The organism is Nostoc sp. (assembly GCF_036917555.1).
Taxonomy (GTDB): Bacteria; Cyanobacteriota; Cyanobacteriia; order Cyanobacteriales; family Nostocaceae; genus Nostoc.
In genome coordinates this window covers 57,672-115,342 of the sequence record NZ_JBALDD010000022.1, presented here as the reverse complement: position 1 = coordinate 115,342, position 57,671 = coordinate 57,672, and the positions used below count along the sequence as shown (strand labels likewise).

At 41.1% G+C, this 57,671-nt stretch carries 55 protein-coding genes and 3 pseudogenes (1 of these 58 only partly in view); 31 read left to right on the top strand and 27 right to left on the bottom strand.

Annotated features, from left to right (window positions below; genetic code table 11):
- Window positions 1-102: 102 nt before the first annotated feature.
- From V7K60_RS08505 to V7K60_RS08480, 8 genes and pseudogenes are all read right to left on the bottom strand, one after another.
- Window positions 103-3,858 carry a diguanylate cyclase domain-containing protein gene (locus V7K60_RS08505; RefSeq protein ID WP_334924581.1) on the bottom strand — a complete coding sequence of 1,252 codons (3,756 nt, stop codon included), beginning with the start codon at window positions 3,856-3,858 and terminating at the stop codon, window positions 103-105.
- Between the two features lie 885 nt (window positions 3,859-4,743).
- Complete coding sequence (locus V7K60_RS08500) at window positions 4,744-4,971, bottom strand: hypothetical protein (protein ID WP_334924580.1); 228 nt, start codon at window positions 4,969-4,971, stop codon at window positions 4,744-4,746.
- 338 nt (window positions 4,972-5,309) lie between these two features.
- Complete coding sequence (locus V7K60_RS08495; protein WP_442944355.1) at window positions 5,310-6,464, bottom strand: hypothetical protein; 1,155 nt, start codon at window positions 6,462-6,464, stop codon at window positions 5,310-5,312.
- Window positions 6,465-6,923, bottom strand: a pseudogene (locus tag V7K60_RS08490) (hypothetical protein); the annotation flags it as partial.
- Entirely contained in the window at window positions 6,917-7,138 is a 222-nt protein-coding gene (locus V7K60_RS35175; RefSeq protein WP_442944354.1) for a delta-60 repeat domain-containing protein, read from the bottom strand. The pseudogene V7K60_RS08490 and the gene V7K60_RS35175, both read right to left, overlap by 7 nt.
- Window positions 7,042-7,527, bottom strand: coding sequence for a delta-60 repeat domain-containing protein (locus V7K60_RS08485; RefSeq protein WP_334924578.1), 486 nt, complete (start codon window positions 7,525-7,527; stop codon window positions 7,042-7,044). The genes V7K60_RS35175 and V7K60_RS08485 overlap by 97 nt, the downstream gene beginning before the upstream one ends.
- 224 nt (window positions 7,528-7,751) lie before the next feature.
- Window positions 7,752-8,087: pseudogene (locus V7K60_RS35170) on the bottom strand (IS982 family transposase); the annotation flags it as partial.
- A 76-nt stretch (window positions 8,088-8,163) separates the two neighbouring features.
- A complete protein-coding gene (locus V7K60_RS08480) occupies window positions 8,164-8,541 on the bottom strand; it encodes a VOC family protein (RefSeq protein WP_334924576.1) in 378 nt (125 codons plus the stop codon).
- 214 nt (window positions 8,542-8,755) lie between these two features.
- Here V7K60_RS08480 and V7K60_RS08475 point away from each other — a divergent pair, with 214 nt between their 5' ends.
- Window positions 8,756-9,472: a hypothetical protein gene (locus V7K60_RS08475; protein ID WP_334924574.1), complete on the top strand. Its 717-nt coding sequence runs from the start codon at window positions 8,756-8,758 to the stop codon at window positions 9,470-9,472.
- Window positions 9,473-9,822: 350 nt separating this feature from the next.
- On the opposite strand, the gene V7K60_RS08470 is transcribed toward V7K60_RS08475, so the two are convergent.
- Entirely contained in the window at window positions 9,823-10,053 is a 231-nt protein-coding gene (locus tag V7K60_RS08470; RefSeq protein WP_334924572.1) for a hypothetical protein, read from the bottom strand.
- Between the two features lie 380 nt (window positions 10,054-10,433).
- On the opposite strand from V7K60_RS08470, the gene fghA reads away from it, so the two are divergent.
- On the top strand, window positions 10,434-11,279 hold the full coding sequence (fghA, locus tag V7K60_RS08465) for an S-formylglutathione hydrolase (RefSeq protein WP_334850679.1): 846 nt from the start codon (window positions 10,434-10,436) through the stop codon (window positions 11,277-11,279).
- Between the two features lie 491 nt (window positions 11,280-11,770).
- The gene (locus V7K60_RS08460) at window positions 11,771-12,526 is read left to right on the top strand and encodes a glucose 1-dehydrogenase (RefSeq protein WP_334924570.1); all 756 of its coding nucleotides are present in this window, start codon (window positions 11,771-11,773) and stop codon (window positions 12,524-12,526) included.
- A gap of 43 nt (window positions 12,527-12,569) precedes the next feature.
- Here V7K60_RS08460 and V7K60_RS08455 read toward each other — a convergent pair whose 3' ends face one another.
- Entirely contained in the window at window positions 12,570-13,361 is a 792-nt protein-coding gene (locus V7K60_RS08455; RefSeq protein WP_334924568.1) for an SAM hydrolase/SAM-dependent halogenase family protein, read from the bottom strand.
- Between the two features lie 155 nt (window positions 13,362-13,516).
- Here V7K60_RS08455 and V7K60_RS08450 point away from each other — a divergent pair, with 155 nt between their 5' ends.
- The 3 genes from V7K60_RS08450 (at window position 13,517) to V7K60_RS08440 (ending at window position 17,271) form a co-directional block, all read left to right on the top strand.
- A complete protein-coding gene (locus V7K60_RS08450) occupies window positions 13,517-14,425 on the top strand; it encodes a hypothetical protein (RefSeq protein ID WP_334924566.1) in 909 nt (302 codons plus the stop codon).
- A gap of 14 nt (window positions 14,426-14,439) precedes the next feature.
- Complete coding sequence (locus V7K60_RS08445) at window positions 14,440-16,362, top strand: Hsp70 family protein (protein WP_334924564.1); 1,923 nt, start codon at window positions 14,440-14,442, stop codon at window positions 16,360-16,362.
- A gap of 84 nt (window positions 16,363-16,446) precedes the next feature.
- Complete coding sequence (locus tag V7K60_RS08440) at window positions 16,447-17,271, top strand: zinc-dependent peptidase (RefSeq protein ID WP_334924562.1); 825 nt, start codon at window positions 16,447-16,449, stop codon at window positions 17,269-17,271.
- An 89-nt stretch (window positions 17,272-17,360) separates the two neighbouring features.
- Here the strand turns inward: V7K60_RS08440 and V7K60_RS08435 are convergent, their stop codons facing one another.
- Together V7K60_RS08435 and V7K60_RS08430 are read right to left on the bottom strand one after the other, a co-directional pair.
- A complete protein-coding gene (locus V7K60_RS08435; protein ID WP_334924559.1) occupies window positions 17,361-17,816 on the bottom strand; it encodes an EVE domain-containing protein in 456 nt (151 codons plus the stop codon).
- Window positions 17,817-18,019: 203 nt separating this feature from the next.
- Window positions 18,020-18,688, bottom strand: coding sequence for a class I SAM-dependent methyltransferase (locus V7K60_RS08430; RefSeq protein ID WP_334924557.1), 669 nt, complete (start codon window positions 18,686-18,688; stop codon window positions 18,020-18,022).
- Between the two features lie 137 nt (window positions 18,689-18,825).
- Here V7K60_RS08430 and V7K60_RS08425 point away from each other — a divergent pair, with 137 nt between their 5' ends.
- The 9 genes from V7K60_RS08425 (at window position 18,826) to urtE (ending at window position 27,805) form a co-directional block, all read left to right on the top strand.
- A complete protein-coding gene (locus V7K60_RS08425) occupies window positions 18,826-20,484 on the top strand; it encodes an ArnT family glycosyltransferase (protein WP_334924556.1) in 1,659 nt (552 codons plus the stop codon).
- Window positions 20,485-20,558: 74 nt separating this feature from the next.
- Complete coding sequence (locus tag V7K60_RS08420) at window positions 20,559-21,026, top strand: MarR family winged helix-turn-helix transcriptional regulator (protein WP_334924554.1); 468 nt, start codon at window positions 20,559-20,561, stop codon at window positions 21,024-21,026.
- Window positions 21,027-21,188: 162 nt separating this feature from the next.
- Window positions 21,189-22,655, top strand: coding sequence for an HlyD family secretion protein (locus V7K60_RS08415; RefSeq protein WP_334924552.1), 1,467 nt, complete (start codon window positions 21,189-21,191; stop codon window positions 22,653-22,655).
- A gap of 117 nt (window positions 22,656-22,772) precedes the next feature.
- Window positions 22,773-22,943, top strand: coding sequence for a hypothetical protein (locus V7K60_RS08410; protein ID WP_334922169.1), 171 nt, complete (start codon window positions 22,773-22,775; stop codon window positions 22,941-22,943).
- Window positions 22,944-23,018: 75 nt separating this feature from the next.
- Window positions 23,019-23,237, top strand: coding sequence for a hypothetical protein (locus tag V7K60_RS08405; RefSeq protein ID WP_334924550.1), 219 nt, complete (start codon window positions 23,019-23,021; stop codon window positions 23,235-23,237).
- Window positions 23,188-23,424, top strand: coding sequence for a hypothetical protein (locus tag V7K60_RS08400; RefSeq protein WP_334924548.1), 237 nt, complete (start codon window positions 23,188-23,190; stop codon window positions 23,422-23,424). Before V7K60_RS08405 ends, V7K60_RS08400 begins: the two co-directional genes overlap by 50 nt.
- A gap of 307 nt (window positions 23,425-23,731) precedes the next feature.
- Window positions 23,732-25,429, top strand: coding sequence for a calcium-binding protein (locus tag V7K60_RS08395; protein WP_334924546.1), 1,698 nt, complete (start codon window positions 23,732-23,734; stop codon window positions 25,427-25,429).
- Window positions 25,430-25,699: 270 nt separating this feature from the next.
- Window positions 25,700-27,058, top strand: a complete 1,359-nt coding sequence (locus V7K60_RS08390) for an HNH endonuclease (protein ID WP_334924544.1) — start codon at window positions 25,700-25,702, stop codon at window positions 27,056-27,058.
- 48 nt (window positions 27,059-27,106) lie between these two features.
- A complete protein-coding gene (gene urtE, locus V7K60_RS08385; RefSeq protein WP_292864538.1) occupies window positions 27,107-27,805 on the top strand; it encodes an urea ABC transporter ATP-binding subunit UrtE in 699 nt (232 codons plus the stop codon).
- Here urtE and V7K60_RS08380 read toward each other — a convergent pair.
- Both V7K60_RS08380 and V7K60_RS08375 read right to left on the bottom strand, forming a co-directional pair.
- Complete coding sequence (locus V7K60_RS08380) at window positions 27,768-28,508, bottom strand: hypothetical protein (RefSeq protein WP_334924541.1); 741 nt, start codon at window positions 28,506-28,508, stop codon at window positions 27,768-27,770. The genes urtE and V7K60_RS08380 overlap by 38 nt on opposite strands.
- 8 nt (window positions 28,509-28,516) lie before the next feature.
- Window positions 28,517-29,830, bottom strand: coding sequence for a cytochrome P450 (locus V7K60_RS08375; RefSeq protein ID WP_334924618.1), 1,314 nt, complete (start codon window positions 29,828-29,830; stop codon window positions 28,517-28,519).
- A 268-nt stretch (window positions 29,831-30,098) separates the two neighbouring features.
- On the opposite strand from V7K60_RS08375, the gene V7K60_RS08370 reads away from it, so the two are divergent.
- A complete protein-coding gene (locus tag V7K60_RS08370) occupies window positions 30,099-30,704 on the top strand; it encodes a DedA family protein (protein WP_334924539.1) in 606 nt (201 codons plus the stop codon).
- 266 nt (window positions 30,705-30,970) lie between these two features.
- A complete protein-coding gene (locus tag V7K60_RS08365; RefSeq protein WP_334924537.1) occupies window positions 30,971-31,501 on the top strand; it encodes a hypothetical protein in 531 nt (176 codons plus the stop codon).
- Here V7K60_RS08365 and V7K60_RS08360 read toward each other — a convergent pair.
- Complete coding sequence (locus V7K60_RS08360) at window positions 31,498-31,638, bottom strand: hypothetical protein (RefSeq protein WP_334924625.1); 141 nt, start codon at window positions 31,636-31,638, stop codon at window positions 31,498-31,500. The two genes, V7K60_RS08365 and V7K60_RS08360, sit on opposite strands and share 4 nt — an antisense overlap.
- 74 nt (window positions 31,639-31,712) lie before the next feature.
- Between V7K60_RS08360 and V7K60_RS08355 the strand changes: the two genes are divergently transcribed.
- The 5 genes from V7K60_RS08355 (at window position 31,713) to V7K60_RS08335 (ending at window position 38,004) form a co-directional block, all read left to right on the top strand.
- Entirely contained in the window at window positions 31,713-31,844 is a 132-nt protein-coding gene (locus V7K60_RS08355) for a hypothetical protein (protein ID WP_334924535.1), read from the top strand.
- A 483-nt stretch (window positions 31,845-32,327) separates the two neighbouring features.
- Entirely contained in the window at window positions 32,328-33,953 is a 1,626-nt protein-coding gene (locus V7K60_RS08350) for an AAA family ATPase (protein WP_334924533.1), read from the top strand.
- On the top strand, window positions 33,946-36,162 hold the full coding sequence (locus tag V7K60_RS08345; protein ID WP_334924531.1) for a hypothetical protein: 2,217 nt from the start codon (window positions 33,946-33,948) through the stop codon (window positions 36,160-36,162). Before V7K60_RS08350 ends, V7K60_RS08345 begins: the two co-directional genes overlap by 8 nt.
- Window positions 36,163-36,167: 5 nt before the next feature.
- The gene (locus V7K60_RS08340) at window positions 36,168-37,277 is read left to right on the top strand and encodes an ATP-binding protein (protein WP_334924529.1); all 1,110 of its coding nucleotides are present in this window, start codon (window positions 36,168-36,170) and stop codon (window positions 37,275-37,277) included.
- 505 nt (window positions 37,278-37,782) lie between these two features.
- Window positions 37,783-38,004, top strand: coding sequence for a ferredoxin-thioredoxin reductase variable chain (locus V7K60_RS08335; RefSeq protein WP_334924616.1), 222 nt, complete (start codon window positions 37,783-37,785; stop codon window positions 38,002-38,004).
- 5 nt (window positions 38,005-38,009) lie between these two features.
- Here V7K60_RS08335 and V7K60_RS08330 read toward each other — a convergent pair whose 3' ends face one another.
- Window positions 38,010-38,231 carry a hypothetical protein gene (locus V7K60_RS08330; RefSeq protein WP_334924527.1) on the bottom strand — a complete coding sequence of 74 codons (222 nt, stop codon included), beginning with the start codon at window positions 38,229-38,231 and terminating at the stop codon, window positions 38,010-38,012.
- 119 nt (window positions 38,232-38,350) lie between these two features.
- Window positions 38,351-39,001, bottom strand: a pseudogene (locus tag V7K60_RS08325) (YdcF family protein).
- Here V7K60_RS08325 and V7K60_RS08320 point away from each other — a divergent pair.
- Window positions 38,910-39,128 (top strand): hypothetical protein, encoded by a 219-nt coding sequence (locus V7K60_RS08320; protein ID WP_334924624.1) that lies wholly within the window; start codon window positions 38,910-38,912, stop codon window positions 39,126-39,128. The pseudogene V7K60_RS08325 and the gene V7K60_RS08320 overlap by 92 nt on opposite strands.
- Window positions 39,129-39,251: 123 nt before the next feature.
- On the top strand, window positions 39,252-39,380 hold the full coding sequence (locus tag V7K60_RS08315; protein ID WP_334924525.1) for a hypothetical protein: 129 nt from the start codon (window positions 39,252-39,254) through the stop codon (window positions 39,378-39,380).
- On the opposite strand, the gene V7K60_RS08310 is transcribed toward V7K60_RS08315, so the two are convergent.
- The 4 genes from V7K60_RS08310 to V7K60_RS08295 form a co-directional block, all read right to left on the bottom strand.
- Window positions 39,361-39,867 (bottom strand): hypothetical protein, encoded by a 507-nt coding sequence (locus V7K60_RS08310; RefSeq protein ID WP_334924523.1) that lies wholly within the window; start codon window positions 39,865-39,867, stop codon window positions 39,361-39,363. The two genes, V7K60_RS08315 and V7K60_RS08310, sit on opposite strands and share 20 nt — an antisense overlap.
- A 156-nt stretch (window positions 39,868-40,023) precedes the next feature.
- Complete coding sequence (locus tag V7K60_RS08305) at window positions 40,024-41,553, bottom strand: bifunctional aminoglycoside phosphotransferase/ATP-binding protein (protein WP_334924521.1); 1,530 nt, start codon at window positions 41,551-41,553, stop codon at window positions 40,024-40,026.
- Window positions 41,554-41,652: 99 nt separating this feature from the next.
- Window positions 41,653-42,258, bottom strand: a complete 606-nt coding sequence (locus V7K60_RS08300) for a 50S ribosomal protein L25/general stress protein Ctc (protein ID WP_334924519.1) — start codon at window positions 42,256-42,258, stop codon at window positions 41,653-41,655.
- A gap of 109 nt (window positions 42,259-42,367) precedes the next feature.
- Window positions 42,368-43,711: an adenylosuccinate synthase gene (locus V7K60_RS08295; protein WP_334924517.1), complete on the bottom strand. Its 1,344-nt coding sequence runs from the start codon at window positions 43,709-43,711 to the stop codon at window positions 42,368-42,370.
- Window positions 43,712-43,852: 141 nt separating this feature from the next.
- On the opposite strand from V7K60_RS08295, the gene V7K60_RS08290 reads away from it, so the two are divergent.
- Window positions 43,853-44,431 (top strand): Uma2 family endonuclease, encoded by a 579-nt coding sequence (locus V7K60_RS08290; RefSeq protein WP_334924516.1) that lies wholly within the window; start codon window positions 43,853-43,855, stop codon window positions 44,429-44,431.
- Between the two features lie 264 nt (window positions 44,432-44,695).
- Window positions 44,696-46,897: a PAS domain S-box protein gene (locus V7K60_RS08285; protein ID WP_334924514.1), complete on the top strand. Its 2,202-nt coding sequence runs from the start codon at window positions 44,696-44,698 to the stop codon at window positions 46,895-46,897.
- Window positions 46,898-47,155: 258 nt separating this feature from the next.
- On the opposite strand, the gene V7K60_RS08280 is transcribed toward V7K60_RS08285, so the two are convergent.
- On the bottom strand, window positions 47,156-47,425 hold the full coding sequence (locus V7K60_RS08280; protein WP_334924512.1) for a CHAT domain-containing protein: 270 nt from the start codon (window positions 47,423-47,425) through the stop codon (window positions 47,156-47,158).
- A 459-nt stretch (window positions 47,426-47,884) separates the two neighbouring features.
- Between V7K60_RS08280 and V7K60_RS08275 the strand changes: the two genes are divergently transcribed.
- Both V7K60_RS08275 and V7K60_RS08270 read left to right on the top strand, forming a co-directional pair.
- Entirely contained in the window at window positions 47,885-48,835 is a 951-nt protein-coding gene (locus V7K60_RS08275; RefSeq protein WP_334924510.1) for an extracellular solute-binding protein, read from the top strand.
- A 60-nt stretch (window positions 48,836-48,895) separates the two neighbouring features.
- Window positions 48,896-49,498 (top strand): PEP-CTERM sorting domain-containing protein, encoded by a 603-nt coding sequence (locus tag V7K60_RS08270; protein WP_334924508.1) that lies wholly within the window; start codon window positions 48,896-48,898, stop codon window positions 49,496-49,498.
- 207 nt (window positions 49,499-49,705) lie between these two features.
- Here the strand turns inward: V7K60_RS08270 and V7K60_RS08265 are convergent, their stop codons facing one another.
- The gene (locus V7K60_RS08265; protein ID WP_334924506.1) at window positions 49,706-50,380 is read right to left on the bottom strand and encodes a 2OG-Fe(II) oxygenase family protein; all 675 of its coding nucleotides are present in this window, start codon (window positions 50,378-50,380) and stop codon (window positions 49,706-49,708) included.
- Between the two features lie 300 nt (window positions 50,381-50,680).
- On the opposite strand from V7K60_RS08265, the gene modD reads away from it, so the two are divergent.
- From modD to V7K60_RS08250, 3 genes are all read left to right on the top strand, one after another.
- Window positions 50,681-51,532, top strand: a complete 852-nt coding sequence (modD, locus tag V7K60_RS08260) for a ModD protein (protein WP_334924504.1) — start codon at window positions 50,681-50,683, stop codon at window positions 51,530-51,532.
- A 792-nt stretch (window positions 51,533-52,324) separates the two neighbouring features.
- Window positions 52,325-53,002 (top strand): hypothetical protein, encoded by a 678-nt coding sequence (locus V7K60_RS08255; protein ID WP_334924502.1) that lies wholly within the window; start codon window positions 52,325-52,327, stop codon window positions 53,000-53,002.
- A 526-nt stretch (window positions 53,003-53,528) separates the two neighbouring features.
- Window positions 53,529-53,738: a TOBE domain-containing protein gene (locus tag V7K60_RS08250; protein ID WP_334924501.1), complete on the top strand. Its 210-nt coding sequence runs from the start codon at window positions 53,529-53,531 to the stop codon at window positions 53,736-53,738.
- Window positions 53,739-53,955: 217 nt separating this feature from the next.
- On the opposite strand, the gene V7K60_RS08245 is transcribed toward V7K60_RS08250, so the two are convergent.
- From V7K60_RS08245 to V7K60_RS08230, 4 genes are all read right to left on the bottom strand, one after another.
- Window positions 53,956-54,615, bottom strand: coding sequence for a 2OG-Fe(II) oxygenase (locus V7K60_RS08245; RefSeq protein WP_334924499.1), 660 nt, complete (start codon window positions 54,613-54,615; stop codon window positions 53,956-53,958).
- 27 nt (window positions 54,616-54,642) lie between these two features.
- Entirely contained in the window at window positions 54,643-55,653 is a 1,011-nt protein-coding gene (locus V7K60_RS08240) for an iron-siderophore ABC transporter substrate-binding protein (protein WP_334924497.1), read from the bottom strand.
- Complete coding sequence (locus tag V7K60_RS08235; protein WP_334924496.1) at window positions 55,653-56,039, bottom strand: TonB-dependent receptor domain-containing protein; 387 nt, start codon at window positions 56,037-56,039, stop codon at window positions 55,653-55,655. Before V7K60_RS08235 ends, V7K60_RS08240 begins: the two co-directional genes overlap by 1 nt.
- Before the next feature lie 77 nt (window positions 56,040-56,116).
- On the bottom strand, window positions 56,117-57,671 hold the 3' portion of the coding sequence (locus tag V7K60_RS08230; RefSeq protein WP_334924494.1) for a TonB-dependent receptor. The gene runs 1,082 nt beyond the window's last position; only the last 1,555 of its 2,637 coding nucleotides appear in the window; its start codon lies beyond the right edge, outside the window — the gene reads right to left on this strand; it ends in the stop codon at window positions 56,117-56,119.

Genomic DNA, 57,671 nt, shown 5'->3' with positions numbered 1-57,671 from the left:
AATCTACCTGACAACAACAAAGCTGTTCCCCAGAAGATATCAGACTTAAGTAAGATGCAAGAGTACCTGATTACACGGTTTAAGAGTCATTTAATATTCACGTCAGCAGGCATCGCTGACTCCCCAAGACAGTCTATTTATACAAGAACGATCGCGCCCGTTTGCTTTGGCTTGATAAAGGGCTTGATCTGCTGCCTCGATCAAATCCAAACGAACCATCTTAGATGTCGGAATTACTGTGGCAATTCCGATACTCAAGGTGACATGATGCTTCACAGCCGATGCTGCATGGGGAATATTTAGCTGTTGGATAGCTTTATGAATTTCTTGGGCAACGTGAAAAGCCCCATCACTATCAGTATTCGGTAAGATGACAACAAACTCTTCTCCGCCATAACGAGCAGCTAAATCTCTAGAACGTTTGACACTTTGCTTGAGAGCTTGGGCAATCAAGCGCAAACAATCATCTCCGGTCGCATGACCATAAGTATCGTTATATTGTTTGAAATAATCAATGTCGCATAAAAGTAGTGAGACAAAACCTTGTTCTCGTAAAAGATATTGCCAGATAGAATTAAGCTGATTATCAAAACATCGACGATTGGCGATTTGAGTTAATTCATCTACCATCACCAGATTTTCAAGTTGCTGGTTGGCACGCTGCAATTGTTGATAAAGTTCTGATTGTTGAATAGCGATCGCTACCTGTGTTGCCAATTGCTGAAGCAGTTCGCTTTCCCAAGGTTGCCACTCACGCGGGGTGCTACAATCATGAGCAACCAAAAGTCCCCAAAGGCGATCGCCTTGTAAAATTGGTACAACTAGCTTGGCTCTGACTTGCAATTTTTCCAATAACTCTACATGACAAAGGGCAAATCCGGCGGTGTAGATGTCTGGAGTAACTTTGAGCGTACTTTCTTGATAAGACTGTCCTTGTATTTTTACAAAATAGCTGTCTGTAATTTCCATATTCAAAATCGATTGCCAACCTTCTGCTACAGACTCCGTGACAATCACACCACTCCAATCACGGTTAAAGCGGTAGATGATGACGCGATCGGTTTGCAGAAAATCTCGAACTTCAGCAACAGTTGTGTTCAAGATTTCATCCAGGTCCAAAGACTTGCGGATATGTTGAGCGATCGCATAAACCATGCGTTCCCGTTCTGTTTGCTGTTGCAGGGCAATTTGTGCCTGTTTGCGGTCTGTGATATCTGTTAATGATGCGACCACCGCAGATGGTTTTGATTCATCGGATTCAAACAGTGGTTGAGAATTAATTGAAATCCAAGTCAAGCTGCCATCAGGTTTGTGAACTCCCATAATCACATGAAATTGGGGTTGTCCGGTGCGTAAGGTGACGATGGCGGGGTGAGTTTCCTCTGGAAAAGCAGTACCATCTTCATGAATCACTCGCCATCGTGGATCGATGGAAGTTCGCCCCATCATTTGATCGGCTGTTAACCCTAAAATTCTTTTGGCACTGTCATTACAGGCGGTAATTCGCCCATCGGATTGCTGTAGGACAATACCTTCTGCCATCACTGTAATTACAGAACGATAGCGTTGTTCGCTTTCTCGCAGTGCTTCTTCCATACACTTGCGTTCAGTAATATCAGTATGGGTTCCTAGCATCCGTAGGGGAAAACCATTGGCTGCGCGACTCGAAATTTGCCCCCGATCTAGAATCCACTTGTAGGTTCCATCTTTGCACTCGATCCGATATTCACTAACATATTGTTGGGTTTCACCATACAAATGCTTGATAATCTCCTCGTAAACCCTCGCTTTATCATCAGGGTGAACCCGCTGTTCCCATTCACTGAGGGTATTTCCAATTTCATGCTCTGCAAACCCTAACATTTCTTTCCATCGCCGGGAGAAAAAGACTTCGTTAGTTTCAGCATTCAAATCCCAAACTCCGTCCCCATTTCCTTCCAAAGCATACTGCCATCTTTCTTCACTGGTTTTGAGTGCGGCTTCGATTTGTTTGCGTGAGGTAATATCTTCAAAAATGTATAACCGCCCAAAGTACCGATCCTGAGTATCCCGAATTTGGCTGGAAAAACGGCGAATCGTTCGCCCATCGACAAATAAGATTTCATCCTCAATCGTGCAACGATTTTCTCCAGACTGCAACGGTTTATAGGATTCGACAAATGCCGATACATCGACAATTGAAGGTATACACTCAGGAATAATGTGATTATTTTTTAAAGCACCTGAACGCATTTGGTCTTCTAGATGTTCGATGCCCCAAATTTTACAGAAGTGGTGATTGAAATAGAGGATTTCGTCGGTGTGATTGTCAACAACAAAGAATCCCAGCAAAGAAGTGTCAGTCATAGAACGCAGCAAAGTTTCCCGCCAGCACAATTCTGACTCTGCACGCTGGTGTTCTTGTAGTGCAGCTTGTTGCTTGTTAATATTCTTTTCGTTGATGAGGATAATGGAGTTACCTGTTACCGGATCGCGGGTGCATCGTATATCAATCCCATGCCATTGAATCCCCTCAGTGGTAAATACCTGAGCCTCTATGCTGAACACCTCACCTAAATTAATCGCTTCCATAGCTTGTTGCCCAACACTCTTGTCGACAAAGTGACTCAGGAAAATATTCTCAACTGACGAGTTAGGGTGCAGGGTATCCCGATAACAGCGAAGGGCTGCCGGGTTTTGCATCAAAGGTACACCATCCATCGTGTAAAGTGAGACGATCGCTGTCGTGTGACGTAGGGCTTCAATTGATCTGAGTGTTTCTCGATCAATCTGATTAATAACTTCTGTTGTTCCTTCAACCAGTATTGCCATCCGCCCTTGTTCAATTGGAATTCCAGAAAACAGACAGCGAAGAGAAACGGGTTTTCCTTCTGGGTAAAATGTCCAGTTTTCAGTAATGGTTTTCCCTTGCTGAAATTCTTGCAGATAGCTTTGCAATCGAATGTGAGTAGACTCGGAAACATCACTGAAGTTACGATTGAGCAATTCTTCTCGACTTTGAGCATTCCAAATATGCAGAGCAGATTGATTCGCCCACCACATATGCAAGTTTTGAATATCATAAATCCAAACTGGAGTTTGTAATCGGTCAAATGCAATCAAGTCTGCAACTGATATATTCTTTGGCAATGCTGTTCTTGTTATGATAGATTCTCTAAAATTCTTATACAGAGTTTTTTTGATTGACCTCAACTTCAACTTTGGCTGAACTGTCAAATTTTTCAGGTTTTGATTGAGTTGCAGTGTTAGTTTTTGGCAGGATATAGCCCTTGGCTGATGGCGTTCTGCTTCCCCAAGAGCGATTCCTAGCTCTGCAGCTATCAGTTGGAAATACTCAATTTCTAAAGAACTCCATTGACGCGGGCTACTACACTGGTGAACAATTAGCAAGCCCCACAAATGAGGATATGTACTAGAAACTCCGTCAATTTGTTGATTATTTACTAAAATTGGTACTACTAAATTAGCTCGAATCTGCAAGTCCGTTAATAGCTTTTTATAACAAGGGTCAAGCGTTGTAGTATTAATGTCTTCAATGACACTAACGTATCCATCTCGATATCGCGTTGTATTAAAGCAAGGATCATAAATTAATTGCCCTAGAATTGGTTTCCATGCATGACTTACAGACTCTTCTACAATGACTCCATCTCCATCCGGCAAAAAGCGATAGATAATGGCGCGTAGGCGTACCCCGTCGTAGACATCGCTTTCTAAAGTTGTTCTAACTTCGCTGACAATAATCTTGAGAATTTCACTCACTTCAAGTGACTGATGAATTTGATCGGCCAGCATTCTAATTTGATCGAGGATTTGTTTTAAATCAATTTTAGGACCCGATAGACGATTGAACAGCATAGTAATCTTATAATATTAGTCTATGTATCTACACGTACTTTAATGTGAAATTTTGCTTCAGTAGCTCACCTTATTCTAAATTACCCAAAACGTTAAGTTAAATTCAAGCTTAAACTTGATAGTTAGTAATAACTTCAAAATCAAACCAATTGCTCAAAGGCTAAACCTTAATATTCGTACTGCAATTTATAGCAATTTTCATTTGAATGATATATACGCTAGAGACGCACAGCTAGCTGTACGTCTCTACGAATTTTTTGTAGTCCAAGTAATTACAAACACTACTATATATTGCAATACAGTTCAGTTAGCGCCAAAAATTTTAAACTAATGTTATGGAACGCTATAAGGTAGCAGTAGTTTCTCATGGTAGACCGCAGCCTAATGAGATTGAAATATTTTGACAAAGTTATATCCGTGGATTGGGCTACTGTCGGCAAAACTTAGCTTGACATCAACTAAGATAACTACAGACTCAAACACTGCCATCCCCGACTTAAATCTGTGTTAGTGCATTTGTACTATATATTTTCTGTTTGATTTCTAGCCAGTTGTGATGAAGTGGTGACGCTTGTGCTGCATCCACCTTAAGGTGGTTCGGAGAGCGTGAACGTCAACAACTGGCCATTGGGTAGGATTTTGAGACGGGAATTTATCCCTTGTAGAATTTTCTCAATGTCCCTGTAACCCTGTTGATATATAAATTAAAACTGCAACAGAAAAACTTTGGATGCCAAATTGCCAAAAGCACTCAACACAATAGACCTCTTACATAAATTACAAATAAGAATCCTACCCCCAATACTTGTCGGGTGTTGAAGAAAAGGGGAAGGGAAAAACCTTTAACCCAAACCTAGTAACCTTTTCCCCAAACCAAATTTCAGTTTAAAATCGAAAACCCAAGCAGTATTGCTTGGAAACTGTGGCACTAGTACCGCCATCACCATCAGTCAATACAAAGCTGACAAGACGGGGAGTAGTGGAAGGATTTTCAGAGACGTTGGCGTAATTAATACTGCGTATCAAGGCTTGGACGGCAGTAGGCGTAGCATTATAATTGAGGTTGATTATTAAATCTTGGATGCCAATGCCACCAGTGTAATTACCAATCAAGCTAGTATTGTAAAGAACATTTGTACCAGAATATTCAATTTTATTTGTCAGGCTGTTTTGAATAGCAAAACGGTCATCAGGAGTACCGCCATTACTGAAGCGAACAGTTAATTTACCTGAATCAAAATTTAGGGAATCAAGGTCTGCAACAGTTGCATTCGGGTCGATGAAGATAGCAGGTGCATTTTCAAAGTAAGTGGGGTTTGTGCTGGGTAAAGTGACTGTAGGCGCTTGATTCCCAACATTTAAAGTTACTCTGTTGCAATATTAGAATCTGCGTAGGCGTAGCCCGTCGTAGACATCGCATTATTCGCTTTATAGCTGAATGTATCAATACCTTAAAAGCCAGCATTAGGAGTGTAAGTAAAAGACCCATCAGAATTGAAAACAAGGCTACCGTTATTTGTCCCAGACACTAAAGTTGCTTTCAGTGCCGTATTTCCAATATATGTTTCATTGGTTAATACACCAGCAACTAAATTGTTAGGGGTAGCGTAGTATTGAATGCGACCTTTGAAACTTTTACTGGCAGGGTCGCCATCGCCGTATTCTTGGAAGGTGGCATCAAAATTGAGAATTTCGCTGCCAGAACCGTAGACGATTTGATTAACTGTAAACTGGCCTGTCAATGAGTTATAGCCGCGTCCATCACCACTGACATCTAAACCAGGCTGATTAGAGGTTTGGAATGGGAAACGTGCTGCACCTGTGTATGTAGTGCCTGCTGTAAGTGGAGCATTAAATGGAGCTGCAAATGAAAGATACCACGATTTGATACCATCATAGTAATTGATTTGGATAGCATTATTGCTACTGGGATTGTCGGGGTATACACGGGAAGCTCTAAACTTTCCTGTGTCAAGAGTATAGCTATAGTAATCACTCTGACCGATGTAGTTACCGCGATCGCTATCTAAAGTCAGCGCGGTAATTGCCGCAGCAGTCTGAAAAGAAGTGTTTGCTGAAACAAAATAAGTATCGTTGTCACGTAGTGTAAAGCTAAGTTGGAGATTTTGCCGCCCACTAGCATCTAAATAAATAACTAAATTCGGCGCTGTAGCAGTTGATGAGCCTCTGAGGGCAATAGTTGGATTGCTCAATGCAAATTCCGTAATTCCACTATTTGTATAGGTACTTGGATTACTTTGATTTGCATTCACATCAACAGGAGTTGCAGACCCATCAGCTAGTACTGTTTGTGGGTTAGTACCTATGCGACTAACTAAACCATCACCTCTAAAACCTCTAATATTGGGTAAATTACTCCAATCATCATCCGTAGTAATCAAATTAGTATTTGACCAGTCTTGGAGAAAGTCGCTTGTTACTAATTTGTAATAAGTTAAATTCAAGGGAGTGGGAAGATTATTAGAGGGTGCCTCGTAACGTGTTACAAGAAAGTTACTGTTGTCACTTCCCGAAACCACAATTTTACCGTCAGACTGAACGGCAACCGCAGTGTTTTGAAAATAACTACTCCCAACAGGAGTTATAACTTTACCGCTATTGCCAAAGCTGGTATCTAAGCTGCCATTGGAGTTGTAGACAGCTAAAGCAAAGTCACAGCGATCGCTTCCGTTTTGAGCAAACCCAGACACGACAATTTTGCCATTCTGCAAAATGGCCAAACTTTGACCAACATCATTACTACCGCCTAAATCTGTAACAACCTTACCGCCATTACCAAAATTAGCGTCCAGAGTGCCATTAGAGTTATACCGCACTAGAGCAAAATCTCCATTGGCACCAATATTCCCAGTAGATCCGGCCACAACAATTTTGCCATCAGATTGGAGAGCAACACTATCTGCAAAGTCATCTGTGCCAGGAAAGTCTGTGATTACTTTACCGTTACTGCCAAAATTAGTATCTATACTGCCATTAGAGTTGTAACGTGCCAAGATAAAATTATTGTTGCCATTAATGTTCATGGCACTCCCAGTCACTACAACCTTACTGTCTGGCGAATCAAGATACTTGCAATAAAGTCTTGGCCATTGCTCATGGAAGTAATAACCCTACCCCCATTACCAAAGGTAGTGTCCAAACTACCGTCTGAGTTGTAACGTATCAGGGCAAAGTCATTATTGATGGAACCGTCATTTGGGTTAAGATATCCCCCCACAACAATTTTGCCGTCTGTTGGACGGCAATGCTGTTTATCCATTCGTTTTTACCCTCAAAGTTTGTAACAACTTTTCCGCCATTGCCAAAGCTGGTATCTAAGCTGCCATTAGAGTTGTAGCGTACAAAACCAGCATCAACTTGATTATTGTTATAGGTAATTCCGGCGATTAGAATTTTACCATCTGACTGCATGGCAACGCTATAGGCTCTATCGGTTTGGTTAGCAAAATCTGCGATCGCCTTGCCACTATTGCCAAAGCTGCTATCAAGACTACCATCTGGATTATAGCGAACCACCGCAAAGTTACCATTACTATTGTAGGTTTCTCCTACTACTACAATCTTGCCATCCGTTTGAATGGCAACACCATAAGCTGTATCACTACCACCAATATCTGTAATAGCAAAGCTCTCTCGAAAACTCATCATAATTCATCATACGCCCGCAGTTTGGATTGCTATGCCAACGTTAACGGTTGTGACGAAATAGGTCAGAGCGATCGCTATTAGCCCAAGTTGCTAGTTATCAAATTTTAGATTTTTTTGCATCCGTCAATTCATGCGATCGCCATCACAAGTTGACGGTTATGCGTAGCTCAACTGTCAACTTTGACTAAATACTGAATTATTTAGTGTCAAATATTTAACTAATATCAGAAATACTTATTGTAGGTAAATGAAAAAATAAATGCTTCAATCTTCAGTAAAAACCCTAGCCAAGTACAAGCATGAATAAATTTTGGAAAAACACCAGTAATACCACTGAATACGGTTTCAATATCATGTCGAGTAGATTGTTTGATCTATTGATTCTAGGGTTGGTCTTGACGCAAAGAATTCCTCTTACGCATTACTTTTAAGAATATTTGACTACTTTCTTCCAGATCATTATCGACGGTATAAGCAGTATAAGCTGAATCAGCATATACTTTGCTACCAAGTTGGCGTTTCGGAGGCAAGGCATTGAGCGCACGTACATCTAAAGCGCTATCTGCACAGCTTGGGGATTAGGTAGTAACATGAGTTCAGTTGCTACCTAAATCCCCGATTTTAGCAATAAGCTAGTTAAGACTGCGGATTTTGCCGAAGTCCCAACAAGTTTCCGTCAATATCTTTAAAGACAGACAATTGAACTCCGTGACCGACATCTGTAATTGGCCCAACTTCAACTCCTTTTTCAATAAGGCTTTGACGAGCAGCAACTATATCCTTTACAACAAAGGTGCTAACAGTACTACCTGCTTCAACTGAGTTACTTAAGTTCAGTCCAATTGCAAAGCGCTCAATATCAGGGATACTAAACTGTCTCCAGCTAGGCGTGTCATATTTTGATTCAAGAACTAAACCGAGTTTGTCCTTGTACCATTTGACACTAGCTTCCAGATCAGTAACGTCTACTTTACTAACGAAACTATATTCACCAAAGGTGTTTTTCAATGTCATATCTACTGTCCTAATCCAAAACTTTTACAATATAGCTATTATCACCCTTTTTCGTGACAAACAACTGTAAACCTATCGTTAAACAGTTGTTTAATATTTAGAGGCAGATTATGAAAATTCATCCCAAATCAATTCTTCTTGTTTTAGTTCAGCAATTCTCCTTTTTAAATATTTCTACTGAGAGTTAAGTCTTTTAATAAACCCAAAAAATATAATGTTTACGCATATCAATGCTAACTTCACGCGGATAGATGAGATAGTTCCTAATATATATAAGCTTTCTATCTCAAATAACAAAAAGTTCGTTTTCAGTCAATTCCTTATCCTTGATGAGCGCCCGATGCTTATTCATACAGGTCGCTCAAATTGGTTTGAGCAAACTTATGAGCTTGTTTCGTCTGTCTGCGATGCTTCAAAACTTCATTACATTGGTTTATGTCACCTTGAGGCTGATGAGTGCGGAGCGCTTAATCAATGGCTTGAAGCAGCACCGCAAGCAAAAACAATTGTGAGTCCTCTGAATCAATCGAATATGGATGACTTTGCACTGCGACCAACAACGGCTCTTAAGAATAACTTTGCTCTTTCCTTGGGTAAAAGAGATATCATACTGATTGAAACTCCTCATTTTCCTCATGGATGGGAGGGTTGTATATTCTATCAGCCGCAAGAGGAGATCCTTTTTTGTTCCGATCTTGCGGCTCATCCTGGTCAGTTCGAGGAACCGATTACCGAAAAGGATCTTACAGAATCTATCATTAACTTTCAGCAAAAAGTCGGGTTTATGTCTGAAGGAAAAACCTTCACTCGAGGGATTGAGGCAATAGAGAATCTACCCATTAAGTACCTTGCAACAATGCATGGTTCTATTATTCATGGGGAGTCCATCTCGAAGCTTCTTTCAAAAATGAAGCAAACCTTTGGGTCTTAAGTTGATTGTAGCCGTGAAGGGCTACTAGACTAGTGAATTTAACTCTCAAGTTGATTATTTTAAGTTTTGTCAGCTTTTAGAACTCGATCCCTCTAACTGGAGTTTAGATTAAAGCAAGCAAAAATAGCTCGACATTTGAAGCAATTGATTCCATGTCGAACAATCAAATGAACTCAGAGTAATAAAAGAAATGAAAAGCAGTTAGGCAGTATTTTTAGATACTTTCTTAGCTTGACTTTATCCAAAATTAAGAACTCGCTTTCTTTATCCGGCAAAAACCCTAGCTTTTTGGCAAATACTTTTTCTACGTCACAGATTATAAATGAAGTTAAAAAAGTAAAACTACTGTCCTACAAAGGTTTCAGCTTAAGCGATCGCGTTGCGAAAAAAATGGATAAAGTCGAGCTTAGGCTTGGTAAAAGCTTTTTCCACAATCGGATAACGAGTCCGTGGCGCTCTGGGCCTACCACTACGGTGTACACACAAGTATGACCAGCATAGGTTTCAATTCTAGTAGTTTCGTAAAATGCGTTATGGACACGCCGAAATAACAAATGAGTTCGCCGAAATAACAAATGCACTCACCGAAATAACAAATGCACTCACCGAAATAACAAATGCGTACGCCGAAATAACAAATGAGTACGCCAAAATAACAAATGTGTATGCCATGATTGCAACAATTTAGTTTTGTCACGCCAGCGGAGGAGCCAGCGCGGTCTTGGGGTCTCCCCAAGTGGAGCATCTGGCGTTGGAAACCCTACCAAGAGCGCTGCTTCACCGCAAATCTTTGGCAGATATTTTTCCGACTTGTGTGTACACCGTAGGGACCTACCGGGAGTGCAACCAGGGGACTTTCCTCGCTAGTTTTACCCCAAGTTGTGCAGGCAAGAAGAACAGATTTAAACTCACATTAAAATAATCATTCTCCCACAACCGCTCAGGAAATAGAATACAACCAATGCCTAACCTCAACCTCATTTCCGAATTTATTTGCTTTGGTGGCAAACTCGGCTTTTACAGTCATCCCTCCTCAACCTGTAACGGGGAAATGCGCTTTAGTATTTATCAACCACCACAAGCAACTCAAAAACCTGCGCCGATTCTCTATTTCCTATCTGGTTTGAGTTGCACGGAAGAGAATTTTATGGTTAAGGCGGGAGGAGTGCAGCGCTTTGCGGCTGAGTACGGTTTAATATTGGTTGCACCAGATACTAGTCCGCGTAATACTGGCATTGCAGGTGAGGATGACGACTGGGATTTTGGCACAGGTGCAGGCTTTTATGTTGATGCTACAGAAGAACCTTGGCGTAAAAACTACCAAATGTATAGTTATATTGTTGAAGAATTACCTGCTTTAATTAACGCAAATTTTCCCACCCAACCTGATAAACAAGGTATTTTCGGTCATTCAATGGGGGGACACGGGGCGCTTGTCTGTGCAATCAGAAACCCAGAACTCTATAAATCAGTATCAGCCTTTGCACCTCTAGCTGCACCTATGCGTTGTCCTTGGGGTCAAAAAGCTTTTAGTGGTTATCTTGGCAGCAATCAAGAAAGTTGGCGTGCTTATGATTCTAGTGAATTAGTCAAACAACGAAGATATCACAGTTCAATTCTCATTGACCAAGGGACTGCTGATAAATTTTTAGCTGAGGAATTATTACCAAAGGTGTTTGAGCAAGCTTGTGCAGATGTTAACCAGCCGCTAAACTTACGTTACCAACAAGGCTACGATCACAGTTATTATTTTATCGCCACTTTTATTGAAGATCATATCCGCCACCATGCCAGCGCTTTAGCTTAAAACGTAACTAACTACTGACCTTATTAACTCTAAAGATTTACCTGCTTTGACTGGGGTGGCTTTTTAGCTTCGTCGAATTCACCTTAAAATAATAGATATATGGCAATACGCTTGGGTTAAGGATAATTGTAGGTTGGGTGGCACTTCGTTCAACCCAACAAATGCCCGAAAATGTTGGGTTTCGTTCCTCAAACGCCACTTGCTTCTCCCTTTGGGAGAAGGGGAGACGCTACGCGTAGCTTGCTTCTCCGTAGGAGTACAAGTCGGGAAACCGCAAGGGCGCAGTGGCTCCCCAACCTACGCAAATTTATTTTTCTTGACAACATGAGTTAAAAGGTGATACTGCTTTTATACCAGTTTAAAAAAAACTCAGTAGTAGTACTGCCACTTTCTACGTCACCGGGACAATGCCTGATCTCGAAGGCAGCTACATTGTTTAAGTATAAATACTATCAAAGTTCATATTTAATTCATTCAAGGGAGCCACTACCATGTCACAGAAACTCACAGGAAAAATCGCACTTATTACCGGTGGTAATAGCGGCATTGGACTCGCTACAGCAAAGCGGTTCGTTGCAGAGGGGGCCTATGTCTTTATTACAGGTCGTCGTCAAGACGGACTTGATGCTGCGGTGAAGGAGATCGGTGAAAATGTTACTGCTGTTCAGGGCGATGTGTCGAATCTCAGCGATTTAGATCGCCTTTACGCCACTATTAAAGAGCAGAAAGGACGCCTCGATATCCTCTTTGCAAACGCGGGTGGCGGCGAGTTTGTGCCGCTCGAACAAATCACCGAGGCGCACTTCGACAAGTATTTTGGCATCAACGTTAAAGGCACGCTTTTCACCGTCCAGAAGGCGCTGCCGTTGATGCCTGCTGGTGGGTCGATCGTCATCAACGGGTCGATGGTATCGATCAAGGGTATACCAGCTTTTAGCGTCTATGCTGCTACCAAGGCAGCACTGCGATCATTCGCACGCACGTGGTCAGTCGATCTTAAAGACCGCCAAATCCGAGTCAATGTTGTCAGTCCTGGAACGGTGATCACACCTGGCTACAAAACTGAACTCGGCATGAGCGACGAGCAAATTGAGCAAATGAAGGCGGACACCGCTACTACCACGCCTTTGGGTCGTCCAGGCACACCTGACGAAATCGCCAAAGCAGTCTCTTTCCTTGCCTCTGACGAGAGCAGCTATATCACTGGCATCGAATTGTTCGTCGATGGCGGCACAGCACAAATCTAATCGTTTTTGGTCAGGACAACTCGATAAAGCCAACTAAGCAATTTTAGGCAATTTGAGTTACTTGCTGATTCACACGGGGACGACCAAAGCGTTCCCAAGCACTCCCTCCTCGCAGAAACAGCTCTAGGAAGCGCAATGGGTTTCCTGAATCGCCTGTTGACCAACCGGAACTACCAGGAGCAAAGGCCAAAGTTCCTTCAGATACTTTGAAACTACCATCAGAATACACTGCATCACTGACCACATCTCCAATCCGGATCACGATCTTGCTTTGAGGCTCCAAATTAAGTGTATGGGCCCCGATAGTTGTTTTGATGTTGCCGTAGCCATCAATCCAGGCAATTCGATCTGGTGGAACATCTGGGATTTGCTCACTCTTAAGGCTATCTCCCAGAAGGCTAAAATCTTCATTCATAATGGCAGCCGCAGCCGGAGGAAATACATCCCGTGAGCGAAACTGCGAACCACCACGAGAAACGTTGATCGCTCGCAACTCCTTTGTATAGTCTTTGATAAAGGAGAGGGTGTAGCCTGCATTCACACCCACGACTTTTACACCATTAGATAAAAGGGCATAAGTTAGTCCTTCACCTTCATTGTCTCGACGAGCTTCAGGATCATCCTGACGAGGCGCACAGTTGTGATAAATTAGGCGATCGCTAGGTCCAGGGTTGAGTCCCAGTTGGGCAATCCAGAATCCCGTTGCCAAGGTACTGAATGCTGGAACCGAAAGCAAATGAATTTGGGCATGGGGAAAAGTCATCAGCAGACGTTGTGTGACTTCAGTAAATGCCGGATCTCCTGTACCGTAGTCTGCAATGACGCAGATAAACATTCTGCTCCTCCTTTTGATGGGTAGTAATTTGCAATCAACCTAATTCATAATTAGAAATTATGAATTATTCCGTCATTATCTGATTACAGGGTGAAATGAAAAAATGAGTGTTGATTTCACTCCTAATTAATAACGTTAAAGTCTTAATCAACGCAATGAAAACAATCTCCTCACTTTTTAGCGAAGAACGCAACCAACTCCAGACAGATATTGATAATACAATCGGCATTGAGCAAATAGTTAAACTGGTTCAAAACCGACTCGATAACCTCGAAAGAATTTATATTGAAAAGCTTAATTTGGCTCAAGTTCGTCTGGCTTCCTTTTTCCTGGATACGTTGCGGCAGTCTATCGCCACTCTTGCAGCAGCTAACTATCTTCAAACGGCTCCAACAGAGCAAAGGCAAATTACTAACCCAAGTACAAAGTTTTTTTCAAGCAAATTAATCCTGAAACTACTACAGGGACTAGTTTCTATCGGCATCTTAGGCTCGTTGTTTTCTTTAACTAAAACTACCCCAGGTGCTTGGATGGCTATCTTATTAACCTCTCTACTTATAGGACTAGAAATTGTACTTCAACTCGAATTAAATAACCAGCAAAATAATTCTATATCTGAAGGGCTATTGGAATTACCTCAACCGATTCTCCGAGTTGATAGCAGAGTATTTCTAGATTGCCTTAGCGATGCTCTCAACACTATCGACCTAGCAGTAGCTAGAGTAGAAGAATCAAATAAACATGAAGGCGACCTAGCAATAGAAGAATTGCCAGAGCTATTAAATTTTCTGCAAAGGCTAATGGGCGCATCAAAACTTGATAAACCCCAAATGGCTCATGAACTGGCGAAACTTCTGCCACAAATTTTAATGTCTCAGGGAATTAACACTCAAATTTACCGACCAAATGACCCGCACAGCGATCGCGAGTATTTTGACTTTGAGCCAAGTATCGACCCCGATACCAAAGAACACGTGACTTTAACTCCGGCTCTGTTAAAAGGCGATCGCTTAATTCGGCGCGGTAGGGTAATTGAACCAGTGTATTCTTCTTCTAGAGAATAATAGACAATAAGGGTATGGAAATTTTAGAAACAATCGGTTTTGATTTAGGACACGGTGAAACGGCTGTAGCGAAAGCAATCGTGGAAAGCATCGAACCCCCCCAGATGCTGGAGATTAATAACAAGAAGAACCAAATTACAGCTCTTGGCTGGCATCCCACACTTGGCTATCTTGTTGGTGAACAAGCATTAATTCAAGCTGGCGTTACCCAACTGACAATCTCTTTCAAGCAAAAACCCAACAACGATCCCAAATATCGGGAAACAATTGGTACTTTTGTGGCAACCTACTACCGCCTTTTAAAAGAAAGTAAACAAGTTGAAGGCAAAGAAGGTAGCTATTTTTACATTGGTTGCCCTTCAGGATGGTCAGTTAGCGATCGCACCGAATACCAAAAGCTACTTCAAGAAGCTGGTATTCCCCGACTAAATGTTGTACCAGAATCGCGGGCTGCTTTCATGCAAGCCAAAGAAGCCGGGAAGTTGGAGTATGACAAACTTGTTGCATCGGTGCTAATTGTCGATATTGGTTCTTCAACCACAGATTTTACTCTAGTTAAAAGCTTAGAAGAGATACCCATAGATTTCGGGAGTAATACTTTGGGAGCATCCTTAATTGACAAAGCTATTTTTGCCCAGACTCTCGCCAACCACGAACAAAAAGCATTACTGGAAAAAGTATTTAAGGAATATCCCCATCACCAAGCTCGTTGTGAACTTGCTTGCCGCAAAGCTAAAGAAGATTACTTTTCTAATGAACAACTATACAGCGATCCTGAATCCTTTGCGCGTGGCTTCGAGTCGATCAACGAACAGATTTATTTTATTCCCCAAGTCAATAAATTGATGATGGAGGAAATTTTAAACCAACCCTTACCGGAACTGAAGCATCATAGTTGGATTAAATCATTTCGTGACTCTTTAACCGAGGCAAAAGAAAAGCTGGAAAAACTTGGAATCGTGCCGAAACTTGTGCTGATGACTGGCGGTGCATCTCGCATGAAGTTCACCCACATTCTTTGTCAGGAAATGTTTCCCGAACCAGAAACGCTGCTTCGCCCCGATCCGGAACCGGAACGGTGCATTGCAATGGGTTTAGCACGAGTAGGACGATGGGATCTGCGTGCTGCTGCTTTTAAACAAGAAGTGAACAAACTATTTACCTCGAACAAGCTTAAAGGTTTGATTGAAAGGCATATCCCAGAGTTAATCGAATCACTAACTAAACCTTTAGCGGATGGCTTGATTGTCAACGCAGTTAAACCAGCTTTAAAAGATTGGCAAAAAAACAAAATACGGACTTTAGCCGATTTAGAAACAGCTTTAATCGGTCGGGCAGAACAGTGGCTCAAAAACGATCGCGCCGTACAGATAATTAATCATCAATGTGCTTCTTGGTTTAGCAATAAAATACAACCCGATTTAGCCGCACAAACTGATCCAATATGTCGAAAGTTTCAGATACCTAGAAGTAGCTTAAGGTTCGAGGATAGTATTGACCCAAATTTTGTTAACCCAGAGTTACAAATTGGAGATGCTATCCTGGCTGAGACAGTAGCGTTTATCGTCAATGTAGTAATTGGTGGAGGCGCTGTGGCTAGCATTATCACTCTCATACTAACTGGACATTTAACCTGGCCGATTGCACTAGTATATGGGGCTTCGGTGATGGCGGCAGGAATGGAGCTAAATCGTAAGACTGTTCAAGAAGTAATTAAGACAAATGTAGATGTACCTAGTTGGATTCGTTCTAATTTTTTGAGCAATAAAAAAATTGAGGATATGTGTGAGCAAATAAAGCCTGAGTTAGAGAAAGTTCTTCAAGAACAACTGACAGCAAATCAAGAGGCTTTTGACAAACTGATTAGCAAAGTTGAGCAAGGACTTCAAACAAGCCTTTCCACCAAGGTTCAATCTTGCATAATTCTGATCCAATAGCGGTAGTTAGTGAGCCACAACAATAACATTATTCTAAATTTTCTGCTTACCAGTGAATTAAATATGTAAGCTGCTCAAAAGTCAATGGTTAAAATAATAGTTTTCTTTTTCCTCATTGGGCTGATTATCGCTGGGATTTTATTCAATCCGATTCTAGTAAAAAGGCGAAGAAATCGGCTCAAACATCGTCCTTTTCCACCACTTTGGAATGCTATTATTGAGAATAATCTTCCCATCTATCTGTGTCTTTCTCCAGATGAAATCAGACGACTTCAGGGACATATTCAAGTTTTCTTAGCAGAAAAGCAATTTATTGGCTGTAGAGGATTACAGGTGACAGAGGAAATGAAATTAACTCTTGCTGCTGTCGCCTGTTTACTTCTATTAAATGAACGTGGGCAATACTTCCCCAGACTTCGTTCAATTCTGGTGTATCCCAACGCTTATTTTGTTCAGGAAATAACTTCTGTCGGAAAATATGTTGTTGAAGAAAGGCGTGTGGCAAGACTGGGTGAATCGTGGACAAATGACCAAGTAGTACTGTCTTGGGAACAAGTGAAACAAGACATTAATAACTGGAGAGATGGACGTAACGTTGTGCTTCATGAATTCGCCCATCAATTGGATCAAGAAGATGGTAAAGCTGAAGGAGTTCCGATACTGCAACACAACTCAGACTATCCTATTTGGGCGAAGGTGATGACAGAAACATATCAGCAACTTTGTAATGATGTTCTACAAGGTGCAAAGACGGTAATGGATAGCTATGGTGCAACCAATCCCGCAGAATTTTTTGCCGTAGCGACTGAGACATTCTTTGAAAAACCGCACCAATTGCTGTCTAAGCATCCGGCACTTTATGAGCAACTGCAACGTTACTATAAATTAGATCCTGTGCAATGGGCGTGAACTAATTAAAAAATAAAAAGTAAAAAGATAATCCCCATAAATACAGTAAATTTCAAGTTAGTGAGGTGCAGTCTTGCTGTAATTTTCAATTAAGAGGTTTTCATCGCCAGAATCTTCAAAGCTACTGCTTCAGGGACAGGCATCACTGATAACCGATTTCCTTGTTTCACCAATATAAACTCTTCGGCGCTAAACTCTTCTTTGAGTATTGAGAGCAAGATGGGGTTATAAAAAGTCTCAACAAATTCCATTACAACTGTTTGCCAACGAGGGGATTTGGAACTTGATTTTGGGTCGTAGTATTTACTTTCTGGTTCAAACTGGGTTGGGTCAGCAATATCTTTTTTCACCACACGCATTAACCCAGCAATACCGGGAGGATTAGTGCTGGAGTGATAGAAAAAAGCTAAGTCTCCTTCATCCATTTGGCGCAAAAAGTTGCGAGCTTGATAATTGCGAACGCCGTCCCAGACAGTCTCCTTCTGCTGTTGAAGGTCAGCAATACTATAGGCTTCTGGTTCTGATTTCATTAGCCAATAATTCATCTACAGAAATTATGTATATAGAAATAACAAGGGTCTTTAATAAGGGGCAAAATCCGCTTGTCTTTGAGATAATAGCCGGATTTACACGCCGGCTGTACTAGTGAATATTTGAATTAGAGACTTCTAGCGAACGTAAGGGCGCAAGGCCTTGCGCCCCTACCAATGTACAAATAATTTGGGATAATTTATTTTTTGTCAGTCCCTTAACTGCGGTAAGCTATAACGGCATAAAACGGGTCTCCTCCAGATGCACCCAACCACTGTAATAAATTCGGTAATGTTGACTTATGAACTATAACTTCTGCGGTTGTAAATCCTGGAACCGAGGCGAAGTAAGCTTTGACTAATTCCACTCGCTGTGCTTCTGAAGCCTCTCGCCAAGCTTGAATCGCTTTTTCAAAAAACATCCGGTTAGAAAAGCTGATAATTGCGACACCACCGGGTTTCAGGATGCGGTAAATCTCGGAAAATACTGCTTCTGGATATTGCATATATTGTACAGATACGCAATTGAGAACAGCATCAAAATCTCCATCTGGTAAAGGTAGCTGGGGATTTTCGTTAAGATTTTGCACAAAGTAATGATTTAAGCGGGCATTACGTGCTAGTTCCTCACCATTGAGTCCATGTCCCTCCACATGGTCAAACTCCATCTCTTCTGGTAGATGAGACACCCAACTGCTCATCATATCAAAAATGCGGGTGTCTTGTACTGAGCGTTGCTGAAGTATGGGTTTGAGGCGATCGCGGTATAAATCCGTTAGCTGTTGAATAAATCCTTCATCGACATGGGTGACGAAGCGGGGATAGGCGTAGAACAGCTTATCGTCTGTGTCATCTAATTTCAGGCGTTGATTCGGTCTTAACTGCATAAATCTCTGTTTTGGAGAACTTTTTCGGAAAATTGCGGCAATTTCAAGTATTTTTCAACAATCACTATGTAACATATTTTAATAACAACAGGACACTTAAACGAGTCTAAATAGCAGCATTCAATTTTACCAATTCAATGTTTCATAAACTACACTTCTGGCAGCATATTTGGCGAAAAATCCGCCTGATACGATCGTTACCCTATTTGAGTTTGTTCCTTTGGATGCTACCCTTATTATTATTTACTTCTGGGCACAATAGCCTGATGGCACATGATGAAGCTCTTTACGCTTCGCGTGCCCGTCTGATGTTTGATTCTGGTAATTGGATAAGTCCTTGGGAAAGGGCACATCATAAAACGCCTGGGCCTTATTGGTTAATTGCCAGTTTCTACAAGTTATTTGGTATCAGTGATACTAGTGCGCGTCTTCCTAGTATGATTGCTAGCATTTTTAGCTTATGGCTGGTGTATGAAATTGGCAAAATTATGCTAGGCAAAAAATTAGCTTGGCTGGCTACTGCAATTTTAAGTGTAGAGTTTCTCTGGCTGCAATACTCTCGCTTAAGTACGCCTGATGTCCCGATGATTTTCTTAGTACTTTTAGCTATTTTTTCTTTCATAAAAACAGAATTACATCCTAAATATCACTATTTTTGGAGTTTTATCACTGGTTTAAGTTTAGGTTTAGGCTTCTTAGTCAGAAGCTTTATGATTTTTTTACCAATTATCGCTTTATTGCCTTATTTAATTTGGGAACATCACCGTCATCGTCATCTTACTAACCCAATTTTATATCTAGGTTTTTTTATAGGTTTAATACCAACCTGTATTTGGCTGTGGTTAAGCTGGCTGCACTATGGAAATCAGAGTTTTGAAGAGTTGCTCAAATTTGTTGTGCAACTAGGTTCTGAAGATCACAATCATAATGGGCCACTATTCTATGTATGGAATATTCCTTTAAAAGCATTTCCTTGGACTTTTTTCGGAGTTTTAGGTTTGTTTTTAACTGTCCGTCGTCCTATTCCTCGTTACCAGTTAATATTAGTTGGTTTTCCACTTGTCTTATTTGTAGAACTGAGTATTTTTAACACTCATTTATCTCACTATAGTCTTTGCCTTTATCCGTTTATAGCTTTGTTTGCATCTGTGGGTTTAAGCTGGTTAGCCAATATTTACCAGACAGGAATTCCCCCACAATTCCCTCTTCAAAAAAGTAAAAAAAATAGATTAAACCTTTTTGCAAGGCATAATCTTCCTCGAAACCTCAGTTATGGCTTTGGTGGATTCGGTGTTTTAGTTGTAATAGTAAGTATTGTCGTTTTGAGTTACGGTGGTTCTGACATCCACAAGAATGCAATTATTGGCTTGGCTATGGGGTTGGGTTGGTTAATTTTACCTGTGGTGTGGATTAGTCGTTACTACTTTGGCAAGAAGTTTCTCACAGCACGTTACTGGATTGCAGGATGGTTAATTCCCTGTTGGCTGACTTTGGCGACGACAGGTAGTATAGGTCTGTTAAGTGACTATAACCCTGTTTTAAGAACTTTTTTACAACAAAGTGCGATCGCTTCAATTATCCAATCTCATCCTATCTACCTTGTGCAAATAGACCAGAAAATCCAAGTACTGCTTAATTTCTATCTTGCTATTCGCCCCCAAGCAGTAGTTTCTATTTCCCAAGTACCAGCTTTAAGCTATGCTTTGATCTATACTGACCAGTCCCCTAAATTATCTCGGACTCACCACGTTCTCGGTACGGTAAAAGAGTACCAGTTGATTCAAGTTCTTCCCTAAGACAGATGCAAAGCAAGTATTGTTAAACAATATTAGTTTATGTATAATAGTACGTACACTAAGTATTATCTTAAATGGTTTCTACATCTAATCACTCCCCAACCTTAGAGTCATGGCAGCAAAATCTGGCACCATACAATTTGGGCTACAGAATCAAATTAGTCTCACAACTGCTGAGTCGCAAGTTTACTGAGAGGCTAGAACCCTTTGGATTGACACCATTTCACTGGTTGGTGTTGTGCTGTCTTTGGCAAGAAGATGGTTTACCTACTTCTAGTATTGGGGACAAACTCAAACAAGTGGGGGGGACTTTAACAGGCGTACTCGATCGGATGGAAGAACGCGGTTTGGTGCGTCGAGAACGTGACACTCAAGATCGCCGCATCTGGCGAATCTGGCTCACGGATGCAGGTAAAGAACTAGAATCTGTCTTACCGCCAATCGCTGCAGCTGTGCGTGATGAAGCGATGGAAGGTATTTCCTTTGCTGACCGAGAACTGTTTTCCCAAATATTGAATCGAGCGATCGCTAACCTCTCTTAAAGATAATTTCATAATCACCCGACCGGGGGAGGCAGTGTAAAGATATATTTTGAGATAATATTACGCATACTAAGGAAATAAGGATTTTTTTCTGGGAATATTACGCATTCTAAATAAACGACTATTAATCAAGTTATTGAACGAGCAAGTGAGGTAAGAATCATGGGTGCTAATAGTTTTAACGGACGCAATGGACACAAAACCATAATTTTAGAAAAAGAAGTGATTCCTGATTTAGAGACTTTAGAAACTGTTACCGCAGATAGATCCGCAACAGCAGAAGCACCTGTTGTAACTCCTGAGATCGAGAAAGAAGTTCCACCGAAACGGAAAAGACCAACTGGTTTAATTTTGGCAGGATTAGGCGTGGGTGCGATCGCCGCAGGTACTTTTGGTTTTCACTACTGGCAATACGCCTCCACCCACCAGGAAACAGACAACGCCACCGTAGCAGGAAATATTCACCAAGTTAGTAGTCGCATTCCCGGAACTATAAGTCAGGTGCTAGTGAATGATAACCAACTGGTGCAACCGGGACAATTGTTAGTGAAGTTAGATCCACGGGACTATGAAAGTAAGGTGCAACAAGCACAAGCCGCCCTCGAAAATGCTCGTGGTCAAGCGCAAGCCGCTCAAGCAAATATTGCTTTAAGTTCACAAACCACTACTGGTAAGACAACTCAAGCGCAAGGAGATGTCAGTGGTGCAGTAGCAGCAATTTCTACAGCCCAAGCAGCAGTACAAGAGGCCCAAGCTGGGATTCCCGCAGCCCAAGCAGCAGTACAAGAAGCTCAAGCTGGGATTCCCGCATCCCTTGCGCAGGTAGCGCAAACAAACGCCAATTTAGAAAAAGCCCAAGCAGATTACAATCGTTACAACGAATTGTATAAAACAGGTGCGATTCCTCGTCAGCAACTAGACACAGCCAAGGCTGCTTATGATGTGGCTAAGGCACAGAAAAACGCCGCGATTCAGGGAGTACAACAAGCCCAAGCCAAGTTAGCCTCCGCCAGAGTTGGTGTTGCCAAAGCCCAGTCTCAATTAGCACAAGCGCAAGAAAATGTCACTAACGCCCAAGCTAAATTGGCAGCATCTAAGGGAGGATTGCAACAAGCTACCGCAGGTGGACAAGATACAACAGTTAAGCGTAGTCAATATGAAGCGGCAAAAGCAGCGATCGCGCAATCAGAAGCATCGCTCAAAGACGCACAATTGCAACTATCTTATGCCAATGTTACTGCCCCCAGTGCTGGACGGGTAGGTAGAAAAAACGTCGAAATTGGCAACCGAGTCCAATCGGGAACACCATTAATGGCAATCGTAGATAACAACTATTGGGTAGTTGCGAACTTTAAAGAAACTCAATTAGAAAAGATGCGGCCAGGAGAGCCGGTAGAGATCAAGCTAGATAGTTTCCCTCATCACAACTTTATTGGTCGTGTTGACAGTATTTCACCAGCTTCCGGCGCTCAGTTTGCCTTATTGCCACCGGATAATGCTACAGGTAACTTTACTAAAGTTGTCCAACGCATTCCCGTTAAAATAGTTTTTGACCAAAATAGCATTCAAGGATACGAATCACGGATTACTCCTGGGATGTCTGCGGAAGTTGCAGTGGAAGTCAAGTAATATCATGTCCCCCAAATTATCCATAATAAAAGAACCCCACCCCCAGCCCCCCTTAGAAAGGCAGGTTTTTAGAAAAGGGTAGAAGATAGAATAAAACATCGTGACATAAAGCAGGTCATGAACGAGTATTCAGGTTTAAACAGCTCGATAGCGATCGTTAGCGCAAAGCTACGACATTTAAGTCAGCCACAGGCGAAGCTACTGGCAATGTGGAGTTTTGGAATGGGAATGATGCTTTTCCCTTGGTCTAACAACAGTAGCAGTATTTTTAGCAGAACTACTGGGTGAGAAAGAAAATACAGTCCGGCAAAGATTGAGGGAATGGTATCGAGACGCAGGGGCTATGCTGACCCGTGGCTGAGAGTGACTGATTTTCCCCCGCTTGAAGCCTCTAGCATCTGGTATGGAATGCGTTCTTGGATGGAGTGCTGTTTCAAGGATACTAAACGTGGTGGTTTAGACTGGCATTTAACCAAAATGACTAATCCCAAACGTGCTGAACGTCATTGGTTAGCGTTCGCCCTTGGCGTTGGTGCAGCCAACGCCAAGGGCAATCTTATGGTTAGTAAGTGTTGCTGGTGAGGCTGATGCTAGCAACACTGGTAGTAGTTATGATCATTTACCAGCAAATCATCTGGCAGATAATTTACCGCCTGCTCTCCAACCCACACGCTTTTTGAGTTGTTTCCGTCGTGGTTTCATCAAAGTTATCGTTGCTTTGTTATTGGGTCAGCCTCTTCCTTTTGGTCACTTTTTCCCTCAACCTTAGACTACTAATCTCAACTTCTCTTCTGCCTAAAAAATAAAAACCTGCCCTTGAAAGGGGGATTAAGGGAGGTAATTCGACTTGTGTGTATACCGTAGCCTAAAAGGAGAGAGGCTTTGAATCTTACTCCCCTTCCCTTTTAGGCTTTTCATAGGGTGAATCTTTGATAAATATTACTGTTCCTAATTGTTAAGGTATAAAGTATGCCGAAAATGTCAATTTCGGTAAGTATTTTGTGCCCGAAAACAGCACTAAATTCAAGGTTGAGAACTGAAATTACTGAAAAAATGGAATCAGGTAGGTAAAAGTTATGGCAAATATCATTGGAACCAGCGGCTACGACTTACTACAGGGTGGTACTGGGAATGATACTCTCATCGGTGGTACTGGGAATGATACTCTTATCGGTGGCGGTGGCGAGGATAAATTTGTTTACGACTTAGGCGACGGCACTGATACAATCACTGATTTCGGTGGCATAGGTAAAGGAACTAACCCGACAGCAGCAGTTATTGCTGAAGTGGACACCATCAAATTCCAGGGTACAGGATTAACTGCTCAAAATTTACTGCTGACCCAGAATGACAACAATCTAGAAATCACCTTTGCAGGGAATGCTGATGCCATAGTTATCCTGCAAAACTTCAAACTAGAAAACTTGGAAAATCTGAAAGCTTCTGGAGCCAAACCAGCTTTTGGTAATATCCTGTTTGACGGGCAAAATGTGATCACCGACAGCTTTAATGTCCTCGATTCCAACTCTACTGATACTAGCCTGGGCATTAAGAACACAGTAACTTTTCTTAATGACCTCAACAATAACATTACGGGGTTAGAAGACTCAAATGATGTAGTTAATGGTCAAGGCGGTAATGACAAAATCGATGGCTTGAGTGGAAACGATTTGCTGCGAGGTGGTGCGGGTGATGATACCCTCATTGGTGGTGCGGGAAATGACTCCCTCATTGGTGGTGCGGGAAATGACTCCCTCATTGGTGGTGCGGGAAATGACTCCCTCATTGGTGGTACAGGAAATGACTCCCTTGTTGGCAATAATCTGCTTTCTGGAGGCTATGGCAATGATTATCTCTCCATCTCTGGCTACGAGAGCTCTAGCTACCCAGACTACGAATACAACTCTCGCTCATCTGGTAAGAACACCCTCAACGGTGGCGCAGGTGACGATAACTTGAGTGCTAGCGGTTCAACAGGCAATAATTTGCTCTCTGGGGACGATGGCAATGATAATCTCTCCATCTCTGGTTACTACCAAGGAGGTAACTACCAAGACTACGACTCTCGCTCGTCTGGTAAGAACACCCTCAACGGTGGTGCAGGTAAGGATACCTTGAGTGCTGGCGGTTCAACAGGCGATAATTTGCTCTCTGGGGGTGATGGCAATGATTATCTCTCCATCTCTGGCTACTACGAATACACTCCTAGCGACCCGTACTCACCCCGCGATGTCTCCATCACATACGAGTCTCGTTCCATAGGTAATAACACCCTTAACGGTGGCACTGGGGACGATAATTTGAATGCTAATAATTCAAAAGGTAATAACTTACTCGATGGTGGTGCTGGCAATGATTATATCTCCGCCTCTAGCGCCTTTGGTAAGAACACAATCTATGGCGGGAGTGGGAATGATATCCTTATAGGTGGTTTTGGTAATGACACTCTCTATGGAGGAACTGGTACTGATACCTTTGTTTTCAATAGTTACAGTAAAGGTGTTGACAGTATTTATGACTTCAACGCTACTAATGAACTAATTCAGGTATCGCCTGCTGGCTTTGGCGGTGGATTATCACCAGGTTCACTTAAGACAAGTCAGTTTACCCTTGGAACATCTGCAACGACAAGTAATCAACGATTTATCTATAACAGTGCTACAGGTGGACTGTTCTTTGACCTTGATGGCAGTGCGTCTGGGTTTACTCAGGTAAAATTTGCACAACTATCTACTGGATTGTCAGTCAGCGTAAACAATTTTGTGGTTGTTTAATCGGAATTAGCACTCTTTGAGAGTTAAGCGGTACAGTTTGCAAGGTGCTATTTTTAGCATCTTGCATTCGATGCTTTCTTACCCTACACAGACTACCACTGAATGTTATTGCCATTCTAATCCAATAGCTTGGGTTAAAGAAAATCGTAGGTTGGGCAGCCACTACCCTATTTCAGTTGTCAAAAATATCAGTGGTGGCTGTTATTTGACTACAGTTGACAGTCAACACTATGTTACATTAATGTTTCAATTTATCAGACGAATTCCCTCATGTTTACTCGTTTTGAGAAGCTATCTAGACGTGCATCAGAGTTGAAAAACTGCTTCTACTGCGGCGCTTCCCTTCCAGCAATATCAGGGGAACATATCTTCAACTCATCTTGGGGCGGTTCATATAAAGACAAAAACTTGATTTGCTGTCAATGTAACTTTAGCTTTTCAAATTCGACAGACAAAGCTTTTCTTATTTATGTGCAAGCTGTAATGAATTCATGGGTATTCAGAGGAGAACGTCATCAGGAAGTACCTAAAATCGTTTTAGAAAATAAATACTTTTTAGATCAAGGAGCCAAGCTAAAGCTTAAACAGCCTCTTATTGAAGACGAAATTTTGCCTGATGAAAGCATAAAATCACGTCTTACCTTCAATTCTAAAAGTGAAGCCAAACGTTGGATAGAAGGAGATGGTATGGCTACTTGGCTGGGAAGACATCCATTACCTGAAGAACAAGAACAACTTAAGAAAATTATTATAGAGGCACAGCTAGACATAACAGATGCAAAACCTCAACCAATGTCATATCAGCTAAATCTTCGAGAACAATATCGTTCTACAGCACATACAATTCTTAAATGTCTTGGATTTTTCTTGCCAGAGTGGGTTCAGGGAGATTTGACTAAGCCAATTCGAGAATTTGCTAGAAATGATAAAGGTGATTGGCGGACTTTTGCCATTGAGACTAAAGAATTTTTTTCAGTAGCTGAACAAGCAACAAGAATTTTGGGTTTAGGAGTTCAGCATAATTCAGTAGAAGTTTACTGGAGTTCTTCGACAAAAATGGTGGTTGGAGTATTGACTATTCTTAACCGTATTAAAAGATCGGTTGTCATTGCCCAAGATTACTGTGGCTCAGACTCTATTCTATATGTTGTTGAAGGTACACACGGTTCTAAGAAACCGCCTGATTCAGTATTTATTGAATTTGATTGTAAACAATTTTCTCTACCCCTACTGAGTGTTCAATATTTTTCATCTCCCAACAATCTTTGCCAGTATTTCCGTGATGAACTCGCAGTTTTAATGGGAATTCACTATCCAATTGATGCAATGACAGCTCGTTTAATCCAAGAGATTGAAAAAAACAATAAGAAAAATTTGAAACTTGACCAGGTAAGTTTAAAAGAATACTTAAACTTATTTTTGAGCTTTTTCCTAGATTTAGGCAAAGTTACTGGTACTTCTGTAGACATGAGTAAAGCTCGCTCTAAGCTTATCGAGTCTGGTTTCGCTAACCTAGCTCATCAGCACGTTGGAAAATTGTATACAGATCCAGATGTTGAATCTCTCATGACACTTGCTTTTGAGCGCACTGTAAAAGACTTTCATGCTGGGGTGCTTAACGCAGGCTAACACTGCGCTGCGCCCCTGCGTAAAATTTTAATATATAAGTGATTTCTAATGCTAAAAATTTCCAATCTTGACGTTTATTACGGCGAAAGTCATATTCTCCGCAATGTAGATTTGAGCGTACCATCTGGGCAAATGGTTTGCCTAATTGGACGCAATGGTGTCGGAAAAACTACCCTACTAAAAACTATCATGGGTTTACTCAAACCCCGCAGCGGCACTATTAATTTAGCTGAAGAATTAATCAACTCTAAATCCCCAGACCAAAGAGCAAAGTTGGGAATTGGTTATGTCCCCCAAGGACGAGAGATTATCCCTCGGTTAACAGTTAAAGAAAATCTACTGCTGGGGTTGGAAGCTAGACGCAAACCAGTAAAAAAAGCAGAAATTTCAGAGGAAGTTTTTAGTTTATTTCCAGTGTTAAAAACCATGCTTTCGCGGATGGGTGGTGATTTAAGTGGAGGACAGCAGCAACAATTAGCGATCGCACGTGCTTTAATGGGAGAACCTCAATTACTCGTCTTAGATGAACCCACTGAAGGTATTCAACCCTCCATCATCTTAGAAATTGAAGCCGCAGTCCGTCGCATCGTCGAAACCACAGGCATTTCGGTGTTATTAGTAGAGCAACATTTACACTTTGTCCGTCAGGCTGATTATTATTACGCCATGCAAAAAGGTGGGATTGTCGCCTCTGGTTCTACAGCCGAACTTAGCCAAGATGTGATTCAGCGCTTTTTAGCTGTTTAATTTTGGAGCTTTCTATATCAATTGTATCGGTAGCAATTAAATCTGCTGCTTCTTGCAAAAGCTCATGTTGTTCCTTTTGAATTGCTTCCAAACGACTAGAGATTTCTGCTAATCGTTGTTGTTTATTTTGTTGAAAACTTTCAGGTAGTAAAGTAGGCAGGTCATCAGTTGTTTTAGCACCTGTGATTCGTTGAACAGCCAAACTCCCAACTTTAGTTAAAGATAGAAAACTAACTTTAATCAAAGCCTGAAGCAATTTTAACGGAACTTTGAGTATTGACCAACTAGCGGTTTCAATTAAGCGGACAATTGCTTTGATGATGCTCCAAAGTAGAGCAAGTGCAAACAGCAAAATTACTACACTAATAATTGGGTGATTAGCTCCCCAACCTAGTATTTGAACTAACCGAAAAAATATCGGGTGTTGTGTTAACCAATCACTTGCAGAAGATGCAATTGCATCTTTGACTGCTCCTGATGTTGTATTTTTAAATTGCTCTGCTGTTTGCCAAGTTTGCTCTAAACTTGTTGTAACTGTATCAATTGCTCTATCAGTTGTTGTAGTGGCTGCTGTCTTCAAAGACTCACCAGCTTGTTGTGCTGAGTTACTTAGAGAGTTAACGTTTCCGCCCACAAAATCTTTCACATTTTGCCAGCGTTGTAAAACTCCATTAAGTAAATGTACGTCTATTTGGGATACCATAAAACATTTCACCGAGGTTGAAATCTAACCTGCAACCCATCTTTAGGGCGATTAGTGGGAAGCAGAACTACCTCTAAACTTTGATTAGGTAATATTTCCCAATGATAACTACGTAGAAGATGAGCAGCAACAATCTTCATTTCCATTTTGGCAAAGGCTAGACCAATGCAAATGCGTGGCCCACCGCCAAAACCAACTAAACTAAAAGGATATTTTTTGTGTTCTTGGCGCTGGGGACTAAAACGGTCTGGTTCAAAAAGGTCTGGTTCAGAATAAATTTCTGCAATTCGATGAGTAACTGCAATTGAGTAGTATAACTGCCAACCAGCAGGAACGTGATAACCTTTAAACTCAAAGTCTTTAATTACGCCACGAAACCCGCCTCCGACAGGTTGATGCAATCTTTCAACTTCCCACAAAACCTGCTCTAAATAGGGCATTTTCCCTAATTGTTCTAAATCCAAATCACCTTTACTTGCAAGTTGCAATTGTTCAACTCTTGCTTTTTCGAGTACTTCTGGATGACGGGCTAACTCTACACACAACCAAGTCAGCATCGAAGTAGTAGTTTCATGTCCAGCAAATAGTAATAGTAACGCCTGAGCGATAAGTTCTTTTTCACTCATCCGGTTCCCTTCTTCATCTTGGGCTTGCACTAATAAACTCAGAGCATCTTTTGTGGGATTTTGCTGACGTTCTCTGACAACTTGAGTTAGATGCTCTAAAATCTGATTACGAGCAGCTATAGCTTTACCAAATGTTGTAAATGGTAAGGGCAACGGATTAATCGCAAATAGTCCATTTGTCATGGCTGCAAACAACTTGCTAAAACGCACACATTCAGGGCCAGGACGCGTACCCAACAATAATTGACTAGCAATATCAAACGTCAGTTGTTTAAATTCTTGGAACCAAGTAAATTCCTGCTGCTTCTCCCACTTTTGCAGATAACTACGTGTAATATCTTCCATTGTGGAGACATAGTTCGCCAATGCTGGGCCATGCAATGCTGGCATCATCAAGCGACGGTTTCTGCGGTGTTCTTCTCCATCTTGCAGAAAAAGTGATTCACCCAGTATTGTCTTGAAATTATCAGGCCATCCCTCGCGCCAAGAAAAATTCTCCATTTGGCTTGACAAAACCAACTCTAATGCTTCCGGCCCGACCATCACTACAGTCGGTCTGCCAAGAAGATGAGTTTTGAAGATGGGCCCGTACTGGCGATAGCGCTTTTTAGCGAAATCGCGGTCGAAAACAAAAGAGAGTGTTTCACCTAATACAGGTATACCAAAGCTTCCAGGAGGAATTTGATCGCTTTTCATATTTCTAAGGGTAGCTATGAAAAAGTTAACACGATATTCCAACTCTGCTGCGTTAGCAAAGCTCGCCGTAGGCATCGCAGCACCCCAAAATATTCTTAGTACTTTTAAATATCTTTGTCTTTTGCACCTGTAACCCAAAACCTGTCATTTGTCATTACATTTACCCAGATTACATAATAACTTTACATAAATTTAATATTACTTTTTATTCAATAAAATTGCTGAACGTTAAGATGTTGTGGATCTATTGTTGAAAAGTAAAAATTCTATGCATCTGGATTTACCACAACTGATTAAATCACTCGGCTATTTTGGGGTTTGGGCGATTGTCTTTGCTGAATCTGGCTTGTTAATTGGTTTTTTTCTGCCTGGAGATAGTTTATTGTTCACTGCTGGATTTGTCGCATCTCAGAATTTACTGAATATTTGGGTTCTGATTTTTGGTGCTTTTGTTTGTGCAGTCTTAGGTGACAATGTTGGCTATTTTACTGGGCATAAATTTGGCAGAAGACTATTTCAGAAGGAAGATTCATGGCTGTTTCATAAAAAACATCTTGTTAAAACCCAAAACTTTTATCACCAGCACGGAAAAAAAACGATTGTTTTAGCACGTTTTTTACCCATTGTACGGACTTTCGCGCCTATTGTGGCTGGAATTGGTGCAATGCATTATCGCACATTTATGTCTTACAACTTAATTGGTGGCTTTCTTTGGACATTCGGCATTACCCTGTTAGGGTTTTTCTTAGGAAAATCTCTGCCACCTGAACAGGTAGATAAGTATTTGTTACCGATTATTGGATTAATTATAGTTATTTCTTTAGTACCATCGATTATTCATTTGGTACAAGAAAATAGAGCAAACAAAAGTTGAAATATTTTTTGTAGCTCCTTAGTAGATGTTTTATTGTATAGACAAGTATATTGATTTACTGAAGCCATAAACATCAGAGCTTGATCATACCCTCATGAGCGATAAACAAAAGGATACAGAGCAACTAAATTTATTTATAGGAATTTTGAATACTTCGGCTACGCTCAGTACAAGTTTTGAATATTTCGGCTACGCTCAGTACAAGTTTTGAATATTTCGGCTACGCTCAGTACAAGTTTTGAATTTTGAATTCGGAGCGAAGCGACGTGACTTCCTTAAACATCAACCTCTATCTGTTCCTAGAAAATCTCCTCTTTTTCCTTATTGCCACACTTTTTATTGTGGTTGTGAACTGGGGATGGAAAAACGCAAAGCCTTATACTCTACCTTTACCATTTCCCGGTTGGTATAAAATCTGGTTTGGCTCGGTGCAACTGCTAGCGGTAGTGCCGCCATTAGTGGTTATGCTATTGTGGGGTGTATGGTGGGGCGATCGCACGGTCTTAACTGTGCTTGGTTGGTATTTTATCGTATTAGGGTTGCAAATCATCTCTGAAAGAGTGACGCTTAGGCAGTTGCAAAATGTCGTATGGGTGATGGTTCCTTATATATATCTGCCTTACCGCTTCTGGCAGCTGTATGAGGGTTTGACACTTTTGGATTCTACAAGCGAGTTGCAGTGGGTACGATATTTATTGATTTTTGAATTGGTGATGTGGATTGTTAACTACGCCATAGATATATCTCAATTGCCGCGGCTGTTTCGTTGGGAAGTACAATCAAATGACGTTAGCTAGGGATTAATCGCAGAATTAGCCATTTTTACTAAAGAAGTGCGATCGCCTGCTTTCAACCCAAAAACATATTGCACACCCTCTTGTCTCCAAGTCAAGGTAGCATCTGAGCAATTAGAGACTTGTTTCAGAAGAATCACCTCTCAGCCCAGAAGTTCCACCAACTTTAATTACAAAACCGAAGCGGGGTAAACGTTCGGTAGTGCTGGGGGGAGTGTTGACGTTGCTTGTAGGGGGTACAAGTCTGGGATTATTTGCTTGGTGGCAAATTAATCCTCAAGGATTCCAGCAAGTGTGTCGGCAACTTCCCCAAAGAGTGCAGCAAATATGTCCGACTGGGAAATAGGTTATACAGAAATATTCTAATGTTGATGAGGAATGTTACAGCATTGATGAGGAATATTACAATGTTTATTATAGATGTTGTAATGTTGATGAGAAATATTCCAGCATTGATAAGGAATATTGTAATGTTGATGAGGAATATTACAATGTTCCTTATGGATGTTGTAATGTTGATGAGGAATGTTGCAATGTTGACAAGAACTACTTGTACATTAAGAGTGACGAAGAAAAAAGTGGCGATCGCTAGTGAGTCAATATAAGTTAGCGATCGCACCACATAAATTTACATCACATCTTGCACTATTTAGCAAACCTCTGCGTTTAAAAAAATTACTTTTTTAAACGCAAAAAAGCGCAAAGGTTGGTGCAGAGCAATGCAGAGGTTTAATGGAAGGCAATTTTTTGCTTTGAACTTGTGAAATTATGTCCTAAGTTAATATGCGATAAGGTAAGGGTATCACAACCTGCTCCCACCACAGGAAAGATGAATATTGACCCCGTATCTGTAGTTAATGCTATTAAAGCTATTGCACCTGCTACTGTTTCTCTTGGTATCCAGCAGGCTCAACGTAACGAATATATTATTAAAGTTTTAAAACGTTTAAATCTTGATTCAATACAGCCTCCCAAAGATTTTGAAGGTGTTTATACTTATGCTTTGGTAGAATATGGCGTATTTAAAGCTAATTACATACTCAATTTTTTTAGAAATAAAGAGATTAAAAAAACTTTTTATAAGGCTTTTGCAGAAGAGGCATTGGCTATTAATAACGAGGAATGGAATACATTAAAAGATGAGGCACAACAAGCAAAAATAGACTTAGCTCAGGTTGAAGAATTTCATCAAGTTTTTCTCAGTGTAGCAAAACGTTCTATCAATCCAGGAGAAGTTATAACAAATGTACAATTTCAAGAACACCTGAAGAAATCTACAGAACTTCAAGAACAGTCGCCCTATCCAGATGAGTTTAAGGCACTAATCGAAGAAAAAACTAAAGCATTTTGCGGACGGGTATTTGTATTTAATGAATTTGATGATTTCCTCAAAAAGCATCCTAAAGGTTATTTTACCGTGATTGGAGATGCGGGAATGGGGAAAAGTGCGATCGCAGCCCAATCTGTATCTAAATACAAAGCTATCTGCTACTTCAATATTCGGGCAGAAGGTCGCAACACACCAGACCAATTTTTGCAAAGTATTCGTCAACAACTGATTAATCGCTATCAGTTACAAAATGCAGAGAATGATAATTTACCTACTTTGCTGACGAAAGTAAATGAAAAGCTAGCAACTGGTAAACCCTTGGTAATTGTGGTTGATGCACTCGATGAAGTCGAGCAACCAGGGTCAGGAAATCTTTTAGATTTACCCAAAAACCTGCCAGAGAAGATATATTTTCTGTTAACTAGGCGACGCTATGCCCAAAATGAAAAGCGCTTGTTGACTGAAGAAGTTCCAGAGCAGCAGTTGGATTTAACAGCGAATAAGTATGAAGTCTGGAATCGAAAGGATGTGACAGAGTACATTAGCTCATTTATCAATGATGAGCCAGAGCATCATGGTCTAAAGACATGGATTCAAAAACGGAATATTCAACCGCCATATTTTATTGAGCAGGTAGCACAAAAAAGTGAAAACAATTTTATGTACCTGTACTATGTCTTACCAAGTATTACTAGAGGCGATTATCAAGACTTAAGTTTAGAAGAATTACCTGAGAAACTTCAGGGTTATTATGAACAGCATTGGAAGCAGATGGAAATGGATACTCCAGACAAGCGGACAAATGCGATTATTCTCTGTGTACTGGTTGAGGTAGGTAAACCGATTTCTTGTGAATCCATTGCCCGCATTACTGGTCGAGATGAATATGATGTCTTGGAGCTTTTGAATAAGTGGCTGGAATTCTTGAGAAAACAAAAACAAAATGAGGAAGACTACTATTCAATTTATCACCAAAGTTTTGCAGATTTCCTCCGCAATCAACCTAGTCTAAAAAGAGAAAAAAGAAACAATAATATTGATTGGCAAGAGGTTCAGCGTCTTATTTCCGACTTTAATGACCAATTGTGGGCGAGCCTAAAATCAGGTGAAGACGAAGATGAGTAGTTTTGCTAAAAAATTTGCCCAGTTATCTTTAAGCGACCAGCGAACTATCCTCATTGACCCTCGTGTTAAAGCAAAGATAGGAAAGTGGAAACCACTTTATAAAAAACTGACTGATTTTGATTTTATCGATGCTAAAGTCAAGCATTCTGATTTTGGTGTGCAGTCACTAATTGAGGATTATGATTTAATTAACGACTCAGAATTATTGAGTAACCCAGAATATAATCCAGAGCAAGTCAAAACGCTGAAATTGATTCAAGGAGCTTTACGACTGTCAGCGCATATCTTAGTAAAAGATAAAAAGCAACTGGCAGGGCAATTATGGGGGCGAATGCAGCACTTTGCAGTACCAGAAATTCAAGGAATGCTCGAAGTCGCAAAGCAGCAGCAAGTTTTACCTTGGTTGCGTCCGTTAACATCTAACTTAATTTCCCCTGGCGGAAGTTTACTTCTTACCCTCTCAGGTCATAGCAACTCAGTAAATGCAGTAGCCCTCACCCCCGATGGCAAGAAAGTGATTTCTGCTTCATTTGACAACACACTCAAACTTTGGAATTTGGAAACTGGGGAGGATGAGCGGACTTTCAAAGGTCATCGCCACTCGGTAACAGCAGTAGCCCTCACCCCCGATGGCAAGAAAGTGATTTCTGCTTCATTTGACAACACACTCAAACTTTGGAATCTGGAAACTGGGGAGAATCAGCGGACTTTCCAGGGTCATAGCGGCCCGGTATTTGCAGTAGCTCTCACCCCCGATGGCAAGCAGGTGATTTCTGCTTCAGATGACAACACACTCAAACTCTGGAATCTGGAAACTGGGGAGAATCAGCGGACTTTCCAGGGTCATAGCAACTTGGTAACAGCATTAGCTCTCACTCCAAATGGTCAGCAGGTGATTTCTGCTTCAGGTGACTGTACACTCAAACTCTGGAATCTGGAAACTGGGGAGAATCAGCGGACTTTCTACGGTCATAGGGGCCCGGTATTTGCAGTAGCTCTCACCCCCGATGGCAAGCAGGTGATTTCTGCTTCATTGGACAACACACTCAAACTCTGGAATCTGGAAACTGGGGAGAATCAGCGGACCTTCCAGGGTCATAGCGCCCCGGTAAATGCAGTAGCTCTCACCCCCGATGGCAAGCAGGTGATTTCTGCTTCAGATGACAACACACTCAAACTCTGGAATCTGGAAACTGGGGAGAATCAGCGGACTTTCCAGGGTCATAGCGACAGGGTAAATGCAGTAGCTCTCACCCGCGATAGCAAGCAGGTGATTTCTGCTTCAGAGGACAACACACTCAAACTCTGGAATCTGGAAACTGGGGAGAATCAGCGAACCTTCCAGGGTCATAGCGCCCCGGTATATGCAGTAGCTCTCACCCGCGATAGTCAGCAGGTAATTTCTGCTTCATGGGACAAGACACTTAAACTCTGGAATCTGGAAACTGGGGAGGATAAGCATATTTTCCAAGGTCATAGCGACACGGTAGTATATGCAGTAGCCCTCACCCCCGATGGTCAGCAGGTAATTTCTGCTTCATGGGACAAGACGCTCAAACTCTGGAATCTAAAAACTGGAAAGCATGAGCGTACTTTCCTGGGTCATAGCAACTTGGTAACAGCATTAGCTCTCACTCCAAATGGTCAGCAGGTGATTTCTGCTTCAGATGACAAGACACTCAAACTTTGGAATTTGGAAACTGGGGAAGATGAACGTACTTTCCAAGGTCATCGCGACACAGTATATGCAGTAGCCATCACCCCCGATGGCAAGCAGGTAATTTCTGCTTCAGGTGACTGCACACTCAAACTTTGGAATTTGGAAACTGGGGAGGATGAGCGTACTTTCCACGGTCATAGCCACAGGGTAAGAGCAGTAGCCCTGACCCCCGATGGCAAGCAAGTAATTTCTGCTTCAGGTGACTGTACACTCAAACTCTGGAATTTGGAAACTGGTGAGGATGAGCGTACTTTCCACGGTCATAGCAACTCAGTAAATGCAGTAGCCCTCATTCCCGATGGCAAGCAGATGATTTCTGCTTCATATGACAACACACTCAAACTTTGGAATCTAGAAACTGGGAAAGAAATTGCCACTTTTACAGGAGAAAATCCATTTTATTGCTGCGCTGTTGCAGCAGATGGGATGACAATTGTGGCAGGTGATGGTTCAGGAAGAGTGCATTTTTTGCGGTTGGAGAATGTTTAAAAAGTATGAACACTTCACCTCGACCCCCAACGCCAATCAATTTCCCCTTTTACCCAACAGAATTTCAACAAGTCATTCTCGAAAAAAGCCAAAATTTTGTTGGTCGCGCCTTCGTCTTCACGGCTATATTCAACTTTCTCCAGCGTCATGACCGGGGTTACTTTACCATAATTGGCGCACCCGGTAGCGGCAAAAGTTCCATCCTCGCCAAGTACCTCACTGAAAATCCCCACGTTCTTTATTACAACGCCCAACTCCCAGACAAAAATCGCGCTGAGGAATTTATTGCTACTATCTGCACGCAAATTGACCCGACATCTCAAGAAACCTCTCTACCTTCCCTGCTTCAGCAAGTCAGCAACAAGCTAGAACCTCAACAAAAGTTTATCATTGCTATTGATGCCTTGGATGCTGTTAACCGCACCGACCAAACCCCAGGCTCAAATCTCTTTTATCTTCCCAGATATCTCCCGCGTGGGGTGTATTTCCTTGTTACCCGTCGTCCTTATGTGCGAAAACAATCCGGTTTGTTGATAGAAGCACCTTCCCAAATTTTCGACTTAGCAGAATACCCACAACAAAACCACGAGGATATAGAAGCATATATTCGGCAATATGTCAATAATGACGAAGAATTCACAGTACAGCTAATAGCCAAAAGCGAAAACAATTTCATGTACACTTCAGCATACTTCGACTGCGCTCAGTACAAGAAGCTCAGTGACCACCTCAGTCAGATATTACCTGCTATCTCTAAGGAGGTTGACCCATTTACCCCTGATTTAGAGGCGTATTATCAGCAGCATTTCCACAAGATGATTCCTCCTAATTCGCCAAGCCAAGAGAGGGAATTTAAATCATCTGTGCTGAATGTATTAATGCAAGTTTCATCTGTAGTATCAGCAAAAAGCATTGCTAGTAGAATTGATGCTGATGAATACGATGTCGAAGAAGTTCTGGAAAATTGGCGTGAGTTTTTAACACTCCAGGACGGCACTTGCTTCAAGTCGGGAAACCCGCCCAACGCAGCGCCTCAAATTGATGGAGAAATCCGCTACAGTCTTTATCATTCCAGCTTCCAGGATTTCTTAAGCAAGCAAGCAAATTTTGGTTAGACTCTATACCGTTTCTCAGTTCAGTCTAATAAAGACCTAACCCCCAACCCCTTCCCTATAAGGGAAGGGGAGTAAGATTCAAAGCCTTTCTCCTCTTAGGAGAGAGGTTTGGAGAGAGGTCAAAGTCAGAGTGCATTCGATAATCACAACGCATCTGCCATGCACGAAAATTCTTGAGAGAGTTGACCTGGGGAACATCCTAGAGTCAAGATAAAAGGGTTGGATATCTTGTAAAAGTACTAAGCACATCCGATATCGCCTGATTTTCTTTCATTTCCTTGCTTTTGGGTTAAAGAGAAAGGCTATGGGCGATACTTATTAACGCGGCAAAAAACTTAAAAGAGTACGCACGGATTGCTAAGACGTGCCTGGACGCAGAGGGTTAAGCCGTTGCACCCCAATGAAGCGTCAAGAAATAGCTGATTAAATCAAATTCTAAGCGATTTAATCATATATTTTGTAGCAGATACTTGTGGAAAAGAAAATGCTAGGTGTAAATGTTGTTATGAAAGTTGGCGATCGCGTCCGCGTTAAAGATTCGGTAGTGGTGTATCATCATCCTGAACATCGGAATCAGCCTTTTGACATCAAAGGCACAGAAGGCGATGTAGCAGCTATTGCCACCCTATGGCGAGACAGACCAGTAAGTGCTAATCTGCCGATTGTAGTCAAGTTTAGTAAAAAGTTTAAAGCCCATTTACGTGAAAATGAGTTAGAAGTCATTTAAAGCACTTATCGGCGGCGAAACCACTGAAAAATATTCAGTTCGCCGCGCATTCTTTTAAGGTCTTTGCGGTTTTGTTCTGCTGTTGTATAATACCAATCACAATAACGCTGAAACTCTGACCGTGACCGAACTTCCTGATAAAACTGATGGGTTGTTTGGTAAGACGCAAAAGCTTCCTCAACTTGGGGTTGAGCAACTGGAATAATATAAGGTAAATTTTTTGACATAAAATTAAGAGTCAGGATTGGAAAGTTTTGAATTCAGCTAATTACCGCACTTCCTAATTAATAACTCATAACTCCTGTACAGACGCGATTAATCGCGTCTCTCATAACTGCTAACTTGATTAAAGCCAACCCCGTAAGCGATAAACTAAAGAACCAATATACTCTTTTAAAGCGATGGTAAATTGGTGTAAGTTATCAGTATCAGGTAATAAATTTAGTATAGCGGCTTTGGGAGTACTACCGAGTTCTTGCAACTCACCCTCACTAACTAGAAAGTCAGTAGGTGCAGGAATAGCATTGATTCCTTGACGCTGGAAAATCTGAAGCGATCGCGGTATATGCATTGCTGAAGTTACTAATAATACCTGACGAATGCCACGAGATAACAAGATTTTGCGGACATTTACAGCATTTTGATAAGTATTGAAAGAGTCAGGTTCTTGGACAATCGCCTCAGATAGAATACCAATAGATGTGAGTATTGTTGCCATATCTGCTGATTCTGGAGAACCACTTCCACGCCAATCAATGCGGCCGCCGCTCAGAATAGATTATAGGCGCTTTTTTCTGCCGATACAGTTGTGCGGCGTAGATGACGCGTAGGCGTAGCCCGCTGTAGGTATCACCTGCTTCACTTAAATCGACGGTAGGTCTTTTGGGGGAAAAGCTGATTTTGTTATGCCACCCAAAACCACAATTGCTTCTGCATTAGGTATTTGGGCTGGTGGAAGATTTTGCCATTCTAGCGATCGCACTAATGATTTAGCGATCCAAGCATTGCTACAAAATAGCAATAAAGTTAGGGAAAAAGCAATTGCGATCGCAGCAGTCCTCGGTCGTTTCCACAAAGTCACTAATGCTACTACCAAGCTTATACACGCTAATCCTAGTAGATAAAAAAATAGTGGCAGTAATTTGGATAGATATAAAAACATATTATTAGGGCATGGGGAATAGAGCATGGAAAATAGGGAATGAGGAAATTGGGAAGAAAAACTATTGATTTTTGACTAATGCCCAATGACGCCAGTCGCCTCAAGTCGGGAAACCCTTTCGGCAGTTCCTCCTGGGGGAAACCCCCAAGACCGGACTGCCTCACCACGGCGCTGGCTCCCCAATGCCCAAATTATTACTTTTCCCAAAACTTGAAATTGAAACTACTTCCAGGAGAGCGACGGTAACGGCGGCCGGCTCTTCTGGTTTGCCGTTTGTTGATCCTTTCATTCGTTGGTTCAACTTCGCCCTCTTCTGACTCTTCAACTTGCAACTGAGTTCTAGTTTCTTCCTTACTTCCCCACCAAGCAGTAATCCAGCCTCCAGCTAAAGCGCCTAATCCACCTAGCAAAATACTCATGGGTGCTGGATAGCCTAAATAGACAAAACCCAGCATGAAAAATAACCAGTATTTCAATCCTGTATCGACACCATCAGATGAGGCGACAGCTGGAGCCTGGGGGTTATTATCGGTTAAACTTGTGATCCAGCTTAAGATGAAACCGCCCATGATTCCTAAAAAGATGCTCAGGGCTGGTGCGGAGCCAGTCATTATTAATATAAATGTTAAAAATGCCCCAAATAATAGTTGAGAAAAGAAGCTGGGAGAAATACTGAAAAAGTCGTTCTTTTTGTCTGCCATAAAATAAAAAACTTATTAACCAATTACTAATTCGTAATTCGTAATTGAATCTAAAATTACGAATTACGAACTTGTACTGAGCTTGTCCTGAGCGTAGTCGACTTGTACTGAGCGGCGTCGAAGTAAGGGCGTAGCCGAAGTATTACGAATTACGAATTATTTTAATTGTGCCTGTTGTGGCTGAGTTGTATCCCAAATCTTTACATAAGGTTGTTCCTTTTCAGTGAAAGGTTCAGCTTGTTTGATTTGTGAGGCTAATAAATCGGCGGTGGCATCAGCAATATCACCAGTGCGATTGTTCAAACGCTCTTTTATAACTTCCAGCGGTGCTGTGCATTGGATAATCTGAAGGGGAAGTTGATGTTTTGTAGCTCGTGCGATCGCTTCTTGCCGTAATTGTTGTTTATCATACTTGGCATCTAAAATTACCGAGAAACCTTGTTTAGCCAGGATAATTCCCAATTCCAACAGCCGTGTGTAAGTTTTATCGGTCATCTCAGGTGTATACAAATCATCGCCACCCTTTTCCCACAAAGGAATTCCCCCTAAATGCTTCCGCACCGCATCCGAACGCAGGTGAATCGCTCCCTGTTGACGAGCTAAAGACTTTGCTGTGGTACTTTTACCAGAACCCGACAACCCCGACATCAAAATTAGTTGTCCCAGGTTTGGTTTAGTGTATTCCCAAGCCTGTTTGTAATAGTCGGCAGCGGTTTTTGTCGCTTCTTCCTTCACCGTCGCGGGTACACTTGGATCGTCTAGCAAAAATGAAGTTACCTTCGCCCGGACATAAGCCTGACGACTTAAATACAAGGGCAACACCTGTAAGCCTTCCCAGTCTCCAGTTTGCTCTATATAGGCATTCAAAAACGCATTACCCAAGTCTTTACGCTGGCGAGCTTCCAAATCCATTACTGTGAACGCTACATCGTACATTACATCGACAAAGCGAAACGGCTCATTAAACTCAATGCAATCGAACAACAAGATTTTATCGTGCCAGAGGGCAATATTTCTCAGGTGTAAGTCTCCGTGACATTCACGAATATAATCGCTGTGAATTCTGCTAGCAAATAATTCTGAATGTTCGGCAAAAAAGTTATCTGTATATTGCTTTGTTTCTGTAAATTGCGTCTGAGTTTGGGGGCCACCAATATACTTCTCAGTTTGCTGATAATTCTCATCAAAGGCAGCCCGGACATTTGGCACTTCGCCAAAAGTGCGAATGTAATCATTCGTCTGTGCTTGGGCATGATATCGAGCCACCACCCGTCCCAACTCATCTAGGCGTGTCTCATTTAACTTACCCTGTTCAAAAAGTGTACTTAATAGCGACTCTTGAGGAAACTGGCGCATTTTCAGCACATATTCTACAGCCTCGGCTGTTCCCCCTAACTGATATTGCTCCCCTACCAGAGTTATGGGCAAAACTTCTAAATACAGTTCACCTGCTCCCCGTTGATTCAACCGCAACTCTTCCTGAGAAAAATGTTGCCGCTTCTCTAAGGTGGAAAAGTCTAAAAAACCAAAATTCATCGGTTTTTTTAGTTTATAGGCGTAATCTCCAGTCAGCAGCACATAAGAAATGTGAGTTTGAATTAGTTGAATAGGTTCTGTTACTGCATGGGGATAAAATCCAGGTTGCAACATTTGCTCGATAAAAGCTGGAAGAGTCGCTTCTGTCATCTCTGTCCTCTGCGCTCTCTGCGCCTCTGCGGTTCAAATACAAAAAAACCAGGAGTTCCCCCCTGGTGTCATCAAAAATTATTACACAGTTTATCTAGCTTAAGAAACTGCCTCAGTTTCAGTTTCTGTCCCAGCATCTTCAGCGCTAATTTGTGGTGGCAATACGCTGACAACAAGTCGCTCTGATTCAGCTAGAGGTGTAACACCTTCAGGAAAGGGTATATCACTAATACTCAAGCTGTCGCCAATTTGCAGATTAGACACATCAATTTCGATCACATCTGGGATATTTTCTGGCGCACAACTAACTTGTAATTCAGTGACTACGGTGTCTAACACGCCACCCTCTTGTTTAACACCAACAGCAGTTCCCACAAAACGTAACCGAACTTCTACAGTGGTGTCGCCGTGGCCAGCAACCGCGAAAAAGCTGAGGTGATAAGGCGTACCTTTTGCGGGATGGATCTGAAGTTCCCGCAGTAAGGTTTTACCGCGCCAAGGTGCATCAGCAATATTCAACTCAATCAAGGTGTTGTTGACAGAAGCTCTTTTGAGTAAACGCTCAACAGTTTTGGCCTCAATGGTCAAAGAAATGGATTCTGTACCCTTATGACCATACAAATTGGCAGGTATCAGTCCAGCACGGCGCAAAGCTCTTGGCTTGCTGCCTTCTGGACGTTTTTGAGATTCGACTGTAATAGCCATAGAAGTTGTTAATTAGAGTTAGTTGTTAATTAGAGTTAGAAGTTAGGAGTTAGGAGTTAGGAGTTAAGAATTTTGATTGAATTACTCACTCTTAACTCCTCACTCTTAACTAAGCACTAAGTAGGGTAGCAGGTGTGCCGTCGGGGTGCAATAAAGCGCGTTTGGGCCCGTGGATAGGGTCTTCTACGATTATGGTTTGATCGCGGCTGGCTCCTAGTGAGACGATCGCAATCGGAACTTCCATCAATTCGGCTAAGAATTTGAGATAATCCAATGCTGCTTGTGGCAAGTCTTCTAGGGTGCGGCAGTGGGTTGTTGACACTTTCCACCCTGGTAAGGTTTTGTAGATGGGGCGACATCTAGCAAATTGACGAGAACTTGTGGGGAAGTGTTCGCTGCGTTGGCCATCTATGTTGTATGCGACACAAACTTGGATTGACTCTAATTCATCGAGAACATCCAGTTTGGTGAGCGCCATACAATCCATGCCGTTAATCCGCACGGCATAACGACCGATGACGGCATCAAACCAGCCACAGCGCCGTTTGCGTCCAGTGGTTGTGCCAAATTCGGCACCGCGATCACACAACAATTCTCCCAACTCGCCATCCAATTCAGTGGGAAATGGCCCCTCTCCTACACGGGTTGTATAGGCTTTTGACACCCCAATTACCCGGTCAATCATTGTCGGCCCTACCCCAGTTCCAACGCAAGCCCCACCCGCCACCGGGTTAGAGGAGGTGACATAAGGATAAGTTCCATGATCTAAGTCTAGGAGCGTACCTTGTGCGCCTTCAAACAAAATATTGCGCCGTCGCTGAATTGCATCGGATATTTTCAACGATGTATCAACAACGTAAGGCCGCAAGCGTTCTGCGTACCCCAAATACTGCTCAATCACCTCTTGTGCATCTAGAGGTGGCAAGTTGTAAAGCTTTTCTAAAATGACGTTTTTATAATTAATCGTCCACCCCAGCTGCTCACGCAGCCCATCTGGGTTCATCAAATCTAAAACCCGAATGCCTGTACGTTCAGATTTATCAGCATAAGTCGGCCCAATGCCCCGACCTGTTGTGCCGATCTTATAGCTTCCCCGTCGTTCTTCAGATGCCTGGTCAATCAATCGATGATAAGGCATCGTTACGTGGGCTGTCTCAGATATCAGCAGGTGGTCAGTGGAAATATTTAACTCTTTTAGTTGGTCGAGTTCTGCGATCAAAATCTGTGGATCGATGACTGTTCCACAGCCGATAATGCAATCGGTATTTGGATACAAAATCCCAGAGGGTATCAAGTGCAGTTTAAAGGTCTGACCTTTAACTACAATCGTGTGTCCAGCATTGACACCCCCTTGGTAACGCACCACAACATCTGCAGAACGGCTGAGTAAGTCAGTTATTTTACCTTTTCCTTCATCGCCCCATTGGGCACCTATGACAATGACGTTAGCCAAGAGCTTATATTAAGAAGTAAAGTTTCCACAAACTATAATTATTAACATATTGCTTGAATCGTGTCAAGCTAATTGTAGTAAGAGCGTACAGACGTGCCCCCTACAGCAAATTCCATTGTGGATCTATCATGTCACCCTGCTATGACAGCAATTACCATCAACTTTAATAACGTTATCAAACTTACCAATGACCAATTTTACCAACTGTGTCGGGATAATCCTGATGTCAAATTCGAGCGCAACGCCAAAGGAGAATTAATTGTAATGCCACCAACAGGGGGAGAAACTGGAAAATGCAATGCCAAACTTACTACCCGATTTGTCTTGTGGAACGAACAAACCCAACTTGGAGAAGTATTTGACTCTTCCACTTGCTTTAAACTTCCCAACGGCCCAGACCGTTCCCCCGATGTATCCTGGATACAGTTAGAAAGATGGAATGCACTCAGTAGCGAACAGCGCGAGAAATTTCCTCCCATAGCTCCTGATTTTGTTTTAGAGCTAATGTCTCCATCTGATAGCTTGAGCGAGACACAAGCCAAGATGGGCGAATATATGGATGCAAAAGTGCGACTTGGTTGGTTAATTGATCGAAAAACACATCGCGTCGAAATTTATAGACAAGGACAACCAAAAGAAGTATTAGAGTCTCCCACTAGCTTGTCTGGAGAAGATATATTACCTGGTTTTGTTTTGGATTTACGGATAATGTGGGGTTAATTACAATTTCAAACAGGAGACGTTGCATTGCAACTACAAATGCTATGCATAGGCAAATTCTCTGAACCAAACTGCATTAACTATACTACTATTAAAAATAAATTTATATTAAAAAATAGCGGATTTGTTTGTAATTATTATGTATAAATTATCATCCCGATAAATCCAGATATTTACAACTATAACAGATTGTATTTTGTTACCCGTGATCTCAAAAACTTTAAAATATTCTCAGTATTTGTTTTTAATTTTTAATCTTAACTGATGGAGGTAATCTGCGGCAGAAGGGGCGATCGCATGAGCAAAAAATGGTATCGAGTCCAAAAGCTGAAAGCAATATTTGTCCTAGCATTGGCAGTTGTATTTACTAATGCTGTAGTCTCATATAGCAATACTGTGAAGCTGATTCACAACCAGCAATGGCTAACAGACTCCTATAAAGTTATTACCCAAATTGAAAGTATCCAATCTATACTCAAAGATACTGAAACTGCACAACGTAGTTATTTAATTACAGCAGATGCAGATGATTTACAAACTTATCTTGCAGCTTATCAACAAACTAATAGCAATATTCAGATTCTTAAAAATTTAACTGCCAAGAACCATCAAAAACAGCAGTGGATTGCTTTGCTAGAACCGAAAATTACCAACAGGCTCAACATTCTGCAACAAGAAGTTTACCTCAGAAAAAACCAAGGATTAGAAGCAGTTCGGCAGCTAATATTATCTGATAATGACAAGCAAATTGGCAAAGAAATTCACCAACTGATTAACGACTCTTTGAAGGCAGAGAAAAATTTATTACAGCAGGGAATGCAGCAGTCACAAGCAAATTCCCAAAAGGCGATAGTGATATTTTTTATCGCTGCGATTGTAGATTTGGTGCTGGTGGCGTTGCTATATGATTTGTTGTGGCGTTATCTCAGGCAACTTCAGCAGACAGAACTGGCCCTACGCCAAAGCGAAAATCGTTTACGAGCGATGATAGATGCAGAACCAGAATGTATCCAGCTAATTGCCAGAGATGGCACTCTTTTAGAAATTAATGCAGAAGGGCTGGCAATGATGGAAGTGGAAAGTGCTAATATCTTGATTGGTAAACCAGTTGATGCCGTAATTGTGGCAGAGTATAAAGCCGCCTTTACCGACTTGCATAAAAATGTCTGTCAAGGTAATAAGGGGACTTTGGAGTTTGAAATCGTGGGATTTAAAGGCACTCGCCGCTACATAGAAACTCATGTCGTACCACTATATAACGAATCTGATGACACGTTCATCCATTTGGCACTGACGCGAGATATAACCCAGCAAAAACAAGCAGAACAGAAAATTCGTGAACAAGCAGCGCTGCTGGATGTATCAACTGATGCGATTCTGGTGCGAAATATCCACAACCAAATCTTATTTTGGAATAAAGGTGCTGAACGTCTATACGGCTGGAAGGCTGAAGAAGTTGTGGGTAAGAATGTTTTACAACTTTTGTATAAAGAGATTTCACCACAGTTAGAAGATGCTTACTTGAGGGTGATAAATACAGGTGAGTGGCGGGGTGAGTTGCATCAACTGACAAGGGAAGGCAAAGTAATTATCGTTGAAAGTCGGTGGACACTGATCCGAGAAGATAATGGACAACCTAAATCCATTTTGAGTGTGAACACTGAGATTACGCAGCAGAAACAACTAGAAGCTCAACTTCTGCGATCGCAACGTTTGGAGAGTATTGGCACTCTAGCTGGCGGTATCGCTCACGACCTCAACAACATACTATCGCCAATTTTAATGTCAGTTCAACTGTTGCAGAAGAAATTGCCCGATTCGCAGAGTCAGCAAATACTGCAAACTTTAGAAAATAATGTCAAACGCGGCGCTAATTTGCTTAAACAAGTGTTATCTTTTGCACGGGGTATTGAAAGCAAACGGACAATTGTGCAAATTCAGCCTTTGATGGCAGAAATTGAGCAAATTCTCGCTCAAACATTCCCTAAATCCATCACTTGCCAGATAGATATCCCTAAAAATCTCTGGTACGTTCGTGGAGACATAACTCAACTACATCAGGTATTGATAAACTTGGTAATCAACGCTCGTGATGCTATGCCCAATGGCGGTATTCTTAGGATTGCGGCGGAAAATCTGGTGATTGGCGAACATTCTGCTCAGATAAATATTGATGCAAAAGTGGGTTCTTATATTGCGATCGTGGTGACGGATACTGGTATGGGGATGTCGTCAGAAGTCCAGCAAAGGATTTTTGAACCATTCTTCACTACCAAAGATGTCGGGCAAGGCACTGGTTTAGGACTTTCTACAGCCTTGGGTATTATTAAGAATCACGGTGGTTTTGTCAGTGTTTTCAGTCAAGTAGGCAGAGGTACTCAATTTACAGTGTACTTGCCTGCATCAACATTCAGAGACACACATTCGCTGTCTCAACAATTGGAATCAGTTATAAAAGATGGCTAAACAACAACGAACTACTATCCCTGTATAGATTAACAGTTTTGACTATCTTGCTGAATTCTTCTAAAAATTTAGATTCTGGAAAACTTTGTTTACATAGTTTTTCGTAGTTACGCTCATAAATTTCTACTATGTACTGTTGAGTTTTCAGGTACTTTATTTTTTTGATGTAATCAAATACATTATCAATGTTATTTTCTAATTCAGTTTTTAGGTCTTCCAATTTTTTCTTTCGTAAACTTTTAAACTTATTCGGATCTATTAAATTATCCTTAAAGTACTAACAACGTGGTTTGCTCCCTTAGCAAGAAACCCACTTACTAAACCAACATATTCATCGATTATCCTCTCTTTGCTGGATTCCTGGCTAGTAATCCCAGTTTCGCAAGCAGAAAGACAAATGAGTTGATACTTTTGTAAGTCTAATGGATACTCAAAAATGTCACCCAAAGTCAGTTCCTCTTCGTCTGCTAACGCCAAAGCTGATTCTCTCGGCTTATCTAAATTGTAATATGTTTGGTCATCAGACATGAAGGAACAGCATGTTGTCTTCGGTGGTGAAAAGCTGCTCAAGAAGGCATGCTGGAAGCCTTTGCGGAATTTCTATATGCATAATCTCATCAAGATCAAAACTTTTTACTTAAAGTTTTGATAAAGTCAGCGTTTAATTACGTAGTTGAATTGATTTTATCCAACTAAGTTGGTACAATAACTTCAATCGAAAACACAAACTTGTATAAAAACATACGCCATAAATACCGTTGAATAATTCATAAAGTTTAAACGCTCAGATCGAGGACTGTTTAAGCATTAGTTAAGCTGTTCCATATTTTTTAAATCATATATGGTCGTGTTGGCTGTTGAGTGTTAACTCTTGACTGTCAACTGTCAGCAGTCAATAAACCTCACTCCTTCACTATGCAATAAATATCTGTTTTAGCTTACCAAAAACCAGAAAGTAATTTTTTCCTTACTATGAGCGATTAAAAAATGATGAAAAAGTATTTGCTTGCCGCTTCGGTGACTGCATTAGTTGTCAATCTTACCTTTACAAAACAGACTTTAGCAGCCACACTGGCTGCACCTCCTGAGGTGACTTTATATGCTGCTGGTAGCTTGAGGGGTGGGCTTTCGGAAGTTGCTAATGCTTTTACTCAAGAATATGGGATTTCTGTCAAAACAGAATTTGCTTCTTCTGGTTCATTGAAAGATAGGCTGTTAACAGGAGAAAAGGCAGATGTCTTTGCCAGTGCAGATTTAGGTAATGCCCTTACACTAAATCAAAATAACTTAAGTGGGGAAGTCAAAACGTTTGCCAGAAATCCTATCTATGCGATCGCTACACCTGAAGTGTCACTCACCACAGAGAATCTGCTTGATAAGTTTCTCAATACCGACGTTAAATTGGGTATTTCCAAACCTGTAAGCGATCCCTTGGGAGATTACGGGGTGGAAGTATTTCGCAAAGCTGAACAAATTAATCCAGGCAGTTTTGCCCAACTGAATGGTAAAGCCGTAATATTATCAGGAACATTGCCGCCAGAGAGGAATAGTCCGGGGGGCAGTATAGTCTACTATCTGCAAGATATCAACAAAGCAGACATCTATTTAGTCTATTACACCAGTGCTTTATCTGCTCAACAAATTTCACCAAATTTACAGATAGTGGAATTGCCAGATAACTTAAAAACCCAAGCTGACTATGGTTTAACAGTACTTAAGGATGCGAATCCTGGAGGTTCAAAACTAGCTGATTATATCCTTTCACCAACTGGACAAAAAATACTAGCAAAGTATGGATTTAATAGTCCGAAGTCAGTTCCCGAACCTCAGGGGGTTGGTGAAATTTTACTTGCTGTGAGTGTAGCTTTTGCTTTGCAGAGAAGGTTGATTGCTGCCAAACAGCAAAAAGTTAAAGTAGGCGATGAATGCCACAATTAGAAAATCAAATAATCTGGTTAAATTTGAAACAAACTGTTAGTAAATATAAAGAGATAATTTATGTTAAAAACAAAGTTTTTTCAAAAACCATTAATGGTTATTCTGGGGTTAGCATTAGCCACTGTTTTTAACGCTCAACCCTCCAAAGCTGCTACCTTTACTTATCAGGGAGATACAACAAATGAACTGATTTGGCGGCGTGTAGCACCAGGGAATCCTCCCACTCTTATTAGTGGTGAAAAAGATGGCAATTTGGGAATGAGTGTATCTTACACTGTATTCGATTTTACAGTGGATAAATCAGGTTTATATACTATAAATGGTGAATCTGAACCTACGCTACCTGCAAATAAAAAATGGGATATTTTCTTAGCTTTATATCAGGACAGTTTCAATCCTACTGAGCAAATAAGCAATGTTATTATAGCAAGTACCACTACTAATGGTAGTACTGTTACTTTCAACCGAGAACTCCTTAGAAGACAGAAATATTTTTTAGTTACTACCGGTCGTCAAGTGAATGATTTTGGCCAGTTTAGCAACATAATAAGTGGTTCGGGTCTAATTACGCCAATTCCTGAATCAGATTCAATATTTGCTATGTTAGTCACAAGTAGTATAACTTTACTACTGTATAAGCAAAAAGTAGGTTTAAAAATATAGTATTTCTAAATCATTTGTAAGCACATCCCTAACTTGTGAATAAGTCGGGGATGTGCTTACAAAGTAGTTATGATTGCTATAGTTGCACTCATATAATCAGAATACTCTGTAAGAAAGCTAACTGCCTTTTGTATTGTCAGTTAACTACTTATTTCCAGAAAATAGAGGCGATTGCCTTTTGTGTAGAAATTGGATTTTTACTATCGACTAAGCACCTGCATCAAGATTGTGAAAAAAAGTAATCCTGAGAGCCAATCGGCACTGTAGTGCAGTCGATACTACTGGAGTTACCATGTGCCAGGAATTATCTGAACGCACAATCACAGCCGAAAACTGGTTCAGTGGTGCAATATCTTGGAAGACAGATTCTGGTTTTTCGTCCAAGAGAATTCGCAAACAACCACCCCAATCCATAGGCCATTGTTCATTGAAAAATAGTAAATGAGTCAAAGCTTTCGATGGTTCATCAGTATGAGGGCGATGACAGTGACCTAAATTATATCGACGAAACCCAATCACCATTGCACAGTCTTTCAATTCCACCCCAGACATTTGTGTTAAGGCTTGGCGGTAAGCAGGTGTCCACAATTCTTCTATCACTTGTCGCCAAATACTGCTGAGATTACCAAGATTAGAAGATAATCTTCCTTGTGTAATGCGATCGCGCCAACGATCTGACAACTCAGGGCTGGCGTGATCGCAAAACTTGTATATCAAAGCAATATCTTCATTACTAGCAAGCATCTCACTCCAAAGGTATCCATATCCTTCCCCTATTGATAAGCGAAACTGTTCCTGGGGAAAGCTGGCAGCAAGTTCCAAGCTAGCTGCTTTGGGCGACAAATTCTCTATCACAGCATAACGGTATGGAACTGATTGCATTGTTGTATGATAAATGGCATCTAAATTTAGCATTCTCAATCTTCTTTGGATTATGTTTGTAATTTACACTATCTGTATGATTGCTAAATTCAAGCTTGATATTATAAGTCAATAGGTTCCAATTTCAGCATTTAACTAATTCTAGCGACTGAGGTATATATTCTTTATTAACAAAGTTATTTTGTTACCAACTATTTGGGATAATAGTAGTAATTATTACAATTCCTACAACTGAATGAGATTAGGTTGAGTGGGAATCTTGATTGAGCTATTTATTTGTCAGCTGATCATAAAACTAAAATGAGTGTTTTCTTCTCAGATGAGGCGATCGCTAGGTTAATTCAGGAAGATGTTCCCTACCTAGATTTGACAACTTACGGGCTTGGCATTGGCAAGCAACCTGGTGAAATCGAGTTTTCTACCCGCGATCCGATGACCATTTGCGCTACTGAAGAAGCAGCCAGAGTATTAAAATATTGTGGTGCCGAAGTTCATTATCAAGTCGAAAGTGGTACAGTCTGTCAGGAAAAGGAATTAATTCTTCAAGCTAGTGGCACTGCTCAAGCTTTGCACAGTGGCTGGAGAGTTGCTTTAAATTTGATGGAATACGCCTCTGGCATTGCTTCACGTACAAGAGTATTAGTAGATACTGCTTTATTAGTAAATCAGTCAGTTTCTATTGTGACTACTCGTAAATGTTTTCCAGGGACTAGAGCGCTTTCTATCAAAGCAGTTCTAGCTGGCGGGGGTTTTTTTCATCGCTTAGGATTATCTGAAACAGTTCTGATCTTTAACCAACACCTGATATTCCTGGGAGGTATAGTTGGGCTAATTGAGCGCATGAATGAACTGCGACGACAGTTTCCAGAACAACATATTTGCGTTGAAGTAGATACACCAGAAGATGCTTGGATGGCTGCTCAAGCAGGTGTAGATTTAATTCAGTTTGATAAAATTCCCCTACCAGACCTTGAGCCTCTAGTTTTGAAGTTAAAGCAGCAGTATCCAAACTTAAAACTAGCAGCAGCTGGTGGTATTACCTCTGAAAATATAAAGGATTATGCTAGCACTAGTGTAGATATTTTAGTGACAAGTTCACCGTACTTTGGTAAACCCTGCGATATTGCAGTCAAAATGACGATGGCACAGTAGGCATTTTTAATTTAGTTTGATACTTAAGATTGCAGTTGTTAAAACGCAGGAGCTGAATTAGAAAGAATAGTGTTTACGCAAGACTTAGAACGGAAATAGGGCAGGTGTTTTACGAAGCTCTTAAGTAGTTGATGAAATAGAGCGATAGACGGCTATATCGCTCTCTTCATCGCACCTGTGAACGGTTACCATTTCTTTGGTCTATTGGTTGCATACACTACGAGTCTAGTAGCTGGATAGTTTTGCTGCAACTATAGTATCAGCACAACTACAACCCTTTTCCACAAATCAGGCAATTTTCCAATTTACAGGTGAGTCTCACTTTTAAACACTTTATTAGCTTGATAGTTACCTATTTATAAGGCAAATAATGACAGCAAGTTTATATACAATATTAAGCTGAACTATTTTAAAAAGAAATAAAAATTAATTTTGTTAGCGTTTGATTACCAAATAATCTGGTAATTCACTTAAAAAGTTGGTATTATCTTCAGTACATTACACAGATGTACTTATCGATTTTGAAAAACGTAAATCTCAGGGGAGGTTTGCGGATAACTTTGGCTTTTGATTCATTAGTTTTTAATAACTCATATTGAAAACTAGCAATTTTGTATTGTCTGGTAAGGAGTTGAGAGTTGAATGATTTGAAGGGTTTATTTTTTTTCTAGCAAAAATTATCGTCAAATTGCTCAGTTGTGGCGATAAAAATACTAATTTTTGGTGAGCAAACATCTTTGAGCAAAACTATCTAATTTTTTCAATATTCAATAGTAAACGGAGAAATCTTTTATGCGTTTTACCCGCCAGATACCCATTGCGTCTTTAATACTATCGAGCCTGGTTTTATGGCAGCCTACTTTAGCTGACTCCAGGAGCAATCTTCCCTGGAATAAAGAAGAAAAAATATCATCTCTCTGGAATCAAAATAAGTGTCCTGGAGGTTCTTCACAAAGTTTTCGCTTGGGTGGAGAACTCAAGAATCCAGCCATTTATAACTTGCAAAAACTGCAAAATTTGCGAGATGCTTTAAAAACCCAAAATCCACCATTAATTACTGAAATCACTGTGAGCTTTCAAACCGGCTCAGGGCCACGAACAGAAACATACTATGGAGTCCCCCTATGGGAATTGATTAATAATCCGAAAGCCGGAGGTGGTTTAAAACCCGGAAATTCTGGGGTGAATAGTAAAAACTCTTTTCTGAGGCAATATGTTCTAGTTGACGCCACAGATTGCTATGGTGCAGTCGTAGCTATTGGTGAAATTCAACCTAACTTTGAAGGGAAAACAGTGCTAGTTGCATTTGCAAAAAAGGGTAGTGATGGTAAAGTCGTACCTTTAATAGATGAAGGATTTGCTCGTTTAGTAGTTCCAGGTGACAAAGCTGGAGGTCGTTACGTTAGTAATGTGACAAATATCCTCATATTATCTGCTCCTGCTTCTCCTTTGAAACCAAAATATTTCTGAAAACCCGTCTGATTAAAGATGTCTACAACGGAGAGTTCCCACACCACTTGGTCTACTTGACCAAGTGGCTTTCGGTTGTAAACATTACGCCTTCTTGCTCGTTTAAAACTGAGCTTTGATATTTTCATCCAGATGCAAGAATCAGGGTTTTATAGAGAGCATTCCAATCTTGTAAAAAAAAGTTATGTTATATTAAATTCTCAAAAAAGTAACTAGCGTAGTTAGTCAGGATTCAACTGCTTGACAAATTACTAAATCTACGATACACCAAAAATTATCAGAACGCATCCAAAGAACTAAGTAGCCGCATCACCAAAAACAGTTTTTAATGAATGCTGCGCCAAGTTTTGACTGTCCCTTTGACTATTTTACTATCGACTTTTTCGCGATCTAATACCAGTCTGATATCTAAGTTCTTCTGTAAGGCAGAAGATAGCATCCCGCTAAATGAAGATAATCTAATAATCTGAGAGTTGTTAGTATTACTCAGTTTAAAATTATCTTTTAACGTAGGGAGTATCAAAATATGGAAGTTAGCGCTCGTAATTCCTTAAAAGGAACTATTAAGAAAATTCACCAAGGAGCAGTCAACTCTGAGATCACATTAGAAATTGTGCCTGGCGTAGAAGTAACTGCAATTATTACCAAGGAGTCGGTAGAGCATCTCCAACTTCAAGAGGGAAAACAAGCGATCGCTGTGATTAAAGCGTCAGATGTCATAATTGCTACAGAATAGCTCGAAATGAGTAGATAAGTTGTGGCGATCTGCTTATAGAGCGATCGCTACGATTATCTAACTATTTTGGTAAAAGTTGTAGCAGACTGCAAAAATAAAGGACTCTTTGGTACCTGCTAATCCCTGACTGTTTAACGCTCTTTTGTGTCTCTGGTAAGATAAAAATGCTCTGATTTGCTAAGATTCTTGAAATCTTAATAATTTGCTAAACAATAACCTAAGACTCTGGTAGCCAAAAGGTAGTCGCTAGATGCAAACGGTGTTGAGTTGCATTCAAGGAAATAGGGGAAACCATGTGCCAAGAGCGATCGCAACGTACAATAGCAACTGAATATTGCGGCAAGGGTGGAACTTCTTTAACTACAGATGTAGTTTGATTATCTTTGAGAACTCGGAAATGCCCTCCCCACTCTGGGTTCCATCCTTCATTGAGATAGAAAAGTTGAGTTACATGTTTACGCGGGATATCTGTATGAGGACGGTTCCAGAATCCTAAATCATGTCGTGTTAAATAAATTGTTAGTGAATGGTTTTTCAAATCCAAATTAGTAAGATGCTCCATCGCCTCTCGATAATCAGGAGTGAGAAGTTGTTCAATCAATTTTTGCCAACTAAGACTCAGATCCTTGATATCTTGTAGACCTTTGTATTTACTTTCATCCAGAATGCAGCGTGCGAAAAACCTGTAGTCATTATATGTATATTCCGGGTATCCATCTGGCTCAAAGTCTCTAGCATGATATTCTTTATAGTTTGTAGTAGGAAAACTATTTGCAAGTTCAGATTGTACTGAAGTGTCAAGCAAGTTTTCAAATACAATCCATTTATAAGGAATTTCCTGCATAGTTGCATTACTAATTGCACTCAAGTTCAACATGATCCCTCTTAAAAACTTTCAAATAGTTTATTGCTGTTTAACTAAATATCGCTCCAAATCGTCTATCATCCGATTGGCTGCAAGGGGGCCAAACTGAACCCAGTAAAACCCCACCTCATGAACTTTTTTCTGCTGGACGACTTTTAACTTCGACCACAACGGTTCTGCTTTCAGTTGCTCAAGCATTGGGTGTAAATCGCTTGTGCCCAGTACGTCTTCTGATACTAAAAATAAAATATCCCCATCTAACTCCCTCAAAAGTTCGTTTGATAAAGCATAGGCAGCAGGGCCACCCCCTAGACTTAGGGTTGCTTGACTATCCAAAGTTTGAGAGTAAGGACGTGCAACACCCGCATCTTTAAGAATAACTCCTGAAAAACTTGCCTTCGCCCACACCCAAAGTGCATCAGTACGCAATTCGGCAACCGAGACTAAAGTTGTGTTCAGGCGATCGCCCATTTTTGCTTTAAACTGTTTTAAACGTGCATAATAATTATCCATTACCTGCTGGGCTATTTTAGTTTTACCCAGAACACTGGCTGTGAAAGCAAAAGATTCTTTCCAAGCTCCACTGGTTCCAGGAGGAGCCAAAACAGTGGGTGCAATGTGTGATAACAGTGGATAAATATCTTGATGAAAATGCATACCAAGAATTAGGTCTGGTTTGAGAAATAAGATTTTTTCTATACTAGGAGACAGCCAATATACATCTTCAATACCTGATAGCGGGCCTACTAACCGTTGCAATTGTGAGACAAATGACTTTGAGGCAGCTATAGGTTTGATCCCCAACGCCAAAGCATTTTCTAAACAACGACCACTAAGCACAACAACTCGTTGAGGATGAGCCGGAACTATTGTCTTACCCATTAAGTGCTGAACTACTCGAACCTGACTTAAAGAAGAAACACTCTTGTCATGGCTAACTTTTGGGTAATTAAAAAAGAAACAACCGTTTAGCCACACTACCACAGCAAGTAACCCTAAAAAAGGCAGGGATATGATAAAACACTTGGCTAACCAATGAGTTGTTCTCATTAAAATTCCCACTTTACTGTCAACTCTGCTGTATACGGACGACCAGGAATAATTCTTTGGAGATAGTCAAAGCTTGCTTCATAATATCGAACATTAAATATGTTATTCAAGTTGAGTCCAATGCTAAAGTTATCATTGCGATAGTACAGAGCTGCATCGGTAAGAAAGTAGCTTGGGATCGTATATGTATCGAAATTATCTGGTTTATTATCTCCAACGTAGTTAAAGCCAATTCCACCTCCAAAACCTTTGAGAGAGCCAGTACCAAAGGTGTAAGTTGTCCACAAACTAGCGACATGAGCTGGTACTCTTTCTACTCGATTCCCGACTGGAATATCATTGTCTTTGGTAACGCGTGCATCTGTATAACCGTAAAAGCCAATCACATTCCAACCGGGTTGAGTTTAACCATTGAGTTTTACCCACTTGACAAGACTCTATTTTTCTTAACTTGACACTAATGCTAAAACTCCCACGAAATTGTGCCCAACACCGTTAACGGCGCACCGGGATAGATAGTATCGCTTCCCTGGCTACTTTCGTAATATTTTTCATCAAAAAGATTCTTGATATTGATTGCAGCCTTCCAATTATTGCGTTTGTAATAAAGTGCTGCATCCGTGCGGAAGTAGCTGGGCAACACAAAACTGTTATCCAAATCGCCCTGTCTATCGCCCACATAATACAGTCCCAATCCAAATCCCAAACCTTGCAAACTTCCCCGTTGGATTTCATAGGTTGTCCATAGGCTGGCAGTATTCTTAGCAACGCTTTCCAACAAATTCCCAACTGCATATTGATTGTCTTTGGTGATTTGGGCATCAGTATAAGCGTAAGAGGCAATAATTTTCCAACCAGTCAGAATTTCGCCAGCGATATCGAACTCAATGCCTCGACTACGTTGCTCTCCGACTTGAATGGAAGAATCAAGATTGTTGGGATTGGGATCGGTGGTCAGGACGTTAGTTTTTGTAATCTGGTAAGCAGCCAGGGTTGCAGACAGTCTGTCACTCAAATCGGCTTTGACACCTACCTCGTATTGTGTACCTCGCTCAGGTTCAAAAACAGAATCGTCGGCTGCATTACCGATGACTGGAACAAAAGAACTGCTGTAGCTAGCGTAGAGAGAAATTGGCGGTATCGGCTGGTAGACAAGACCAACCCGAGGGCTAAAGGCTTGGTCAGATTGACTGATGCTAGTTGAGGCAAGTAAATTGTCATTTTTCTGCTCAGTAAAATCGAAACGCCCTCCGACTAGCAGCTTCAAATTATCCAGTAGGGTAATCTGATCTTGCAGGTAAATTCCTAATCTATCAGTGCGAATTTGTCTATTAACAAAAGTTGTTAAAGGATTGGTAGGGGTAACGCTGTTATTCACCGGACTAAAAATATCGATAGGTGACAAAATACCTCTGCTAAAAATCAGCGGACCTTCGCTTCGGTTTAGCTCTATTCCCAAAAGCGGTTGGTGGATAATTGACCCGGTTGCAAACTTTCCTATGACCTCTGTTTGGAGACTGTAGTTGTCAGTTTCAAATTTACCATTTGTAAAATTCCTATCCAAAAACCGATCGTCGATCAAGTCCCCTGGCTCTGCCCGGAAATCATTTACCTTGTTTATAGTAATGGAAAGGGCATTGCGAAGCTGCCAATTTTTACTAAACTGATGTTCTAATCTATAGCCAGCTCTGTAAGCTGTGGTTTTAGAATCATTTTCTCCTGGAACCCCTAAGAAGCGACTAATCGGAATTGGGGCAGGTCTGTTACCAATAGCGACGATGCCTCGATCAAATTGGGTATTATTGTTTAAATACTCAAAATCAAGGTTTAATGTTGTCTTAGTGTCGATTTTCCAGGTTAGAGATGGTGCGATGAAGATACGTTCGGTGTCAATAAAGTCACGAAAACTCCCGGAGTTTTGGTAAGCAACATTCAAGCGATATAACAGAGTTTTGTCCGCATTCAGTGGACCAGAGATATCGAATGTGGGACGATAAAAACTGTAGCTTCCTGCGGTG

What these genes read in the sequence shown, in the direction of transcription:
- V7K60_RS08410 (WP_334922169.1), top strand. Translation starts at nt 22,773, where the DNA reads ATGAACGAGTATTCAGGTTTAAACAGCTCGATAGCGATCGTTAGCGCA.
- V7K60_RS08375 (WP_334924618.1), bottom strand. Translation starts at nt 29,830, where the DNA reads ATGAAAAGCGATCAAATTCCTCCTGGAAGCTTTGGTATACCTGTATTA.
- fghA (WP_334850679.1), top strand. Translation starts at nt 10,434, where the DNA reads ATGCCTAACCTCAACCTCATTTCCGAATTTATTTGCTTTGGTGGCAAA.
- V7K60_RS08240 (WP_334924497.1), bottom strand. Translation starts at nt 55,653, where the DNA reads ATGAGAACAACTCATTGGTTAGCCAAGTGTTTTATCATATCCCTGCCT.
- V7K60_RS08395 (WP_334924546.1), top strand. Translation starts at nt 23,732, where the DNA reads ATGGCAAATATCATTGGAACCAGCGGCTACGACTTACTACAGGGTGGT.
- V7K60_RS08450 (WP_334924566.1), top strand. Translation starts at nt 13,517, where the DNA reads ATGAAAACAATCTCCTCACTTTTTAGCGAAGAACGCAACCAACTCCAG.
- V7K60_RS08320 (WP_334924624.1), top strand. Translation starts at nt 38,910, where the DNA reads ATGCCACCCAAAACCACAATTGCTTCTGCATTAGGTATTTGGGCTGGT.
- V7K60_RS08430 (WP_334924557.1), bottom strand. Translation starts at nt 18,688, where the DNA reads ATGCAGTTAAGACCGAATCAACGCCTGAAATTAGATGACACAGACGAT.
- V7K60_RS08250 (WP_334924501.1), top strand. Translation starts at nt 53,529, where the DNA reads ATGGAAGTTAGCGCTCGTAATTCCTTAAAAGGAACTATTAAGAAAATT.
- V7K60_RS08345 (WP_334924531.1), top strand. Translation starts at nt 33,946, where the DNA reads ATGAGTAGTTTTGCTAAAAAATTTGCCCAGTTATCTTTAAGCGACCAG.
- modD (WP_334924504.1), top strand. Translation starts at nt 50,681, where the DNA reads ATGAGTGTTTTCTTCTCAGATGAGGCGATCGCTAGGTTAATTCAGGAA.
- V7K60_RS08280 (WP_334924512.1), bottom strand. Translation starts at nt 47,425, where the DNA reads ATGTCTGATGACCAAACATATTACAATTTAGATAAGCCGAGAGAATCA.
- V7K60_RS08505 (WP_334924581.1), bottom strand. Translation starts at nt 3,858, where the DNA reads ATGCTGTTCAATCGTCTATCGGGTCCTAAAATTGATTTAAAACAAATC.
- V7K60_RS08340 (WP_334924529.1), top strand. Translation starts at nt 36,168, where the DNA reads ATGAACACTTCACCTCGACCCCCAACGCCAATCAATTTCCCCTTTTAC.
- V7K60_RS08275 (WP_334924510.1), top strand. Translation starts at nt 47,885, where the DNA reads ATGATGAAAAAGTATTTGCTTGCCGCTTCGGTGACTGCATTAGTTGTC.
- V7K60_RS08330 (WP_334924527.1), bottom strand. Translation starts at nt 38,231, where the DNA reads ATGTCAAAAAATTTACCTTATATTATTCCAGTTGCTCAACCCCAAGTT.
- V7K60_RS08425 (WP_334924556.1), top strand. Translation starts at nt 18,826, where the DNA reads ATGTTTCATAAACTACACTTCTGGCAGCATATTTGGCGAAAAATCCGC.
- V7K60_RS08285 (WP_334924514.1), top strand. Translation starts at nt 44,696, where the DNA reads ATGGAGGTAATCTGCGGCAGAAGGGGCGATCGCATGAGCAAAAAATGG.
- V7K60_RS08455 (WP_334924568.1), bottom strand. Translation starts at nt 13,361, where the DNA reads ATGTTTATCTGCGTCATTGCAGACTACGGTACAGGAGATCCGGCATTT.
- V7K60_RS08300 (WP_334924519.1), bottom strand. Translation starts at nt 42,258, where the DNA reads ATGGCTATTACAGTCGAATCTCAAAAACGTCCAGAAGGCAGCAAGCCA.
- V7K60_RS08485 (WP_334924578.1), bottom strand. Translation starts at nt 7,527, where the DNA reads ATGATGAGTTTTCGAGAGAGCTTTGCTATTACAGATATTGGTGGTAGT.
- V7K60_RS08420 (WP_334924554.1), top strand. Translation starts at nt 20,559, where the DNA reads ATGGTTTCTACATCTAATCACTCCCCAACCTTAGAGTCATGGCAGCAA.
- V7K60_RS08435 (WP_334924559.1), bottom strand. Translation starts at nt 17,816, where the DNA reads ATGAATTATTGGCTAATGAAATCAGAACCAGAAGCCTATAGTATTGCT.
- V7K60_RS08270 (WP_334924508.1), top strand. Translation starts at nt 48,896, where the DNA reads ATGTTAAAAACAAAGTTTTTTCAAAAACCATTAATGGTTATTCTGGGG.
- V7K60_RS08475 (WP_334924574.1), top strand. Translation starts at nt 8,756, where the DNA reads ATGTTTACGCATATCAATGCTAACTTCACGCGGATAGATGAGATAGTT.
- V7K60_RS08440 (WP_334924562.1), top strand. Translation starts at nt 16,447, where the DNA reads ATGGTTAAAATAATAGTTTTCTTTTTCCTCATTGGGCTGATTATCGCT.
- V7K60_RS08460 (WP_334924570.1), top strand. Translation starts at nt 11,771, where the DNA reads ATGTCACAGAAACTCACAGGAAAAATCGCACTTATTACCGGTGGTAAT.
- V7K60_RS08445 (WP_334924564.1), top strand. Translation starts at nt 14,440, where the DNA reads ATGGAAATTTTAGAAACAATCGGTTTTGATTTAGGACACGGTGAAACG.
- V7K60_RS08310 (WP_334924523.1), bottom strand. Translation starts at nt 39,867, where the DNA reads ATGGCAGACAAAAAGAACGACTTTTTCAGTATTTCTCCCAGCTTCTTT.
- V7K60_RS08350 (WP_334924533.1), top strand. Translation starts at nt 32,328, where the DNA reads ATGAATATTGACCCCGTATCTGTAGTTAATGCTATTAAAGCTATTGCA.
- V7K60_RS08290 (WP_334924516.1), top strand. Translation starts at nt 43,853, where the DNA reads ATGACAGCAATTACCATCAACTTTAATAACGTTATCAAACTTACCAAT.
- V7K60_RS35175 (WP_442944354.1), bottom strand. Translation starts at nt 7,138, where the DNA reads ATGGATAAACAGCATTGCCGTCCAACAGACGGCAAAATTGTTGTGGGG.
- V7K60_RS08480 (WP_334924576.1), bottom strand. Translation starts at nt 8,541, where the DNA reads ATGACATTGAAAAACACCTTTGGTGAATATAGTTTCGTTAGTAAAGTA.
- V7K60_RS08415 (WP_334924552.1), top strand. Translation starts at nt 21,189, where the DNA reads ATGGGTGCTAATAGTTTTAACGGACGCAATGGACACAAAACCATAATT.
- V7K60_RS08305 (WP_334924521.1), bottom strand. Translation starts at nt 41,553, where the DNA reads ATGACAGAAGCGACTCTTCCAGCTTTTATCGAGCAAATGTTGCAACCT.
- V7K60_RS08390 (WP_334924544.1), top strand. Translation starts at nt 25,700, where the DNA reads ATGTTTACTCGTTTTGAGAAGCTATCTAGACGTGCATCAGAGTTGAAA.
- V7K60_RS08380 (WP_334924541.1), bottom strand. Translation starts at nt 28,508, where the DNA reads ATGGTATCCCAAATAGACGTACATTTACTTAATGGAGTTTTACAACGC.
- V7K60_RS08335 (WP_334924616.1), top strand. Translation starts at nt 37,783, where the DNA reads ATGAAAGTTGGCGATCGCGTCCGCGTTAAAGATTCGGTAGTGGTGTAT.
- V7K60_RS08370 (WP_334924539.1), top strand. Translation starts at nt 30,099, where the DNA reads ATGCATCTGGATTTACCACAACTGATTAAATCACTCGGCTATTTTGGG.
- urtE (WP_292864538.1), top strand. Translation starts at nt 27,107, where the DNA reads ATGCTAAAAATTTCCAATCTTGACGTTTATTACGGCGAAAGTCATATT.
- V7K60_RS08245 (WP_334924499.1), bottom strand. Translation starts at nt 54,615, where the DNA reads ATGTTGAACTTGAGTGCAATTAGTAATGCAACTATGCAGGAAATTCCT.
- V7K60_RS08315 (WP_334924525.1), top strand. Translation starts at nt 39,252, where the DNA reads ATGACGCCAGTCGCCTCAAGTCGGGAAACCCTTTCGGCAGTTCCTCCT.
- V7K60_RS08255 (WP_334924502.1), top strand. Translation starts at nt 52,325, where the DNA reads ATGCGTTTTACCCGCCAGATACCCATTGCGTCTTTAATACTATCGAGC.
- V7K60_RS08265 (WP_334924506.1), bottom strand. Translation starts at nt 50,380, where the DNA reads ATGCAATCAGTTCCATACCGTTATGCTGTGATAGAGAATTTGTCGCCC.